General features: G+C 72.0%; 52 protein-coding genes, 1 tRNA gene, 3 pseudogenes and 1 riboswitch (1 of these 57 cut by a window edge). Of the genes and pseudogenes, 36 read left to right on the top strand and 20 right to left on the bottom strand.

Annotated elements, in window-relative coordinates; genetic code table 11:
• From ACFYTT_RS30310 to ACFYTT_RS30300, 3 genes and pseudogenes are all read left to right on the top strand, one after another.
• Positions 1 to 1039, top strand: partial view of a hypothetical protein gene (locus ACFYTT_RS30310; RefSeq protein ID WP_387264339.1) — the 3' portion only. Its footprint begins 623 nt before the window's first position; only the last 1039 of its 1662 coding nucleotides appear in the window; its start codon lies beyond the left edge, outside the window; it ends in the stop codon at positions 1037 to 1039.
• Positions 1006 to 1806: pseudogene (locus ACFYTT_RS30305) on the top strand (tetratricopeptide repeat protein); the annotation flags it as partial. The gene ACFYTT_RS30310 and the pseudogene ACFYTT_RS30305, both read left to right, overlap by 34 nt.
• Positions 1807 to 1997: 191 nt before the next feature.
• Positions 1998 to 3017 (top strand): HAD-IIA family hydrolase, encoded by a 1020-nt coding sequence (locus ACFYTT_RS30300; RefSeq protein WP_176093329.1) that lies wholly within the window; start codon positions 1998 to 2000, stop codon positions 3015 to 3017.
• Positions 3018 to 3074: 57 nt separating this feature from the next.
• On the opposite strand, the gene ACFYTT_RS30295 is transcribed toward ACFYTT_RS30300, so the two are convergent.
• Positions 3075 to 3413, bottom strand: coding sequence for an SCP2 sterol-binding domain-containing protein (locus tag ACFYTT_RS30295; RefSeq protein ID WP_387264337.1), 339 nt, complete (start codon positions 3411 to 3413; stop codon positions 3075 to 3077).
• 113 nt (positions 3414 to 3526) lie between these two features.
• On the opposite strand from ACFYTT_RS30295, the gene ACFYTT_RS30290 reads away from it, so the two are divergent.
• The 13 genes from ACFYTT_RS30290 (at position 3527) to ACFYTT_RS30230 (ending at position 19041) form a co-directional block, all read left to right on the top strand.
• The gene (locus ACFYTT_RS30290) at positions 3527 to 4159 is read left to right on the top strand and encodes a phasin family protein (protein ID WP_387264335.1); all 633 of its coding nucleotides are present in this window, start codon (positions 3527 to 3529) and stop codon (positions 4157 to 4159) included.
• A gap of 94 nt (positions 4160 to 4253) precedes the next feature.
• The gene (locus ACFYTT_RS30285; protein ID WP_254876780.1) at positions 4254 to 4478 is read left to right on the top strand and encodes a hypothetical protein; all 225 of its coding nucleotides are present in this window, start codon (positions 4254 to 4256) and stop codon (positions 4476 to 4478) included.
• Positions 4479 to 4493: 15 nt separating this feature from the next.
• Entirely contained in the window at positions 4494 to 5354 is an 861-nt protein-coding gene (locus ACFYTT_RS30280) for a TlyA family RNA methyltransferase (RefSeq protein WP_387264333.1), read from the top strand.
• A 79-nt stretch (positions 5355 to 5433) separates the two neighbouring features.
• Positions 5434 to 6318, top strand: a complete 885-nt coding sequence (locus ACFYTT_RS30275; RefSeq protein WP_131054652.1) for an NAD kinase — start codon at positions 5434 to 5436, stop codon at positions 6316 to 6318.
• Positions 6319 to 6375: 57 nt separating this feature from the next.
• Positions 6376 to 8133 carry a DNA repair protein RecN gene (gene recN, locus ACFYTT_RS30270; RefSeq protein WP_176093332.1) on the top strand — a complete coding sequence of 586 codons (1758 nt, stop codon included), beginning with the start codon at positions 6376 to 6378 and terminating at the stop codon, positions 8131 to 8133.
• A gap of 119 nt (positions 8134 to 8252) precedes the next feature.
• Positions 8253 to 9431 (top strand): putative cytokinetic ring protein SteA, encoded by a 1179-nt coding sequence (gene steA / locus ACFYTT_RS30265; protein ID WP_131054654.1) that lies wholly within the window; start codon positions 8253 to 8255, stop codon positions 9429 to 9431.
• A gap of 27 nt (positions 9432 to 9458) precedes the next feature.
• Entirely contained in the window at positions 9459 to 10397 is a 939-nt protein-coding gene (locus ACFYTT_RS30260; protein WP_131054655.1) for a copper transporter, read from the top strand.
• 89 nt (positions 10398 to 10486) lie between these two features.
• Positions 10487 to 11353: a hypothetical protein gene (locus tag ACFYTT_RS30255; RefSeq protein WP_387264345.1), complete on the top strand. Its 867-nt coding sequence runs from the start codon at positions 10487 to 10489 to the stop codon at positions 11351 to 11353.
• Position 11354: 1 nt separating this feature from the next.
• The gene (murJ, locus tag ACFYTT_RS30250; protein WP_387264330.1) at positions 11355 to 13007 is read left to right on the top strand and encodes a murein biosynthesis integral membrane protein MurJ; all 1653 of its coding nucleotides are present in this window, start codon (positions 11355 to 11357) and stop codon (positions 13005 to 13007) included.
• Between the two features lie 108 nt (positions 13008 to 13115).
• On the top strand, positions 13116 to 14276 hold the full coding sequence (locus ACFYTT_RS30245; RefSeq protein ID WP_387264328.1) for a glycosyltransferase family 4 protein: 1161 nt from the start codon (positions 13116 to 13118) through the stop codon (positions 14274 to 14276).
• Complete coding sequence (locus ACFYTT_RS30240) at positions 14276 to 16555, top strand: hypothetical protein (protein ID WP_387264326.1); 2280 nt, start codon at positions 14276 to 14278, stop codon at positions 16553 to 16555. Before ACFYTT_RS30245 ends, ACFYTT_RS30240 begins: the two co-directional genes overlap by 1 nt.
• Before the next feature lie 138 nt (positions 16556 to 16693).
• Entirely contained in the window at positions 16694 to 18427 is a 1734-nt protein-coding gene (locus ACFYTT_RS30235) for a CTP synthase (RefSeq protein WP_387264324.1), read from the top strand.
• A complete protein-coding gene (locus ACFYTT_RS30230; RefSeq protein ID WP_131055549.1) occupies positions 18424 to 19041 on the top strand; it encodes an NUDIX hydrolase in 618 nt (205 codons plus the stop codon). Before ACFYTT_RS30235 ends, ACFYTT_RS30230 begins: the two co-directional genes overlap by 4 nt.
• Positions 19042 to 19101: 60 nt before the next feature.
• Here the strand turns inward: ACFYTT_RS30230 and ACFYTT_RS30225 are convergent, their stop codons facing one another.
• Positions 19102 to 19431 (bottom strand): TM2 domain-containing protein, encoded by a 330-nt coding sequence (locus tag ACFYTT_RS30225; RefSeq protein ID WP_343232782.1) that lies wholly within the window; start codon positions 19429 to 19431, stop codon positions 19102 to 19104.
• Between the two features lie 217 nt (positions 19432 to 19648).
• Here ACFYTT_RS30225 and ald point away from each other — a divergent pair, with 217 nt between their 5' ends.
• The 9 genes from ald (at position 19649) to ACFYTT_RS30180 (ending at position 28178) form a co-directional block, all read left to right on the top strand.
• On the top strand, positions 19649 to 20764 hold the full coding sequence (gene ald / locus ACFYTT_RS30220) for an alanine dehydrogenase (RefSeq protein ID WP_131055545.1): 1116 nt from the start codon (positions 19649 to 19651) through the stop codon (positions 20762 to 20764).
• A 10-nt stretch (positions 20765 to 20774) separates the two neighbouring features.
• Entirely contained in the window at positions 20775 to 21764 is a 990-nt protein-coding gene (locus tag ACFYTT_RS30215) for a tyrosine recombinase (protein ID WP_176095743.1), read from the top strand.
• 230 nt (positions 21765 to 21994) lie between these two features.
• Positions 21995 to 22918 carry a ParA family protein gene (locus tag ACFYTT_RS30210; protein WP_117230487.1) on the top strand — a complete coding sequence of 308 codons (924 nt, stop codon included), beginning with the start codon at positions 21995 to 21997 and terminating at the stop codon, positions 22916 to 22918.
• A 95-nt stretch (positions 22919 to 23013) separates the two neighbouring features.
• Entirely contained in the window at positions 23014 to 23964 is a 951-nt protein-coding gene (locus ACFYTT_RS30205) for a segregation and condensation protein A (RefSeq protein WP_387264343.1), read from the top strand.
• Positions 23961 to 24872 (top strand): SMC-Scp complex subunit ScpB, encoded by a 912-nt coding sequence (gene scpB / locus ACFYTT_RS30200; protein ID WP_387264320.1) that lies wholly within the window; start codon positions 23961 to 23963, stop codon positions 24870 to 24872. The genes ACFYTT_RS30205 and scpB overlap by 4 nt, the downstream gene beginning before the upstream one ends.
• Positions 24859 to 25629 (top strand): pseudouridine synthase, encoded by a 771-nt coding sequence (locus ACFYTT_RS30195; protein WP_131056471.1) that lies wholly within the window; start codon positions 24859 to 24861, stop codon positions 25627 to 25629. The genes scpB and ACFYTT_RS30195 overlap by 14 nt, the downstream gene beginning before the upstream one ends.
• A gap of 159 nt (positions 25630 to 25788) precedes the next feature.
• A complete protein-coding gene (gene cmk / locus ACFYTT_RS30190; protein WP_387264318.1) occupies positions 25789 to 26469 on the top strand; it encodes a (d)CMP kinase in 681 nt (226 codons plus the stop codon).
• 97 nt (positions 26470 to 26566) lie between these two features.
• Complete coding sequence (gene der, locus ACFYTT_RS30185) at positions 26567 to 27970, top strand: ribosome biogenesis GTPase Der (protein ID WP_387264316.1); 1404 nt, start codon at positions 26567 to 26569, stop codon at positions 27968 to 27970.
• Between the two features lie 134 nt (positions 27971 to 28104).
• A tRNA-Pro gene (locus tag ACFYTT_RS30180) sits at positions 28105 to 28178 on the top strand.
• A gap of 240 nt (positions 28179 to 28418) precedes the next feature.
• Here ACFYTT_RS30180 and ACFYTT_RS30175 read toward each other — a convergent pair.
• On the bottom strand, positions 28419 to 28922 hold the full coding sequence (locus ACFYTT_RS30175; protein WP_201272353.1) for a hypothetical protein: 504 nt from the start codon (positions 28920 to 28922) through the stop codon (positions 28419 to 28421).
• Positions 28923 to 29216: 294 nt separating this feature from the next.
• Between ACFYTT_RS30175 and ACFYTT_RS30170 the strand changes: the two genes are divergently transcribed.
• Entirely contained in the window at positions 29217 to 29564 is a 348-nt protein-coding gene (locus ACFYTT_RS30170) for a DUF4212 domain-containing protein (RefSeq protein WP_131052853.1), read from the top strand.
• Positions 29561 to 31246 (top strand): sodium:solute symporter family protein, encoded by a 1686-nt coding sequence (locus ACFYTT_RS30165; RefSeq protein ID WP_387264314.1) that lies wholly within the window; start codon positions 29561 to 29563, stop codon positions 31244 to 31246. Before ACFYTT_RS30170 ends, ACFYTT_RS30165 begins: the two co-directional genes overlap by 4 nt.
• 123 nt (positions 31247 to 31369) lie before the next feature.
• On the opposite strand, the gene ACFYTT_RS30160 is transcribed toward ACFYTT_RS30165, so the two are convergent.
• The 3 genes from ACFYTT_RS30160 to ACFYTT_RS30150 are packed head-to-tail and all read right to left on the bottom strand — an operon-like array spanning position 31370 to position 33424.
• Complete coding sequence (locus ACFYTT_RS30160; RefSeq protein WP_387264312.1) at positions 31370 to 32134, bottom strand: ABC transporter permease; 765 nt, start codon at positions 32132 to 32134, stop codon at positions 31370 to 31372.
• Positions 32131 to 32856, bottom strand: coding sequence for an ABC transporter ATP-binding protein (locus ACFYTT_RS30155; RefSeq protein WP_387264310.1), 726 nt, complete (start codon positions 32854 to 32856; stop codon positions 32131 to 32133). The genes ACFYTT_RS30160 and ACFYTT_RS30155 overlap by 4 nt, the downstream gene beginning before the upstream one ends.
• A complete protein-coding gene (locus ACFYTT_RS30150) occupies positions 32849 to 33424 on the bottom strand; it encodes a TetR family transcriptional regulator (RefSeq protein ID WP_387264308.1) in 576 nt (191 codons plus the stop codon). The genes ACFYTT_RS30155 and ACFYTT_RS30150 overlap by 8 nt, the downstream gene beginning before the upstream one ends.
• A 208-nt stretch (positions 33425 to 33632) precedes the next feature.
• Between ACFYTT_RS30150 and nhaA the strand changes: the two genes are divergently transcribed.
• Entirely contained in the window at positions 33633 to 34877 is a 1245-nt protein-coding gene (gene nhaA / locus ACFYTT_RS30145; protein WP_387264306.1) for a Na+/H+ antiporter NhaA, read from the top strand.
• Positions 34878 to 34920: 43 nt separating this feature from the next.
• Here the strand turns inward: nhaA and ACFYTT_RS30140 are convergent, their stop codons facing one another.
• The 13 genes and pseudogenes from ACFYTT_RS30140 to ACFYTT_RS30080 all read right to left on the bottom strand — a co-directional run.
• Positions 34921 to 35046, bottom strand: coding sequence for a hypothetical protein (locus ACFYTT_RS30140; protein WP_387264304.1), 126 nt, complete (start codon positions 35044 to 35046; stop codon positions 34921 to 34923).
• Positions 35043 to 35381, bottom strand: a complete 339-nt coding sequence (locus ACFYTT_RS30135) for a monovalent cation/H(+) antiporter subunit G (protein ID WP_131052859.1) — start codon at positions 35379 to 35381, stop codon at positions 35043 to 35045. The genes ACFYTT_RS30140 and ACFYTT_RS30135 overlap by 4 nt, the downstream gene beginning before the upstream one ends.
• Positions 35378 to 35635, bottom strand: a complete 258-nt coding sequence (locus ACFYTT_RS30130; protein ID WP_131052860.1) for a monovalent cation/H+ antiporter complex subunit F — start codon at positions 35633 to 35635, stop codon at positions 35378 to 35380. The genes ACFYTT_RS30135 and ACFYTT_RS30130 overlap by 4 nt, the downstream gene beginning before the upstream one ends.
• Positions 35632 to 35991 (bottom strand): Na+/H+ antiporter subunit E, encoded by a 360-nt coding sequence (locus tag ACFYTT_RS30125; protein WP_387264301.1) that lies wholly within the window; start codon positions 35989 to 35991, stop codon positions 35632 to 35634. Before ACFYTT_RS30125 ends, ACFYTT_RS30130 begins: the two co-directional genes overlap by 4 nt.
• On the bottom strand, positions 35988 to 37502 hold the full coding sequence (locus ACFYTT_RS30120) for a monovalent cation/H+ antiporter subunit D family protein (RefSeq protein ID WP_131052862.1): 1515 nt from the start codon (positions 37500 to 37502) through the stop codon (positions 35988 to 35990). Before ACFYTT_RS30120 ends, ACFYTT_RS30125 begins: the two co-directional genes overlap by 4 nt.
• Positions 37499 to 37915 carry a sodium:proton antiporter gene (locus ACFYTT_RS30115; RefSeq protein ID WP_387264299.1) on the bottom strand — a complete coding sequence of 139 codons (417 nt, stop codon included), beginning with the start codon at positions 37913 to 37915 and terminating at the stop codon, positions 37499 to 37501. The genes ACFYTT_RS30120 and ACFYTT_RS30115 overlap by 4 nt, the downstream gene beginning before the upstream one ends.
• Entirely contained in the window at positions 37912 to 40716 is a 2805-nt protein-coding gene (mbhE, locus tag ACFYTT_RS30110) for a hydrogen gas-evolving membrane-bound hydrogenase subunit E (RefSeq protein WP_387264297.1), read from the bottom strand. The genes ACFYTT_RS30115 and mbhE overlap by 4 nt, the downstream gene beginning before the upstream one ends.
• Positions 40717 to 40960: 244 nt before the next feature.
• Positions 40961 to 41593: a potassium channel family protein gene (locus ACFYTT_RS30105; RefSeq protein WP_387264295.1), complete on the bottom strand. Its 633-nt coding sequence runs from the start codon at positions 41591 to 41593 to the stop codon at positions 40961 to 40963.
• Positions 41594 to 41651: 58 nt separating this feature from the next.
• Positions 41652 to 42980, bottom strand: a complete 1329-nt coding sequence (locus tag ACFYTT_RS30100) for a TrkH family potassium uptake protein (RefSeq protein WP_176093346.1) — start codon at positions 42978 to 42980, stop codon at positions 41652 to 41654.
• 337 nt (positions 42981 to 43317) lie between these two features.
• Positions 43318 to 44964, bottom strand: a pseudogene (locus tag ACFYTT_RS30095) (ABC transporter permease).
• Complete coding sequence (locus ACFYTT_RS30090; protein ID WP_387264293.1) at positions 44964 to 45878, bottom strand: ATP-binding cassette domain-containing protein; 915 nt, start codon at positions 45876 to 45878, stop codon at positions 44964 to 44966. The pseudogene ACFYTT_RS30095 and the gene ACFYTT_RS30090 overlap by 1 nt, the downstream one beginning before the upstream one ends.
• Before the next feature lie 111 nt (positions 45879 to 45989).
• Entirely contained in the window at positions 45990 to 46463 is a 474-nt protein-coding gene (locus ACFYTT_RS30085) for a hypothetical protein (protein ID WP_387264341.1), read from the bottom strand.
• Between the two features lie 33 nt (positions 46464 to 46496).
• Positions 46497 to 46664, bottom strand: a pseudogene (locus ACFYTT_RS30080) (TetR family transcriptional regulator); the annotation flags it as partial.
• Between the two features lie 130 nt (positions 46665 to 46794).
• Positions 46795 to 46968, top strand: a riboswitch (cobalamin riboswitch).
• A 30-nt stretch (positions 46969 to 46998) separates the two neighbouring features.
• Here ACFYTT_RS30080 and ACFYTT_RS30075 point away from each other — a divergent pair.
• From ACFYTT_RS30075 to ACFYTT_RS30040, 8 genes are all read left to right on the top strand, one after another.
• Positions 46999 to 47982, top strand: coding sequence for an ABC transporter substrate-binding protein (locus tag ACFYTT_RS30075; RefSeq protein WP_387264291.1), 984 nt, complete (start codon positions 46999 to 47001; stop codon positions 47980 to 47982).
• Positions 47983 to 48053: 71 nt separating this feature from the next.
• Positions 48054 to 49046: a FecCD family ABC transporter permease gene (locus ACFYTT_RS30070; protein WP_387264289.1), complete on the top strand. Its 993-nt coding sequence runs from the start codon at positions 48054 to 48056 to the stop codon at positions 49044 to 49046.
• Entirely contained in the window at positions 49046 to 49807 is a 762-nt protein-coding gene (locus ACFYTT_RS30065; RefSeq protein WP_387264287.1) for an ABC transporter ATP-binding protein, read from the top strand. Before ACFYTT_RS30070 ends, ACFYTT_RS30065 begins: the two co-directional genes overlap by 1 nt.
• Positions 49804 to 50502: a (2Fe-2S) ferredoxin domain-containing protein gene (locus ACFYTT_RS30060; RefSeq protein WP_131054640.1), complete on the top strand. Its 699-nt coding sequence runs from the start codon at positions 49804 to 49806 to the stop codon at positions 50500 to 50502. The genes ACFYTT_RS30065 and ACFYTT_RS30060 overlap by 4 nt, the downstream gene beginning before the upstream one ends.
• A 94-nt stretch (positions 50503 to 50596) precedes the next feature.
• A complete protein-coding gene (locus tag ACFYTT_RS30055) occupies positions 50597 to 51337 on the top strand; it encodes a ThuA domain-containing protein (protein ID WP_387264285.1) in 741 nt (246 codons plus the stop codon).
• Positions 51277 to 52377 (top strand): Gfo/Idh/MocA family protein, encoded by a 1101-nt coding sequence (locus tag ACFYTT_RS30050; RefSeq protein WP_387264283.1) that lies wholly within the window; start codon positions 51277 to 51279, stop codon positions 52375 to 52377. The genes ACFYTT_RS30055 and ACFYTT_RS30050 overlap by 61 nt, the downstream gene beginning before the upstream one ends.
• 187 nt (positions 52378 to 52564) lie before the next feature.
• Positions 52565 to 53587 (top strand): CPBP family intramembrane glutamic endopeptidase, encoded by a 1023-nt coding sequence (locus ACFYTT_RS30045; protein ID WP_387264281.1) that lies wholly within the window; start codon positions 52565 to 52567, stop codon positions 53585 to 53587.
• Between the two features lie 127 nt (positions 53588 to 53714).
• Complete coding sequence (locus ACFYTT_RS30040) at positions 53715 to 54851, top strand: glutamate--cysteine ligase (RefSeq protein WP_387264279.1); 1137 nt, start codon at positions 53715 to 53717, stop codon at positions 54849 to 54851.
• 108 nt (positions 54852 to 54959) lie between these two features.
• Here the strand turns inward: ACFYTT_RS30040 and ACFYTT_RS30035 are convergent, their stop codons facing one another.
• On the bottom strand, positions 54960 to 56744 hold the full coding sequence (locus ACFYTT_RS30035; RefSeq protein WP_387264277.1) for an N-acetylglutaminylglutamine amidotransferase: 1785 nt from the start codon (positions 56742 to 56744) through the stop codon (positions 54960 to 54962).
• Positions 56745 to 57475 lie beyond the last annotated feature (731 nt).

Genomic DNA, 57475 nt, shown 5'->3' with positions numbered 1-57475 from the left:
CGTGAGGGCGGTTTCCGGGGCGGCGAGCGTCGTGAGGGCGGTTTCCGGGGCGGTGACCGTCGTGAAGGTGGCTTCCGGGGCGGTGACCGTCGTGAAGGTGGCTTCCGGCCGGAGCGTCGTGACGGTGGTGACCGTCGTGAGGGCGGCTTCCGTGGCGGCGACAGTCGCGAGAGTGGCTTCCGTGGTGGCGACCGTCGTGAGGGCGGCTTCCGGGGCAGCGACAGTCGTGAGGGCGGTTTCCGTGGTGGCGACCGCCGCGACGGCGGCTTCCGTGGCGAGCGCCGCGACGGTGAGCGTCGTGAGGGCGGTTTCAGCAGGGGCTCCCAGGACCGGGGCTCCCAGGACCGGGGTGGTTTCCGCAGCGACCGTCGCGATGGTGACCGTCGTGAGGGCGGTTTCCGTGGTGAGCGTCGCGAGGGAGGTTTCCGGGACGGCGGTTCGCGGGACCGGGACGGTGCCTCGCGCGGTTCCGCACGTGACTTCGGCTCGGGTGACCGTCGTGAGGGCGGGTACCGGCCGGATCGACGGGACGAAGGCTCTCGCCGGGGTGGCGACGACCGCCGTCAGGGCGACGGCGGTGGCTACCGGCGTACCGAGGGCGGCTTCGGCGGTGCCCGCCGGGAAGGCAGCGCACGCGACGGTGACCGTCGTGAGGGCGGTTTCCGGGGCAACGATCGCCGCGAGGGTGGCTTCCGGCCGGACCGTCGGGACGGCGACCGTCGTGACGGCGGCTTCCGGGGCGGTGAGCGCTCGGAAGGTGGTTTCCGGGGCGGTGACCGTCGTGAGGGTGGCTTCCGCGACCGCGCGTCGAGCGGCTCGGGCTTCCGGGACGGTGAGCGTCGGGACGGTGGCTTCCGCGACGACCGGGACCGACGTGACGGGTCGGACCAGGCCGAGGGTGGGCGTACGCCGGCCCCGGTGCTGCCGGACGAGATCGTCGCGACCGATCTCGACAAGGACGTACGCGCGGAGCTGCTGTCGCTGTCGAAGGGGGTCGCGGACAGCGTGGCCCGGCACCTCGTGGCGACCGGGCAGCTGATCGACGAGGACCCCGCCGAGGCACTGGCCCACGCGATGGCCGCCCGTCGGCTGGCGTCCCGGATCGCCGCCGTGCGTGAGGCGGTCGGTCTGGCCGCGTACCACGCGGGCGAGTGGCAGACGGCGATCGCGGAACTGCGGACGTACCACCGGATGAGCGGTGTGCAGAGTCACCTCGCGGTCCTCGCGGACTGTGAGCGGGCGCTGGGGCGGCCCGAGCGGGCCATCGACCTGTTCCGTGGAGCCGAGCAGGAGAAGCTGGAGGCCGCCGTCGCCATCGAGCTGCTGATCGTGGCCGCCGGTGCGCGAGGCGACCTGGGTCAGCGGGACGCGGCCGTGGCCATGCTCCAGGTGCCCGAGCTGACCACCGACACGGCCCAGCCGTGGACGGCCCGGCTGCGGTACGCGTACGCGGACGCGCTGCTCGCGGTGGACCGCCGGGCCGAGGCCCGGGAGTGGTTCTCCCGTGCGGCCGAGGTCGACGCCGAGGCGGAGACCGACGCGGCGGAGCGGCTGCTCGAACTCGACGGCGTGGTCATCGAGAGCGACGACGAGGACGAGGCCACCGAGGAACTGGTCGCGGGCCCCGGCACTCCGGGTGCGGTACCGGCCCGGCCGGACAGCGAGCTGACCGAGGACGGGCGCCCCGACGACGTCGATACGGCCGAGGACGCGGTCGACGACGTTGCTGGGGTCGAGGACGACGTCGACGCGGTCAGCGACGATCGTGCCGCCAACGACGCGGTCGAGGACGAGGACGAGGTCGGGGACGACCGGGTCGTGGCCGTCGAGGCGGAGTCTCGTGGTGACGAGATCGTCCCGTCGGATGCCGTGACGGCGTCCGACGTTGCGGCGACGAGTGGTGTCGTGACGGCGTTCGACGTGCCGGCGGCGAGTGGTGTCGGCGAGTCGTCCCCGGCGGACGGCGAGCGGTCCGGGGATTCGGAGACCGAGCGGCGATGAGCGGTGACGGGGAGCGGCTGGTCGACGGGTACGCCCTGGTCGTCTTCGACCTGGACGGGGTGATCTATCTGATCGACCGGCCGATCCCCGGCGCGGTCGAGGCGGTCGCCCGGCTGCACGGCGAGGGTCGGGCGGTGGCGTACGCGACGAACAACGCCTCGCGCCGGCCGGCCGACGTGGCCGACCTGCTCACCGGGATGGGCGTACCGGCGCGGCCGGACGAGGTGCTGACCAGCGCGGCCGCCGCCGCTCAGCTGTTGGGGGAGCGGCTGCCGGCCGGCGCCCCGGTGCTGGTGGTGGGTGCCGAGGCGCTGCGGGCGGAGATCCGCGAGGCGGGTCTGACGCCGGTCTCCGGTGCCGACGAGTCGCCGGTCGCGGTGATCCAGGGGTACGGCCCGCAGGTCGGCTGGGCCGACCTGGCCGAGGCAGCGGTGGCGGTACGCGGCGGGGCCGCGTGGATCGCCACCAACACGGACCGGACGCTGCCCAGCGGGCGGGGCCCGCTGCCGGGCAACGGTTCGTTGGTCGCCGCGCTGGCGACCGCGCTGAACCGGCAGCCCGACGAGGTGGTGGGCAAACCGTCGCCGGAACTGTTCGCCACCGCCGCGCGACGGGCGGGCGAGGGCCGGTCCCTGGTGGTCGGTGACCGACTGGACACCGACATCGAGGGTGCCAACCGGGCGGGACTGGACAGCCTGTTGGTGCTCACCGGCGTCAGTGACGTACCCGAGTTGCTCGCCGCGCCGCCGGACCGCCGGCCCACGGCGGTGGCCTGGGACCTGGCGGGGCTCTTCGAGCCGACCGCGATGGTGCGGGTACCGGCGGCCGATGCGGAGCACGGTGGTTGGCGCGTCACGACCGGGCCGGACGGCTGGGAGCTGACCGGCGCGGGTCGACCGCTGGACGCGCTCGCGGCGCTCTGCGCCGTGGCGTGGGAGCGTCGGTCGGAGGGTGTGCCGCGCCCGGGTTCGCCGGAGGCGGCGACGGCGCTGGAGGCACTCGGCCTGACCGGCTGAGCCACGCGTGCCGAGAAGTGCCACCGCTCCTGTCCGGTGCGGTGAGCGTGCCGGCACTCAGAGCAACTTGCGCAGTTTCATCAGGTCGAACGGGTTGGCCTTGATCGAGACGCGTCGGCTGGCCACCGCGCGGGTCACGTCGAGGTCACCACGGACCAGGGCGATCAGGTCGTCGCTGGTGGTGGTCATGGCGATCTTCGCCTTAGGATCGTCGCCGTCGGTCAGCCCGAGCAGCCGTCCACCGGTGAGTCGACCGTGGAAGGCGGTCTCCAGGTCGCTGATCCGGCAGGCCAGGGTGCGGTCCAGGTCGACGTGCTCGCGGACGGTCTCCGCGTTGCGGTCCAGCCGCGCGGCCAGATCCCGCAACGCCTGCCGACACTCGTCCACGGTGGCCACCGTCGCCTCCTCGCCTCACACCACGTCGTACTCCGGGCACCGTACCGCACGGGATCCCGACCGCGGCCCGGTAGCGTGACACCTGCCGGAACCGCGGGTGAAAGGACTCAGGCATGCAGGACGCGTGGCGCGCCTACCTCGAACTGGCCATGGGCCTGACGGAGGCGCCCCGGAAGAAGGCGCAGGACGCGGTACGCCGGTTGGCCGGTTCGACCGGCGCGACCGCCGCACAGCTCCAGACGTTGGCCGAGGAACTGCGCTCGACCGGCGCGGAGAACCGGGAGGCGCTGACCAAGCTGGTGCGGTTCGAGGTCGAACGCGCGCTCGGCGCCGTGGGGCTGGCCACCGCCGACGAGGTCGAGGAGTTGGAGCGGCGGGTACGCGAGCTGGAACGCTGGCTGCGCGCGGCGGCCGACACCACCGCCGTACCGTCGCCGGTCTCCGGAGGTCCGGAGGTCGGCACGCCCGCCGACCTGGCGGCCGAGGCCGCCGAGACCGCGGCGGCGGCCCCGCCGACCGGGCACGCGGCGGCGAAGAACCCGGTCGCCAAGAAGGCCGTGGCGAAGAAGGCGGTCGCGAAGAAGGCGGGTGCCGTGCCGCCGCCGGAGGATCAGCCAGCGGCGAAGAAGGCCGTGGCGAAGGTCGCGAAGAAGGCGGTGGCGAAGAAGACGCCGGGTTCGGTGGCACGTCCCGCCGACGGTGACGCCCCGGCCCGACCCGCCAGCCGCCCGGACACCACGCCGTGACCGGCCGTCGCTCGCGGCGCCCCGGGCCGACGCGGTCGGCCGTGGGGCGGCGAGACGTCGGATCGGGTGCTGCGACGCGGGCCGGAGCGCGGCGGTGAGCGTGTCGCCACGGCCCGGGCCACCACCGGGGCCGCGCCCGGGTCCACCGCCGCAGTCGTGGAGCGAGGACGGCGCCGACGACGGGGGACACCCGGCGGTGGACGCCGCCGTGCAGGCGATGGCGAACGCCGCGAACCTCGCGCCGGCCGACCAGATCGCGCAGTACGAGGCCGCGTACCAGACGTTGCGGGAAACGCTCGCCACCATCGACCAGGCCTGAGGAGACCCTCCGCCCATGGCACGTCGTAACCGGTTGGACGCCGAACTCGTCCGTCGTGGCCTGGCCCGCTCCCGGGAGCAGGCCGCCGACCTGGTGGAGGCCGGTCGGGTACGGCTTCGGGGGGTGGTGGCCCGCAAGGCCGCCGCGATGGTCGACCCCGCCGACCCGCTGGTGGTCACCGGCGCCGACCCCGCCTCCGAGTACGTCTCCCGGGGCGGACACAAACTGGCCGGTGCGCTGGCCGCCTTCGCCCCCGGTGGGCTGGCCGTGACCGGCCGGCGGTGCCTGGACGCCGGGGCGTCCACCGGCGGCTTCACCGACGTGCTGCTGCGGGCGGGCGCGGCCGAGGTGGTGGCGGTCGACGTCGGCTACGGACAGCTCGCCTGGTCGCTGCGGACCGACGAGCGGGTCCGGGTCCTGGAACGGACGAACGTCCGGACGCTGACCGCCGAGGCGATCGAAGGACAGGTCGACCTGACGGTGGCCGACCTGTCGTTCATCTCGCTGCGGCTGGTGCTGCCGGCCTTGGCCGCCTGCACGGCCGTCGACGGCGACCTGGCGTTGATGGTCAAGCCCCAGTTCGAGGTGGGCCGGGAACGGGTCGGTGCGGGTGGCGTGGTGCGGGACCCGGCGCTGCGGGCCGAGGCGGTGCTCGACGTCGCCGCGTCCGCCGCGACGCTCGGACTGGGGCTGGCGGAGCTGGCGGCCAGCCCGCTGCCCGGCCCGAGCGGCAACGTCGAGTTCTTCGTATGGTTACGCCGGGACGCGCCAGCGGCCGACCCGGAACGGGTACGGGCCGTGGTGGCGGCCGGGCCCGGTGCGCCGGCGGCCGCCGGTGACGCGCGTGACGAGGTGACGAAGGAGGTGGCCGGGTGAGTGAGGGCAACTCCGCCACGGCGGGGGTAGGTCCGGGTGGTTCGACGCGACGGCCGACCCACGGCGGGCGGGCCTTCCGGTGACCCGTACCGCCCTGCTGGTGACCCACACGGGTCGCCGACGCAGCACGGAACACGCGCGTACGGTCGCGGCCGACCTGATCGCCGCCGGCTTCGAGGTCCGGGTGGTGGCCGAGGAGGCCGAGGATCTCGATCTGCCGGGTGCGGTGCCGGTGACCGGGCCGGAGGCGGCCGAGGGTGCCGAGATCGTCTTCGCGCTCGGTGGTGACGGCACCTTCCTGCGTGCCGCCGAGCTGGCCCGCCCGGCGAAGGTGCCGCTGCTCGGCATCAACCTGGGCAAGGTCGGCTTCCTGGCCGAGGCGGAGATCGACGATCTGGATCTCGCCGTACGCGACGTGGTGGGCCGCAACTACAGCGTCAACGAGCGGCTCACCCTGGACGTCACCGCCGAGTTCGACGGCGGGCCGACGATCGAGTCGTGGGCGCTCAACGAGATCAGCGTCGAGAAGGGCGAACGGGCCCAGATGCTGGAGCTGCTGGTCGATGTGGACGGTCGCCCCCTGTCGCGGTACGGGTGCGACGGGGTGGTCTGCGCCACGCCGACCGGCTCGACGGCGTACGCCTTCTCCGGCGGCGGGCCCGTGGTCTGGCCCGAGGTGGAGGCGCTGCTGCTGGTGCCGATCAGCGCGCACGCCCTGTTCAGCCGGCCGCTGGTGACCGCGCCCACCTCGACCTTCTCGATCACCGTGGACCCGTTCACCACGCTGGCGGTGCTCTCCTGCGACGGGCGGCGGGTCTACGACCTGCCGCCGGGCGCCCGGGTCACGGTGCGTCGCGGTGTCCTGCCGGTGCGGATCGTGCGGCTGCGCGACCGGTCGTTCACCGACCGCCTGGTGGCCAAGTTCGACCTGCCGGTGCACGGCTGGCGGGGCAACCGCCGCTGACCCGGGTCGCCGCGCCGGCTGGTCAAGTGTCGGGCCACGCGTCTACTGTCGGGTGCTGTGCTGGAGGAGCTACGGATCACCGGACTGGGCGTCATCGAGGACACCACGCTGCCGCTCGCCGGTGGCATGAATGTCATCACCGGCGAGACCGGTGCCGGTAAGACGATGGTGGTCACCGGCCTTGGCCTGCTCTTCGGGGGTCGTGCCGACGCGGGGCGGGTGCGTGCCCAGCCCGGTCGGGCCGTCGTCGAGGGGCGCCTGCGTCTCAGCGGTCGGGTCGCCGAATCGGTGCACGCCCGGATCACGGACGCCGGGGGCGAGCCCGACGACGACGGCGCGATGCTGCTGAGCCGGACGGTCACCGTGGAGGGTCGCTCGCGGGCGCATCTGGGCGGGCGGAGCATGCCGGTGTCGACGCTCGGCGAGGTGGGCGAACAGGTGGTGGCCGTACACGGCCAGTCCGACCAGTTGCGCCTGCTGCGTCCCGCCGAGCAGCGGGCCGCCCTGGACCGCTTCGCCGGGCCGGAGCACGAGAAGCTGCTGGAGGCGACGCGCGAGGCGTACACGCAGTGGCGTCGGGTGGTCGACGACCTGGCGGACCGGCGGCGCAACGCGCGGGAGCGCCACCAGGAGGCGGATCTGCTGCGGCTCGGGCTCGACGAGATCACCCGGGTCGATCCGCAGGCCGGTGAGGACGACGAGCTCAAGACCGAGGCGCAGCGGCTGGAACACGCCGAGGGACTGCGTACCGCGGCGCAGGTCGCCCACCAGTGCGTGGCCGGCGGGTTGGAGGCCACCGACGACACCACGGACGCCTCGGCGCTGCTCGGCACCGCCCGGCGGACGTTGGAGGCCCAGGCCGGCACCGATCCGGCCCTGGGTGAGCTGGCGGCGCGGTTGGAGGAGGCGGCGACCCTGGTCGCCGACGTGTCGGTGGAACTGTCGACGTACCTCACCGGGCTGGACGCCGACCCGGCCCGGCTGCAGAGCATCTACGAGCGCCGGGCCGCGCTGCGGGCGTTGACCCGCAAGTACGCCGACGACGTCGACGGGGTGATCGCCTGGGCGGAACGGGCCCGGACCCGACTGTCCGACCTGGACATCTCCGACGAGGTCCTTGAGGAACTGGACCGGGAGGCGTCCCGGCTGGCCGGTGAGGTGGCCGAGTTGGCCGGCCGGTTGTCGGCGTCCCGCCAGGAGGCGGCGGTGCGCTTCGCCGAGCAGGTGACCGTCGAGTTGGCCGGGCTAGCCATGCCGCACGCCCGCGTCGAGGTGGCGGTGCTGCCCCGGCCGGCCGGGCGGACCGAGCCCACGTTGCCGGTCAACGGGGTGGAGGTCGGTGTCGGGCCGGACGGCGGCGACGAGGTCGAGTTGCGGCTGCTGGCCCATCCCGGTGCGCCGTCGTTGCCGTTGCAGCGCGGCGCGTCCGGCGGTGAGCTGTCCCGGGTGATGCTCGCCATCGAGGTCGTCTTCGCCGGTTCGGGCGGTCCGCCCACGCTGGTCTTCGACGAGGTCGACGCGGGGGTCGGCGGTCAGGCGGCGGTGGAGATCGGCCGTCGGCTGGCCCGGTTGGCCCGCAGCCACCAGGTGCTGGTGGTGACCCACCTGCCGCAGGTGGCCGCGTTCGCCGACCGCCACCTGGTGGTGGCGAAGGACACCGGTGGCGCGGTGACCACCAGCGGGGTGCGGGTGGTGGAGGACACCGAGCGGGCCCGGGAACTGGCCCGGATGCTCGCGGGTTTGCCGGACTCGGATCTGGGTATCGCCCACGCGGAGGAGTTGCTGGCCGTCGCGGCCCGAGAACGGCGGTCGTGAGAACCGTCATTGTGAGCGGAGGCACACCGGCCTTCGCCCATCTGTGCTTCCCTGGGTAGGCGGCCCTGCTCAGGCATGTCGCGACAGATTCGCCTGCCTCACATGCCAGGATGGTCACGATGCGTCTACCCACGTTGCGCCGGACCCGGAACGCGGAACCGGGACGAATCCTCGGCACCGCCCGCCTCGACCGCCGGACGAAACGCCTGGTCGGTCGGCTCCGCCCCGGTGACATCGCCGTGATCGACCATGTCGACCTGGACCGGGTCGCCGCCGACTCGCTGGTCGCCGTGGGCGTCGGCGCGGTCCTCAACGCCAAGCCGTCGGTCTCCGGCCGCTATCCCAACCTCGGTCCGGAGGTGCTCGTCGCGGCGGGCATCCCACTCCTGGACGACCTCGGTGAGGGCGTCTTCGAGCGGATCCGCGAGGGCGACACCGTGCGGATCGAGGGCAACACCGTCTATCTCGGCGACGAGCCGCTGGCGCACGGCAGCCTGCAGGACGCCGAGAGCGTGGCCAAGGCGATGAGCGACGCCCGCGAGGGCCTGTCGGTGCAGTTGGAGGCGTTCGCCGCCAACACCATGGACTACCTCAAGCAGGAACGTGACCTGCTGCTCGACGGTGTCGGCGTACCGGACATCGCGACCGAGATCCAGGGCCGGCACTGCCTGATCGTGGTGCGGGGGTACGACTACAAGGCCGACCTGGACGTGCTGCGCCCGTACATCCGGGAGTTCAAGCCGGTGCTGATCGGCGTCGACGGCGGGGCCGACGCGCTGGTCGAGGCGGGCTACACGCCGGACATGATCATCGGTGACATGGACTCGGTCACCGACGACGTGCTGCGCTGCGGCGCCGAGGTGATCGTGCACGCGTACCCGGACGGCCGGGCTCCCGGTCTGCCCCGGGTCAACGGCCTGGGGGTGCCGGCGGTGACCTTCCCCGCCGCCGCCACCAGCGAGGACCTCGCGATGCTGCTGGCCGACGAGAAGGGCGCTTCGCTGATCGTCGCGGTGGGCACCCACGCCACCCTGGTCGAGTTCCTGGACAAGGGGCGCGGCGGCATGGCGTCGACGTTCCTCACCCGGCTCAAGGTCGGTGGCAAGCTGGTCGACGCCAAGGGTGTGAGCCGGCTCTACCGGCAGAGCATCTCGGGTTCCTCGTTGTTGCTGCTGGTGCTCTCGGCGGTGGCGGCGATGGCCTCGGCGGTGGCGGTGTCCACCGTCGGCAAGGCGTATTTGGGCGTGGTCTCCGAGTGGTGGGACAATTTTGTGTTCCAGCTCGGCCAGCTCTTCTAGCTCCCGACCGATCAAGAGGCTGCAAGCGTGATCAACTTCCGGTACCACGTGGTGTCCCTGACCGCGGTCTTCCTCGCGTTGGCGATCGGCCTGGTCGTCGGTACAGCCGCCCTCAACGGCCCGGTCGCGGACTCGCTCAAGGAGACCGTCAACTCGCTGCGCAAGGACAACCAGCAGATGCGCCAGACGGTCCAGAACATGCAGCGCGAGCTGGAGCTGGAGGAGGAGTTCGCGGCCGAGATGGCCCAGGTGATCCTGCCGGGCAAGCTGACCGGCAAGCGGGTGCTGGTGCTCAGCCTGCCCACCGGCCGGGACCACACCGAGGGCGTGGTCAAGATGCTGGAGCTGGCGGGTGCCGTGATCACCGGGCGGGTCGACCTGCAGGACAAGTTCATCAACCCGGAGAACAACAACAACCTGCTGGAACTGGCGGTCACCGCGGCCCGGCCCACCAGCGCGCCGACCAGCGGACTGCCCGGCAACGGGCACGGCGTGGAGACCTCCAGCGCGCTGCTGGCCACCGTGCTGCTGGATCAGCCCGCCGGGGCCGAGCCGGTCACCGAGGCCGACCGGCGGGCGGTGGTGACCGCGTACGGCAACGCGAACTACCTGACCACCGCGGACCGGATCACCGACGCCGCCGAGGCGGTCGTGGTGATCAGCGGCCAGCCGTACGTGGACAAGGACTCCGCCAAGAAGGACGAGTCGGTGGTGAAGATCGCCGAGCAGTTCGACCGCACCGGCGGCATCGTGGTCGCCGGCAACGGCTCCACCGGCGGCAACCTGGTCTCCTTCGTCCGGGGCGACGCGGTGCTGGCGCAGACCATCTCCACCGTCGACAACGCCAACACCGTCCAGGGGCAGCTCGTCACCTCGCTGGCCGTCGTGCAACAGCTCAACGAGCGCAAGGCCGGCCAGTACGGCGTGGGTGACAACGTCGAGCTGGTGCCTAGACTGCCCCAGTGAGTCGACGGGACACCCCGGGTGTCCGGTTCGACGATGTCGTCCGCCGACCGGCGGCGCAGACGGCGTGAGCGAGCGAGGTGAGCTGGGGCGTGGGCGTACTCGGTCGACTGCTGGCGGCGGGGGTCGGTGCGGCTGCCGCCCGGTACGCGCTCCGTGAGATCCGTACCTCCCCGGCCGGTCCGACACTGGCGCGAACGAACTTCCGTGGCCGTACGGTGACGCTGGCGGCCGGGCCGGCGCTGGCGGTGAGCGCCTCCGGGGCGGCGGCCGGTGGCGCGCCCAGCGTGCCGGGAGGAGCGGCGGTCCTGGTGGCGGGGCTCGGCGCCGGTGCCGTCGGGCTCTACGACGACGTGGTCGGCGCCCGGCCGGAGCAGAAGGCGGACAAGGGCTTCGCGGGACACCTCGCCGCGCTGCGGCAGGGGCGGGTCAGCACCGGCCTGGTCAAGATCGTCGGAGTGGGCGCGGCCGGTCTGGGTGCCGCCGCGCTGCTCGCCGCCGACCCCCGGGTGGCCGGGCACCGTGGTCGGCGTCGCCAGGGCGGGCTGGGCCGGACCGTGGACGTGCTGCTCGGCGCCGGTGTGGTGGCCGGCACCGCCAACCTGCTCAACCTGCTCGACCTGCGACCCGGGCGGGCGCTGAAGTCGGGCCTGCTGCTCGGCGCGCCGCTGGTCGGTGGCGCGACCGGTGGGATCGCCGCCGGTGCGGTGGGCGCCGCCGCCGGGCTGCTTCCCGCCGACCTCGACGAGGACGTGATGCTCGGCGACAGCGGCGCGAACGCGCTCGGCGCCGTGCTCGGCGTGGCGCTGGCCGCACGCACCGGCCCGATCGGTCGGGCCGGGATCCTGGCGGTGCTCGCCGGCCTGACGGCGGCCAGCGAGAAGGTCAGCTTCACCGCCGTCATCGCGCGCACCCCGGGCCTGCGTGAACTCGACGCGCTGGGCCGTCGCGACGACTGACGTGACCAGACCGACACCCCTCGCCGGCGCCGGCCGGGTGGCCGGGGCCGCCGCGCTGATCGCCGTGCTCACCGTGGTCAGCCGGCTGGCCGGGTTCGGCCGTACCGCCGTCTTCACCTGGGTGGTGCAGGACAGCGACCTGGGCGCGATGTACGTGATCGCGAACACCGTCCCCAACATCATCTTCGAGATCGTGGCCGGCGGGGCGCTGGCCAGCCTGGTCGTACCGCTGCTCGCCGGTGCGGTCGCGGCCGGCGACCGGCGGGCCGTGGCGGCGACCACGAGCGCGCTGCTGACCTGGACGGTGACGCTGCTGGTGCCGTTGGCGGTGCTGGTGGCCCTGGGCGCCGAGCAGATCGTGTCGGTCTTCCACAGCCGCAGCCCGGAGGAGCTGGCGGCCGGGGCCCGGATGCTGCGGGTCTTCGCGCCGCAGGTGCCGCTCTACGGCATCGGGATCGTGCTGACCGGTGTGCTCCAGGCCCACCGCCGCTTCGCCTGGCCGGTGATCGCGCCGCTGCTGTCCAGCCTGACGGTGATCGTGGCGTACCTCGTCTTCGTGGCCGTGGCCGGTCCGGGGGCGAGCGTGGCGCAGGCGGGCCGGGGCGCGGAACTGATCCTGTCCGGCGGCACCACGCTCGGTGTGGTGGTGCTCTCGCTGTCGCTGCTGATCCCGTTGCGGCGGCTCCGCCTGCGACTGCGCCCCGGATACGGCTTCCCGGCCGACGCGCGGGCGCGGGTGGGTGGTCTGGTCACCGCCGGTGTGGTCACCGTCACCGCCCAGCAGGTGGCCACGCTGGTGATCCTCTATCAGATCTCCGGTGGTCGGACCGAGGCCCCGCAGGTGTTCAACCTGGCCCAGACGTTCTATCTGCTGCCCTGGGCGGTGCTGGCGGTGCCGCTGGCCACGGCCGCGTACCCGGCGTTGGCCGAGACGGCGGCCGGCGGCGACGAGGCCGGCTACCGCGACACCCTGTCCGGGACGTTGCGCGCGGTGCTGCTGTCCAGTTGCCTGGGCGCGGCGGCACTGGTCGGGGTGGCCGGCCCGATCGGCCGGTTCTTCCCGCTGGACGCCTCCGCCACCGCCACGGCCGTCGCCGGCTTCGCCCCGGGGCTGCTCGGGTACGGGCTGTTCGCGGTCCTCTCCCGCGCCCTGTACGCCCGGGGCGCGACCCGGGAGGCCACCGTCGCCATCAGTGCCGGTTGGCTGGCGGTCACGCTCGGTACGCTGCCGTTGGCGGCACTGCTCCCGACGTCCGACCGGGTGCTCGCCGTGGCGCTGGCCAACTCGGCGGGAATGCTGCTGCTCGGCGGGCTGCTGCTGGTGGCCGTGCGGCGCGCGGCCGGTCCGGCGGCGCTGGCCGGTGCCGTGCGGGCCGGTGCCGCCGGGGTGCTGGCGGGTGCGAGCGCCGCCCTCGCGGCGCTGCTGCTGCTCGGTTGGTGGGGCGGGACCCCGACGCGGTCGGCGGCGCTCGTGCAGGGCATGCTGTCCGGAGTCCTGGTCGTCGTCGTCTTCCTCGGCGTGGTCTGGTTGGTCGACCGGCGGGACGTGCGGCCACTGCTGACCGGGTTGCGTCGACGCCTACGCCGGACCCGGAGCGGAGGCGGGCGAGGGGACGGGAAGGCAAGCGCCGAAACGGAGGGTCGATCCGGGTGAGCGCGAGGAGTGAGCTTGCGAGCCCCGCAGTCGCGAACGGAAGGTCGGCTCGGTGAGCGCGAGGAGTGAGCTTGCGAGCCCCGCAGTCGCGAACGGAGGGCGTGACCGGTGAGCGCGAGGGGTGCGGATGCCCGGTGGGGCACGGTGGTGTTGTTGCTGGCCTCCAGCACCGGTGGTGTCGGGCAGCATGTCCGGGCGGTGGCCCGTGGATTGACGGCGGCCGGTGAGTCGGTGCTGGTCTGCGGGCCGGCGGCGACCCAGGACCAGTTCGACTTCGTGGCGACCGGGGCACGGTTCGCGCCGGTGGAGATCCCGGCCAGCCCGACGCCGGGTGACGTCCGTGCGATCACCACGCTGCGCCGGGTGCTGGCCGGTGAACAGGTGGGTGTGGTGCACGCGCACGGGCTGCGCGCCGGCTTGGTCGCGGTGCTCGCCCGACCGGCCGCCCCGCTGGTGGTCACCTGGCACAACGCGGTGCTCGCCGGTGGGCTGCGGGGCAGCCTGTCGCGGTGGGCCGAGAAGATGGTGGCCCGGGGCGCCCGGGTGACGCTGGGGGCCTCCGCCGACCTGGTGGCCCGGGCCGTCGGGCTCGGGGCCGGGGATGCCCGGCTCGCCCCGGTGGCCGCTCCCGAGCTGCCCGCGCCGCGCCGGGGCCGGGCCGCCGTACGGGCCGAGTTCGGGGTGGCCGCCGACCAGCCGTTGATCCTCTCGGTCGGTCGGCTGCACCCGCAGAAGCGGTACGACGTGCTGGTGGACGCCGCCGCCCGGTGGCGGGAACGGGTGCCGCCGCCGGCCGTGGTGATCGCCGGGAGCGGTCCGGCGTACCTGCCGTTGGCTGCCCGGATCAGTGCCGCGCGGGCGCCGGTGACCCTGCTCGGGCACCGCACCGACGTGGCCGATCTGCTGGCCGGGGCGGACCTGGCGGTGGTGACCAGCGACTGGGAGGCCCGACAACTGTTCGCGCAGGAGGCGCTGCGGGTCGGGGTACCGCTGGTGGCGACCGAGGTGGGTGGCCTGCCGGACCTGGTGGGGGACGCCGCGGTGCTGGTGCCGCCGGGCGACGTCGACGCGGTCGACGCGGCGGTCGGTGACCTGCTCGACGACGCGACGCGCCGCGCCGAGCTGGGCCGTCAGGGTGTCGCGCGGGCCGCGACCTGGCCCACCGAGGCGCAGACCGTGGCCCAGCTGGTCGCGCTCTACGCCGAGTTGACCTCGGGCCGGGCCGGGCCGACGCCCGGTGCCGACACGCCGTCGACGGGACGCCGGTGATGTTGCGCCGAATCGCACCGATCCTGTTGACCCTGGTCGTGGTGGCGCTCGGCGTCACCGTGCTGGCGGCCCGTCCGGAGAGCCCGCCGCCCCGGCAGAGCGCCGACTACGTGGTGCTGGTCGGGGTGGCCGGGCTGCGGTGGGAGGACGTGGACGCGCAGCGTACGCCGACGTTGTGGCGGATGGCGCAGGAGGGCTCGATCGGTTCGTTGTCGGTGCGGTCGGTGTACCGACCCACCTGCCCGGTGGACGGCTGGCTCACGCTCGGCGCGGGGGGCTTCGCCGCCTGGGCCGGCAGCCCGACCGACGGGCAGTGTCCGCCCGCCGACGTGACGGTGGAGCAGCCCGACGGCATCGGCGCGAACCTGCCGCAGCAGGAGAGCGTCGTGCTGCGCAACCAGGAGCGGCTGCCGTGGGGCACGGTGCCCGGCGCGCTGTCGGAGTCGGTGCGCTGCTCGGTGGCGGTCGGCCCGGGTGCGGCGGTGGCCGCCGCGCGGCCGTTCGGTCGGGTCGACCGGTACGCGCCGACGCTGCCGGAGGATCCGGCCGAGCTGCTCGGATCCTGCGTGCTCAGCATCGTCGACGCCGGCACCGTCGAGGGTGAGGACGAGGCGTCGCGGTCGGCGTCGGCGCAAGCGGCCGACGCCCAGCTGGCCCGGGTGCTGGCGGGTCGGCCGCCGCGGTCCCTGGTGATCGTCGCCGGGGTCTCCGACACCGAGCGGCCGTCCCGGCTGCACGTGGCCGTCGCCGACGGCCCCGGCTGGGAGGAGGGCTGGCTGACCTCGCCCAGCACCGGTCGGCAGGGCTACCTGCAACTGATCGACCTCGCGCCGACCGCGCTGGCGGCGTTGGGCCGTCCGATGCCGGACCGGCCGTTCCTCGGCCGGCCCGCCGAGTCGGTCGGTGGGCGGCCGGCCGACCTGGCCGCCGCGATCGCCGAGCCCGCCGACGCGGACCGGGAGGCCGCCGCGCAGCGGCAGGTGGCGGGCGGATTCTTCACGGTGCTGGCCGCCGTGCAGGTAGCGCTGGCCCTGGCGGTGTTGCCGCTGCTGCGCCGCGCCCGCCGGCACGCCGGACCGTACGGGCCGAAGCCGGTGTCCCGGCGGGTGGTGGCGGTGGTGGAGCTGCTGCTGGTGGCGGCGGCGCTGGCCATCCCGGCGGCCCTGCTCGCCGAGGCCGTGCCGTGGTGGCGCAACGTCCACCCGGCCGCTTCCTTCGCCGGGCTGACCATGGTGCTGCTGGCCGCCGCGACGTTGCTGGTGCGGTTGACGCCGGGATACGGCACCACGTTGGGACCGCTCGGCGCGGTGGCCGGTCTCACCACGTTGGCCGTCGGCCTGGACGTGGTCACCGGGGCCCGTCTCCAGCTCAACGGTGTGATCGGGTACTCCGCGTTGGAGGGCGGCCGGTATGCCGGGCTCGGCACCGTGGGGCTCGGCGTCTTCGTGGCCGGCGCGCTGCTGACCGGCGGCTGGCTCGCCCAGCAGGTGCACCGGACGTGGCGACCGATGGTGATGGTGCTGGTGGGCGGTGCCGCCGTGGTGGTGGTCGGCAGTGCGTACCTGGGTGCCGACTCGATCGGCGCGATCGCGGTGACCGCCGGGGTGAGCGTCGCGGCGGCGATCAGCGCGGGCGGGTGGCTGACGTTGACCCGGTTGGCGTGGGCGACCATGGCCGGACTGGCGGTGATGGTCGGGTTCGCGGTCGTGGACCTCGGCCGCCCACCGGCCGATCGCGGCAGCCTGGGCCGGTTCCTCGCGGCACTGGGCGACGGCACCGGTGGGTTGACCGTGCAGCGGTCCAGCGCCTCGAACATCGACACCCTGATGAACAGCCCGTTGACCGTGCTGGCGTTGGCCGGTGCGTTGCTGGTGTGGTTCGCCCTGCTCCAGCCGTGGGGCGGGCTGATGCGGCTGTTCGGCATCTATCCGGCGATCCGAGCGGCGATGGCGGGCACCGGTGTGGCCGTCGGCATCGGCGGGGTGCTGAGCGCGGCGGCGCTGGACGTGGCGGGAGCGGCGGCGGCCGTGGTGGTGCCGATGGCGGCGCTGTCGGCGTTGCGGGTGCTCGACCACTCGGCGGACCGCACCCGGCCCGGCACCGACCGGCCGTCGGACACCATCCGGTCCGACACCCGGGCGGGCGACGCGGCCACCCCGGGTGCCGAGGACACGGCGTGCGCCGGTGCGCCGGTCGAGGACGCCGCCGGGGCCGGTACCGAGGGTGAACGCGGGCGTGGCCGGGCGGTACGGTCGTCGGCCGAGGTCGCGACCGGGTGACCCCGGGAGCGGTACCTCGGGTGCGGCCCGGGAGTGCCTCAGGCGAGGTGTTACCGTGGAATCCCGTGGATCGCGTGATCACTTCGCTGATTGGCTCGGCGGTCTGCACGACCGCGACGGACGACACGGGAGCAGGCCTTGGCCCCTTCAGCACGGACGACCAGGCACATTTTCGTCACCGGGGGAGTCGCCTCCTCGCTGGGTAAGGGGCTCACCGCCTCCAGCCTCGGCAATCTGCTCACCGCGCGGGGACTTCGTGTGGTGATGCAGAAGCTCGACCCGTACCTCAACGTGGACCCCGGCACCATGAACCCGTTCCAGCACGGCGAGGTTTTCGTGACCGAGGACGGCGCCGAGACCGACCTGGACGTCGGTCACTACGAGCGTTTCCTGGACCGGGCGCTGTCCGGCAAGGCGAACGTCACCACCGGCCAGATCTACTCGGAGGTGATCGCCAAGGAACGGCGCGGGGAGTACCTGGGCGACACCGTCCAGGTGATCCCGCACATCACCAACGAGATCAAGTCGCGGATCCTGGCGATGGGCGATCCGGACGACGACGGCCGTACGCCGGACGTGGTGATCACCGAGGTGGGCGGCACGGTCGGCGACATCGAGTCGCTGCCGTTCCTGGAGGCGATCCGGCAGGTCCGTCACGACCTGGGCCGGGACAACTGCTTCTATCTGCACGTCTCGCTGGTGCCGTACCTGGCGCCCTCGGGGGAGCTGAAGACCAAGCCGACCCAGCACTCGGTGGCGCAGCTGCGCAACATCGGTATCCAGCCCGACGCCATCGTCTGCCGCTCGGACCGGGAGATCCCGGACAAGCTCAAGCACAAGCTGTCGCTCTACTGCGATGTCGACGCCGAGGCGGTCATCGCCGCCCCGGACGCGCCCAGCATCTACGACATCCCGAAGGTCCTGCACCGGGAGGGGCTCGACGCGTACGTGGTGCGCCGTCTCGGGCTCTCCTTCCGGGACGTGGACTGGGAGGGCTGGGACGACCTGCTGGAGCGGGTGCACCAGCCCCGGCGCACGGTCACCGTGGCGCTGGTCGGCAAGTACGTCGACCTGCCGGACGCGTACCTGTCGGTCAGCGAGGCGATCCGGGCGGCCGGCTTCGGCAACCGGGCCCGGGTGCAGTTGCGTTGGGTGCCCAGCGACGACTGCGTCACCCCGGCGGGCGCGGCGGCGGCCCTGGCCGGTGTCGACGGCATCGTCATCCCCGGCGGGTTCGGCGTGCGGGGCATCGAGGGCAAGATCGGCACCGCCCGGTACGCGCGGGAGAACGGCATCCCGCTGCTCGGGCTCTGCCTCGGCCTGCAGTGCATGACCATCGAGGTGGCCCGGCACCTGGCCGGGCTGGACGGCGCCAACTCCGTGGAGTTCGACGCCGAGGCCGTGCACCCGGTCATCGCCACCATGGCCGACCAGGAGGACATCGTGGCCGGCAAGGGCGACCTGGGCGGCACCATGCGGCTCGGCGCGTACCCGGCGGCGCTCGCCGAGGGGTCGATCGTCGCCGAGGCGTACGGCAGCACCGAGGCCAGCGAACGGCACCGGCACCGGTACGAGGTGAACAACGCCTACCGCGACCAGCTCGCCAAGGCCGGGCTGCGGATCTCGGGTACCTCGCCGGACGGGCGGCTGGTCGAGTTCGTCGAGCTGGACCGCGAGCTGCACCCGTTCTTCGTGGCCACCCAGGCCCACCCGGAGCTGAAGAGCCGCCCCACCCGACCGCACCCGCTGTTCGCCGCGTTCGTTCAGGCGGCGGTGGCGTACTCGCAGGCCGACCAGCTTCCGGTCGACCTGGACGGTGCCGAGCGGGCCGCGCGCAACGGCACCGCCACGACCGTCCCCTCGGCGTCGTGAGCGACGCCGGCAGGGCGGTCGAGCACCGCTACGAGGTGCTCTCCCGCGAGGTGCAGTACCGCGGTCGGATCTTCGACGTGGTCACCGAGCAGGTGAGCATGCCCGGCGGCGGGACGGCCCCGCGTGACCTGGTCCGGCACGTCGGTGCGGTGGCCGTGGTGGCGTTGGACGACGCCGGCCAGGTGGTGCTGATCCGGCAGTACCGCCAGCCGGTCGGCCGGCGCCTCTGGGAGCTGCCGGCCGGGCTGACCGACGTCACCGGCGAGGACCCGGCGGTGACCGCGGCGCGGGAGCTGGCCGAGGAGGTCGACCTGACCGCCGGTCGGCTCGACGTGCTGGTCGACGTGCACAGCTCACCCGGGTTCACCGACGAGCTGGTCCGGGTCTTCCTGGCCCGGGACCTCGGCGAGGTGCCGGCGGAGCAGCGGCACGACCGGCACGACGAGGAGGCCGACCTGCAGATCGTCCGGATCGACCTGGACGAGGCGGTCGGCATGGTGCTGGCCGGTGAGGTCACCAACGGCCCGTGCGTGGCCGGGCTGCTGGCCGCCGCCCGCGCCCGCGACGCCGGTTGGTCGGTGCTGCGCCGGGCGGACACCCCGCTGCCGGGCTGAGCGGGAGCACGACGACAGGGGCCGCGCGGATCACCGCGCGGCCCCTGTTCGCATGCCGGATCAGTCGCGCAGCGGGCGACCCTGTCCGTCGACGCCACCGTTGACCAGGATCAGGATGCCGTCGATCAGACCCCAGAGGCTGCCGATACCGCAGGTCACCAGCGTGACGACGAGCTGGATGACGCCGGTCTTGGTGTCACCCATGTAGAACCGGCCGACGCCGAAGCCGCCCAGCAGGATCTGCAGGACACCGGCGATGACCTTGCTCTTGTCGGAAACGCCCTGGGGGTACCCGGGCTGATAGGGGGGAATAGTCATGAGGCGACACGATAGTGATCCACACCGACGCTGTCCGCACCGGTAGGCACCACGTGGGACGATGTCGACCAATACTGTCCTGTCGGCTGAGGTGGACCCGGCCGGTGGGCTGCCCGTACACCTGACACATCGTCAGGGTTCGCGGCCACCGGATGTCATGGTGCACGCTCCCGCGACGCGCCGGTACGCCTAAACTGCCGCCCACGGGACCGGTCGACCGTCGCGGCAAAGGGGCCGCCGCGGCACCGCCCAGTCGGGGGAGCCGTCCCCGGAGAGAGGTGTCTGCATCGTGAAGGTCGGCATCCCCCGCGAGGTCAAGAACCACGAGTACCGGGTGGCGATCACGCCCGCGGGCGTCAACGAGTTCACCCGCGGCGGTCACCAGGTCTTCGTCGAGGCCGGTGCCGGGGTCGGCTCCAGCATCACCGACGAGGAGTTCACCGCCGCCGGCGCCAAGATCCTGGACACCGCCGACGAGGTGTGGGACGCCGCCGACATGGTGCTCAAGGTCAAGGAGCCGGTCGCCGAGGAGTACCACCGGATGCGCGAGGGTCAGGTCCTCTTCACCTACCTGCACCTGGCCGCCTCGCGCGACTGCACCCAGGCGCTGCTCGACCGCAGGGTCACCGGCATCGCGTACGAGACGGTCGAGCTGCCGGACCGCTCCCTGCCGCTGCTCGCCCCGATGTCCGAGGTGGCCGGCCGACTCGCCCCGCAGGTCGGCGCCTTCCATCTGATGCGTACCGGAGGCGGCCGGGGCGTGCTGCCCGGTGGCGTCTCGGGCGTGTACGCGGCGAAGACCGTGGTCATCGGTGCCGGGGTCTCCGGCATGAACGCCGCCGCGATCGCGCTGGGCCTGCAGTCCGAGGTGCTGCTGCTGGACAAGAACGTCGGCCGGTTGCGGCAGGCCGACGCCATCTACCGGGGACACCTGCAGACCGTCGCCTCCAACGCGTACGAGATCGAACGGGCCGTGCTCGACGCGGACCTGGTCATCGGCGCGGTGCTGGTGCCCGGCGCCAAGGCACCGAAGCTGATCTCCAACGAGCTGGTGTCCCGGATGAAGCCCGGCAGCGTGCTCGTCGACATCGCCATCGACCAGGGTGGCTGCTTCGAGGACTCGCGGCCGACCACGCACGACGAACCGGTCTACCGGGTGCACGAGTCGATCTTCTACTGCGTGGCGAACATGCCCGGCGCGGTGCCGAACACCAGCACCTACGCGCTCACCAACGTCACCCTGCCGTACGCCCTCGAACTGGCCAACCACGGCTGGCGGGAGGCGTCGCGGCGCGACCCGGCACTGGCCCTGGGCCTGAACACCCACGCCGGCCAGGTCGTCTACGGCCCGGTGGCCGAGGCGCACGGCCTGCCCACCCTCGCGCTCACCGAGGCGCTGGGCTGAGGGGGAAGCGCTGAGCACGGCGACCGACGAACGGGCCGGCCCCGAACCGGCGCCGGCCCTGCGTCGTGCGCTGCGCGGCTACCTCGACCACCTCACCGTCGAACGTGGACTGGCGGTGAACACCCTCACCTCGTACCGCCGCGACCTGGACCGCTACCTCGACTCGCTGGCCGCCGCCGGGGTGGACGACCTCGCCGGGGTCTCGGCCGGCGAGATCGAACGGCACCTGGCCCGACTGCGCACCGGTGACGACGGCCGCCCGCCGCTGGCCGTCTCCTCGGCCGCCCGCGCCGCCAGCGCCGTGCGTGGGCTGCACCGCTTCGCGCTGCGTGAGGGCCTGGTCGGCGCCGACCCGAGCCGTGACGTACGCCCGCCCACCCCACCGCGCCGACTGCCCCGCGCGCTGCCCGTCGACGCGGTGGTCCGGCTGCTGGAGACCGCCGGCCCGGTGGACGCGGCGGGGGAGCAGGCGCCGCTGGCGCTGCGCGACCGGGCGCTGCTGGAGTTCCTGTACGGCACCGGCGCCCGCATCTCCGAGGCCATCGGCGCGGCCGTGGACGACGTGGACCTCGACGACGGGGTGGTGCTGCTGCACGGCAAGGGCGGGCGCAGCCGACTGGTGCCGGTCGGCGGGCACGCGCTGCGGGCGCTCGGCGCCTACCTGGTCCGCGCCCGGCCCGGACTGGTCACCGCCGGCCGGGGCACCCCGAGGGTGTTCCTGAACGCCCGGGGCGGCCCGCTGACCCGGCAGGGCGCCTGGACCGTGCTGCGTCGCGCCGCTGCCCGGGCCGGCCTGCCGGTGGAGGGGTCCGAGGCGGTCTCCCCGCACACCCTGCGACACTCGTACGCGACCCACCTTCTCGACGGCGGCGCCGACGTCCGGGTGGTGCAGGAGTTGCTCGGCCACGCCTCGGTCACCACCACGCAGGTCTACACGCTGGTGACCGTGGACCGGCTGCGTGAGGTCTACGCCACCGCGCACCCGCGTGCCCTGCACTGACCCGAGGCGCGGGAAACGCCGCCGGCCTGGCCGGTGGAGGTGGGGCGGGACGGCACCGGTCGGTACCACCGCCCGACACGCCGAGCGGGTAGTGAACGCCCTGCTCGTCGGTGGCGTACAGTCGGGATCGGCGCGGCCTGGCGGCGGGATGACCGGGGTGCGCAGCGGCGCCGCGAAGGACGTCGGGCGGCTCCGACGCCAGATGGTCGTCGGGAGGGGGCAACGAGGACATGGCTGGCAACGGTGACCGTGCCGAGACCTGGACGTCGGAGCTCCGCGAACAGCAGAACGCGCTCGGCTCGGACCTGGGTCCGGCCGACCCGGCCGCCTACACGATGCGCAAGCCCATCCCCGAGCCGATGCCCACGGACCGGCACGGCCCGGCGCGGATCATCGCGATGGCCAACCAGAAGGGTGGCGTCGGCAAGACCACGACCACCATCAACCTCGGCGCCGCGCTCGCCGAGTACGGCCGCAAGGTGCTCCTGGTCGACTTCGACCCGCAGGGCGCCCTCTCGGTCGGGCTGGGCGTCAACCCGCACAACCTCGACCTGTCGGTCTACAACCTGCTCATGCAGGACGACGTGACCGCCGAGGACGTCCTGATCAAGACCGACGTGGCCGGGCTGCACCTGCTGCCGGCCAACATCGACCTCTCCGCCGCCGAGATACAGCTGGTCAACGAGGTCGCCCGCGAGATGGCTCTGGCCCGCGTGCTCAGGAGCGTCCGCAAGGAGTACGACTACATCCTCATCGACTGCCAGCCCTCGCTCGGCCTGCTGGCGATCAACGCGTTGACCGTGGCGCACGGCGTCCTCATCCCGCTGGAGTGCGAGTTCTTCAGCCTGCGCGGTGTCGCCCTGCTGCTGGACACCATCGACAAGGTGCGCGAGCGGCTCAACTTCGACCTGGAGTTGGAAGGCATCCTCGCCACCATGTACGACAGCCGCACCACGCACTGCCGGCAGGTGCTCCAGCGGGTGGTGGAGGCGTTCGGCGACAAGGTCTACCAGACGGTGATCACCAAGACGGTGAAGTTCCCCGAGTCGACCGTCGCGGGTGCCCCGATCACCACGCTCGACCCGGCCTCCTCGGGGGCCCGTAACTACCGTCAGTTGGCCCGCGAGGTGATCGCCGCGCAGGCGGAGCGGTAGGCCGGTAACCATCGGTGTCCAGGCCGTGGACTACGGTCGTCGGCGTGAGCGCGCCGCCAGCCGACCCGACCACCGCGCCGGAGCATCCGCTCGCGGTGACGGAATCCGGCGCGCCGGAGGAGACCCCGGTCGTCGTTGCGGACGACGCTGCGGACACCGGCAGGTTCACGGTCCGGCTGGACAACTTCACCGGCCCGTTCGACCTGCTGCTGCAACTGATCGGCAAGCACAAACTCGACGTCACCGAGGTCGCGCTGCACCAGGTGACCGACGAGTTCATCGCGTACATCCGGGCCATGGGCGACGACTGGGACCTGGACGAGGCGAGCGAGTTCCTGCTGATCGCCGCCACCCTGCTCGACCTCAAGGCCGCCCGGCTGCTGCCCTCGGCCGAGGTGGAGAACGAGGAGGACCTGGCGCTGTTGGAGGCGCGGGACCTGCTCTTCGCCCGACTGTTGCAGTACAAGGCGTACAAGGAGGCGGCGGCGCACATCGCGGTGCTGGAGGAGGTCGGCGGACGCCGTTATCCGCGTGCGGTCACCCTGGAGGCCCGCTACGCCGATGCCCTGCCCGACCTGGTGCTCGGCATCGGCCCGCAGCGACTGCTCAAGCTCGCCGTCCGGGCGATGACCCCGAAGCCGGTGCCCGAGGTCTCCATCGCCCACGTGCACATGGTGCGGGTCAGCGTCCGGGAACACGCCGCGATCATCAGTGAACGGCTTCGCCGCGCCGGCACCGCCACCTTCTCGCTGCTCTGCGCCGACTGCGAGGCCACCCTGGAGGTGGTCGCCCGGTTCCTGGCGCTGCTGGAGCTGTACCGGCAGGGTGTGGTGGCCTTCGTGCAGGAGCAGGCGCTGGAGGAGCTGACCGTACGCTGGACCGGTCCCGCCGACGGCAGTCCGGCCCTCACCATCGACGAGTACGCCGGCAACCCGGACGAGGCGGCCCCCGGGTCCGGTGCGCCGACGACCGCGTCCGGTGCGGCGTCGACGGCGTCCGGTGTGTCGACGGACGAGGCGGCAACGACGGAGGAGCGCGCCGGATGAGTAACGAGGAACGCCGGGACTCGCTGGCCGACCAGGCCGCCGCCTGGGTCCCGCCCTGGCAGCGCTCCGCCCCCGAGTCCGTCGCCCCGGACCCGGCCCCTGATCCCGTCGAGGCTGAGCCCGTCGAGCCCGATCGCGCGGAGCCCGAACCTGCTGCCCCGGAATCCGCCCAGCTCACCGCACCCGCCGCCGTCGAATCGGCCGAACCTGCGGATCCCGCCCCCGAACTCGGGGCTGCCGGGGATCTCGGTGCGGAGGTGCCCCTGGAGGGGTCGCCGGGTGCCAAGATCGCGGAGGAGGGGGCGGGGCGGAGGCAGCGGGGTGGGCGGACGCGGGTGGTGCCGGAGCCGCCGCCGGTCCTCGACGACGCCGAACTCCGCGGGGCGCTGGAGGCAATCCTGCTGGTGGTGGACGAACCCGTCAGCGAGCTGACGCTGGCCCAGATCCTCGAACAGCCCGCCGAGCGGGTCGGCCCGATCCTGGACGAGATCGCCGCAGGCTACACCGCCGCCGGACACGGGTTCGAGCTGCGCCGGGCGGCCGGCGGGTGGCGGCTCTACACCCGGCCGGAATACGCCACCTACGTGGAACGGTTCGTCCTCGACGGGCAGTCGGTCCGGCTGACCCAGGCCGCGCTGGAGACCCTCGCGGTGGTGGCGTACCGGCAGCCGGTGACCCGGTCGCGGATATCGGCCATCCGGGGCGTCAACTGCGACGGGGTGATCCGTACCCTGGTGACCCGTGGGCTGATCGAGGAGTGCGGCACCGAGTCGGACAGTGGGGCCTATCTGTACCGGACGAGCACGATGTTCCTGGAGAAGCTCGGCCTGAACAGCCTCGACGACCTGCCGCCCCTGGCCCCGTTCCTCCCCGACGACGTAGAAGAGCTTGCCGATGCCGCGCGATGACCGCACCCCCCGCCCCGACGCCCCCGTCTACACCGGCCCGGAACGCCTCCAGAAGGTGCTCGCCGCGGCGGGGGTCGGGTCCCGGCGTGCCTGCGAAGACCTGATCTTCCGTCGGCGGGTGACGGTCGACGGGCGGGTGGCCCAGCTCGGCGACAAGGTCGACCCGACCACATCCGTCATCCACGTCGACGGCGAGCGGCTGGTGGCCGACACCCGACTGGTGTACCTGGCGTTGAACAAGCCCCGTGGCGTGGTCTCCACGATGGCCGACGAGAAGGGGCGCACCGCGCTCGCCGACTTCGTCGGCAACCGGGTCGAGCAGCGTGTCTACCACGTCGGGCGGCTCGACGCGGACAGCGAGGGCCTGCTGCTGCTCACCAATGACGGGACCCTGGCCCACCGGCTGATGCACCCCTCCTACGGGGTGGCCAAGACGTACCTGTGTGAGGTGGCCGGGCCGATCCCGCGCAACCTCGGCAAGCGCCTGGCCGCCGGCATCGAGCTGGAGGACGGCCCGGTCACGGTGGACTCGTTCCGGGTGGTGGGCAGTCTGGGACGTACCGCCCAGGTCGAACTGACCCTGCACGAAGGCCGCAAACACATCGTCCGGCGTCTGCTCGACGAGGTCGGACACCCGGTGAGCCGGCTGGTGCGTACCTCCATCGGGCCGATCCGGCTCGGCGACCTGCGTCCCGGGCGCACGCGGCGGCTGACCAACGCGGAGGTCGCCGCCCTGTTCAAGGCCGTGAGTGACTGACCCCGCGCTGGCGGGTACCGCTGACGGTAGGCTCCTGGCGGCCCGGGGCAGGGCCGGCGGGCCGTGCGCCACGGCGCCGGGCATGATGGAAGCTGTGTGGGCAACCGCTCGCGTCCGCCGATGAGGCGGATCGCGGGGTACGGGCTGAGGAGGACAACGGTGGAGGAAAACGTACCGGCTGGGCGCTGTGTGGTGGCTGTGGACGGGCCGTCCGGTTCGGGTAAGTCCACCGTCTCCCGGCGGCTGGCGGCGAGCCTCACCGCCCGCTACCTCGACACCGGCGCGATGTACCGGGCGATCACCTGGGCGGTGCTGCGCTCCGGCGTCGACCTGACCGACGCCGAGGCGGTCGGCAAGGTCGCCGCCGAGGTCGACCTGCGGATCGGCACCGACCCCACCGGGTACGGCGTGACCGCCGACGGCGTGGGCGTCGAGGCCGAGATCCGGGGTCCCGAGGTGACCGCCGCCGTGTCCGCAGTGGCCTCCGTGCCGGCGGTCCGGGCGCTGCTGGTGGCCCGGCAGCGCGACATGATCGCCAAGGCGGGCCGGATCGTGGTCGAGGGCCGCGACATCGGGTCCGTGGTCGCCCCCGACGCCGACCTCAAGGTCTACCTCACCGCCTCGGCGGCGGCCCGCGCCGCGCGCCGCAGCGCCGAGGACGCCTCCGACGTGGCGGCGACCGCCGCCGACCTGGCCCGGCGAGACAAGATCGACTCGACCCGCAAGGCCGACCCGCTCGCCCAGGCCCCCGACGCCGTGGTGCTGGACACCACCGAGTTGGGCATCGACGAGGTCGTGGCGAAGCTGCGGGTGCTGCTCGCCGAGCGGAACGTGGCGTGACCGGGCGCGACAACCTGCCGGGTCTGCCGGCGATCGGACCATCCGGCGCGGTGGCGCGGGCGTTGCCCGCCACCGGCCAACGAAACGAGGCGTGGGCGTGACTGACAACGACGGTTGGGTGGAGCTGCGGGAACCGGACCTCGACATCGAGGAGCCGGCCGGTCCGCAGCCGGTGGTGGCCGTGGTCGGCCGCCCCAACGTCGGCAAGTCCACTCTGGTCAACCGGATCATCGGGCGTCGCCAGGCGGTCGTCGAGGACGTGCCCGGCGTGACCCGGGACCGGGTCCCGTACGACGCGCAGTGGTCCGGTCGGACCTTCACCGTGGTGGACACCGGCGGCTGGGAACCGGACGCGAAGGACCGGGCGGCGGCCATCGCCGCGCAGGCCGAGACGGCCGTGTTCACCGCCGACGTGGTGATCTTCGTGGTCGACGCGACGGTGGGCTCCACCGACGTCGACGAGGCGGCGGTCAAGATGCTGCGCCGCAGTGCCAAGCCGGTCATCCTGGTGGCCAACAAGGCCGACAACACCAACATCGAGCTGGAGGCCACCTCGCTGTGGTCGCTCGGCCTGGGCGAGCCGCACCCGATCTCGGCCCTGCACGGTCGAGGCTCCGGTGACCTGCTCGACAAGATCCTGGAGGCGCTGCCCGAGGCGCCGAAGATCGTGGAGAACCGCCCGCGTGGCCCGCGCCGGGTCGCGCTGGTCGGTCGGCCCAACGTCGGCAAGTCCAGCCTGCTGAACCGCTTCTCCGGCGAGGAACGCGCCGTGGTCGACGCGGTCGCCGGCACCACCGTCGACCCGGTCGACAGCCTGGTCACCATCGGTGGCGACACCTGGCACCTGGTGGACACCGCCGGCCTGCGCAAGCGGGTCGGCAAGGCCAGCGGCACCGAGTACTACGCCAGCCTGCGGACCGCCTCGGCGATCGAGGCGGCCGAGGTGGCGGTGGTGCTGCTCGACTCCAGCGAGCCGATCAGCGAGCAGGACCAGCGCATCCTGACCATGGTCACCGAGGCCGGGCGGGCACTCGTCATCGCCTTCAACAAGTGGGACCTGGTCGACGCCGACCGTCGGTACTACCTGGACAAGGAGATCGACCGGGAACTGCGCCGCATCCCGTGGGCGATCCGGCTGAACCTGTCGGCACAGACCGGACGGGCCGTCGACAAGCTCGCCGCCTCCCTGCACCGGGCCCTGGCGAGCTGGGAGACCCGGATCCCCACCGCGCAGCTCAACGCGTGGCTCACCGCCCTGGTGCAGGCCACCCCGCACCCGGTACGCGGGGGACGGGCCCCCCGCATCCTGTTCGCCACCCAGGCCGGGGTCGCCCCGCCGCGCTTCGTGCTCTTCACCACCGGCCCGCTGGACGCCGGCTACCAGCGCTTCGTGGAACGCAAGCTCCGCGAGGAGTTCGGCTTCGAGGGCAGCCCCATCGAGATCTCGGTACGCCCCCGCAAGAAGCTCGGCCCCGGCGGCCGAGGCAAGGCCCACGGCTGACCCACACCCCACCCTCCTAGGACGCTCTAGGGGTGGTGGGGGTGGTCACGATCGTGGGGAGGGGGCTGTGCGGCGCAGAGGAGAAGCTGCGCTAAGCTGAACCGGCTGTCGCGGGCAGGATGACGCGAAAGCATCGGGACGTGGCGCAGTTTGGTAGCGCACTTGACTGGGGGTCAAGGGGTCGTCGGTTCGAATCCGGCCGTCCCGACGCAGGTCAGAGGGCTGATCCGGAAATCGGGTCGGCCCTTCCGGCGTTCTGGGGACCACGCCGGTCAAGTGGGTCACCCGGCAGCGCTCCTTGACCGCTCGTCAAAGCGCTGAGCGTTGGCACGTCACCACTCTTGCCTCCGACCCGTCTGTCGCACCCGTCAGTGCCACGCGCGCAGGTCGTTGATCTGGCCGCCGTCTAACGTGGGCGGTGCGAGCTTCCGCTGCCCTGCGGCGGCGATCAGCGCAGCGCGAGGAGCCGCATTCCGGTACGGATCAGGACGACCGTGCCGCCGGCAGCCATGACCATGCCGATGCCGGGCATCAGTTGACCCCAGGCGCCGGTGCTGGCGCTGAGACTGATGAGGCGGGCAGCCTGCCAGCCGACGATGAGGGCCACGGTCACCCCGGGGATCAGGCTGTGCGCTATGGCCACCTTGCGGTACGGCAACAGGGCGCCGGCGATGGCGAGGAATCCCACGCTCAGCGTCCACAGACCTGGACCTGCCGCGCCGTTGATCGAACCGAACGGCGTGATGACCCAGGGCAGCACCGAGCCGACGAGCACGAGCAGGCCACCGACGAGCATGCCGAGGCTGCCGGCGTGGAGGATGCGGCGGCGGACCGGAGCGGCGGGGGATGCGGTGTCTGCCATCACCGGATGGTAGGTGCTCAGTGTTCGTTCACCGAGCGGCTGATCGGTGAACGGCCGGAGCGCGTCGGTGGACGGTCCGCCGGGCAGCACGAACAGGAGCAAACCGGGCGGCGATCGATGCTCACGCGTACCGTTCGACCGCTCGTCGCCTGTCAGGGACCGTTCACCGCCCCGAGGGTCCACCCCGCAGATCACCTATTGCCCGACGCGCGCGGGTCGCGTTCGCTTTCCCAAACCTGAGGGTGTGATCGACCGCACATCCCGTGGCTGGGATTGCTACCGGGGTGTGGATCGGGCCGCGGCACCACCCACCGCGGCCTCGCGGTCGGCGTGCCGCAGCCACTCGCTGGAGCCGGTTCCGTACCGACTAGGAGGGCACCACACATGACCGAGGTAACCCCAGACCAGACGGGTGGTGGCGGTGAGCCACCACCGTCGCCACCTCCGGCATCGCCGGACAACGGCTGGCGCAGAGAATATTGGAGCCGGAACCTCCGGCTCATGGTGATCCTGTTGGCCATCTGGTTCATCGTCTCGTTCGGGTTCGGCGTTCTGCTGGTCGAACCGTTGAACGAGATCGTCATCGCCGGCTTCCCGCTCGGCTTCTGGTTCGCCCAACAAGGATCGATCTATGTCTTCGTGGTCCTGATCTTCGTGTACGCGAAGATGATGGACCGTCTCGACCGCCAGTTCGGTGTCGACGAGCAGGAGACCGAGGGGGCGGCGTCGTGAGCCAGATCCAACTCTGGACCCTCATCTTCATCGGCGCCTCGTTCGCCGTGTACCTCTACATCGCCTGGCGCAGCCGGGTGAAGGAGACCGCCGGCTTCTATGTGGCCGGTCAGGGGATCCCCACCATCGCCAACGGTGCCGCTGTCGCGGCCGACTGGATGTCCGCGGCCTCGTTCATCTCGATGGCCGGCCTGATCGCCTTCCTCGGCTCGGACGGTTCCATCTATCTGATGGGCTGGACCGGCGGTTATGTGCTGCTGGCCCTGCTGATTGCGCCCTACCTGCGCAAGTGGGGCAAGTTCACCGTTCCCGAGTTCGTCGGTGACCGCTACTCGGAGCTGGTCCGCACCGTCGCCGCCGTAGCCGCCATCATCATCTCGTTCACCTATGTGGTCGGGCAGATGCGCGGTGGCGGCATCGTGTTCAGCCGATTCCTCGGCCTCGACGTCACCGGTGGTGTCATCGTCGCCGCTGTGATCATCGGCCTGTACGCGGTGCTCGGCGGCATGAAGGGCATCACCTGGACCCAGGTGGCCCAGTACTCGGTGCTGATCGTCGCCTATCTGATCCCTGCGGTGGCGGTGGCCCAGCAGATGACCGGCATCCCGATCCCGCAGGTGTCCTTCGGGCAGATCCTCGACGAGCTCAACGCGATCAGCCTGGAGCTGGGGATGGCCCAGTTCACCGACGCGTTCGCGGCGCGGCCGCAGATCGACGTGTTCCTGGTGACCATGTCGCTGATGATCGGCACCGCCGGCCTGCCGCACGTGATCGTTCGCTTCTACACCACGAAGAGCGTGCGCGGAGCCCGCTACTCGGCGTTCTGGGCGCTGCTGTTCATCGCCCTGCTCTACACCACGGCTCCGGCCGTCGGCGCGTTCACCAAGTTGAACCTGTTGCAGGGCGTCAACGGCGTGTCGGCCGACGCGTTGCCCGCCTGGGTGGACAACTGGGCGGCGACCGGCCTGGTCACCATCGGGGATGGCGTGACGACGATCGGATCGGTCAGCAACAATCCCGCCTCCGGCGCGGACCTGATCGTCAACAACGACATCCTGGTGTTGGCCAGCCCGGAGATCGCCGGCCTGCCGGCCCCGATCGTGGGTCTGGTCGCCGCTGGTGGCCTGGCCGCCGCGATGTCCACCGCTGCCGGACTGCTGCTGGTCATCTCCTCGTCGTTCTCGCACGACCTGTACTTCCGCCGGGTCAAGCGGGACTCGACCGACAAGCAGCGGCTGCTGGCCGGTCGGATCGCAATGGGTCTGGCGGTGCTGATCTCGATCTACGCCGGTATCAACCCGCCTGCCTTCGTGGCCCAGGTGGTGGCGTTCGCGTTCGGCCTGGCGGCGGCGAGCTTCTTCCCGGTCATCGTGCTCGGCATCTTCTGGAAGAGATGCAACTCGGCGGGTGCGGCAGCCGGCATGATCACCGGCATGGTGTTCACCGCCACCTACATGATCTATACGTTGCCGGTGTTCGGCACCGCGGCCAACCCGCACATCCTCGACATCAGCCCGGAGGGCATCGGCACCATCGGTGCCGTCGTCAACTTCATCGTGACGATCGTGGTGTCGAAGATGACGGCGCCGCCACGGGACGAGATCGCGGAGATGGTGGAGAACATCCGCTACCCGTCCGAGCGTCGCCCCGTGGCTGCCGGCAACGTCACCGGAACGCCCTGACCTGAATCATCCACATCGGCACCGCACCGGTCGCCGGCCCCCACACAGGTGGGGGCCGGCGACCGGTGAGCACCCACGAACGATCGGCGCACCCGACCTCAGCCGCCCGGTCCACGGCCCGGGTCAGCGATCGAGTTGGAGCCGGGCCCAGGCGGTGATGGTCAGTGCGGCGAAGATTGCCGGTACGACCGTGACCAGGGCGAGTTGTGCGGGGCTCACGGCGTCGGGTCGTAGCGCCCACAGGGCGGGTGCGGCGATGGGGAACCATGCTCCGGCACCGGCGATGGCGGTGACCTGGGCGGTGACGATCAGCCCGATGGTGGTGGCGATGCCGGGCAGCAGTCCTCGTCCGAGTGTCGCCGCCCACGCGGCCGGGGTGGCGACGAGGGCCGACGAGACGGTGAGTACGAGTTGTCGCCCGAGAGCCGCGCTGACGTCGGTGTTCCAGGCGCCCAGGCCGAGAAGCGTCCCGGTCAGCGCGATCGCGGCGGTCAACGCGATGGCCACCAGTGCCGCCCAGAACAGGTGCGACAGCAGCTTGGCCGCGACGAGGACCGGTCGGGAGACGGGCTGGGCGAACAGGCCGGTGACGGTGGCGTCGCTGAATTCGCGGCCGACGAGCCAGCTCAGGGCGACGCCGAAGGCGAGCAGACCGCCGGCGGCGGTGATCTGCGCGGCGACGCCGGTCAGCAGGGCCCATCCGGTGGCGTCGGCCAGCGGACCGAGCTGCGCGATGACCTGGTCGTTTCCGCTGCGGGCCGCGTAGGTGAGCGCGCTGGTCAGGATGGTGATGCCGGCGACGAGCAGGACGGTGGTGGTGCGGATGACCCTTGAGGCCGCCAGTTTGTGGAGTTCGACGTCGAGTGCGGCGGTCAGGGCGCCAGTCATCGCGGGTGGTCCTGTTCGTGCTGGTAGACGAGGGCGAAGAAGGTGCGTTCCAGGTCGGTGGTGTCGGGTTCGAGGGTGCCGATGAGTCGTCCGCGGTTGACGACGGAGATGCGGTTCGCGATGCGGGCCACCTCGTCGAGGTGGTGGCTGGAGACCAGGATCCCGGCACCGGCTTCGGCCCGTCGGGACAGGACGGTGCGCAGCCGGATCACGCCGGCCGGGTCGAGGGCGTTGGTGGGTTCGTCGAGGACGATCAGGTCAGGGTGGTGCTGTGTCGCGGCGGCGAGACCGAGGCGCTGTCGGTTGCCCTGCGACAGTCGTCGGGTGGTGATGGTGGCGTACCGGGTCAGGTCGAGTTCGGTCATGGCGTGTTCGGCCAGGCTGGCGGCTTCTGCGGCGGGTCGGCGGCGGAGGCGTGCGGCGAGCCGCAGGTTGGTCCGGACGTCGAGTTCGGGGTAGGCGAAGGGGTGTTCGACGAGATGGCCGACCCGGGCCCAGTCGTCGGCGGTGAGCTGGGTCAGGTGACGGCCGTTGATCTGGCAGGTGCCGGTGGTGGGGTGCAGCATGCCGAGAATCAGACGCATGAGGGTCGTCTTGCCGGCGCCGTTGAGACCGACGAGGGCGTGGATCTCGCCGGGGTGCACGGTGAGGTCGATGCCGAACACGCCCGCGCCGTCGCCGAAGTCGTGGGCCAGGGCGGTGGTCGTGAGTCGTTCAGTCATGGCGGGTGCCCTCGACGGTGTCCAGGGCGACGCTGATGGCGTCGGTGAGGCTGGTGGGCGGCGTAGCCATCGCCCATTCCAGGAGGGCGCAGGTCAGTGCCGCGAGAGCGACGGCGGCGGCGACCCGGGCGGGTAACGTCGGGACGCCGTCGGTGATGAGTCGGTCGGCGATGGCCGTCTCGGTGGCCGCAGTGGTGCGGGTCATGCCGGCGCGCAGGGTCGGGGAGTGGGCCACGATCCGGACGCGGCGTCGTGTGGTCTCGTCCGCCAGGTCGTCCAGGCGCGTCAGCGCTGCGCGCAGACCGCGCGTGACCCGGTGCAGCGGTGGCAGTGTGTCCGGTTGCCCGGCCACTGCCTCGGCGATCAGGGGGTCGTACGGGTCGTCGAGGACGACCATCTCCTTGCTGGTGAAGTAGCGGAAGAACGTCATCTCCGAGACCTGGGCGCGGGCGGCGATCTGGGCGACGGTGGTGCCCTCGAATCCCTGTAGTTCGAACAGGTCCAGGGCGTGGCTGACCAGGCGGTGACGGGTGTCGGCCCGTTTGCCGTGCAGGGGTGGTTGCCTCACCCGTCGAATGTTAGTCACTAACATTCCGCGAGTCCAGGCATCCGAACCGCAACGGCGGGTGGAGTGATCATGGTGGCGCGGGGAAGCCGGGGCGGGCGTGTCTGTCGGCGATCGGCCCCGACAGGCATCACGCGTGACGGAGGCCCGGTTCATGGCGGAAGTGCATCGAGACTCTCCTTCGCCCCGGTATGGCAGGTTCCGGCGATGGGTGTCGTTGGAGACCACGAGTGGGGCGCTGCTCCTCGTGGCGGCCGTCGCGGCGCTGGTGGTGGCGAACTCGCCGTGGCGCGGGGCCTACGCCAGCCTCTCCGCAGCGAGGATCGGGCCGTCCGACCTGCATCTGGATCTGTCCGTGTCGGCGTGGGCGGCCGACGGGCTGCTCGCGATCTTCTTCTTCGTGGTGGGTGTGGAGCTCAAGCAGGAGATCGTCGCCGGGAGTCTGCGCCGGCTCGGCGAGGCGGCGGTGCCGGTGCTCGCTGCGGTCGGCGGGATGCTGGCTCCGGCCGTGGTCTTCGTGGTGGTGGTCGTGGCGCGGGGCGACCCGGCGGCGTTACGCGGCTGGGCGATTCCGACCGCCACGGACATCGCGTTCGCGTTGGCCGTCCTGGCGATCTTCGGTCGGGGTCTACCCGTCGCGCTCCGCACGTTCCTGCTGACCCTGGCGGTGGTCGACGACCTGTTGGCGATCATCGTGATCGCCGTGTTCTACAGCGGCGATCTCGACGGGCTCGCTCTCGTGCTCTCGTTCGCCGCGGTGGCACTGTTCGCGGTGGTTGCCCGGTCGAGACGACCGAGCTGGTGGCTGTTGCTGCCGGCGGCGGCGCTGGCGTGGGGTTTCATGCACGCGTCGGGGGTGCACGCGACCATTGCCGGGGTGCTGCTCGGGCTCTGCGTGACGGTCCGGCCGGTCTTCGGCGAGCCCGAGGGTCGGGCCCACCGGTTCGAGCAGGCCGTGCGTCCCGTCTCGTCCGGCTTCGCGTTGCCGGTGTTCGCGTTCTTCGCCGCAGGCGTCCCGCTCGTCGACGGCGAGGGCATCGGGGTCCTGTTCGCCCAGCCGGTGCTCCTGGCGATCGTGCTCGCCCTGGTGGTCGGCAAACTCCTCGGCGTGCTCGGGGTCACGGCGTTGGTCACGCGGTTCACCGGTCTGCGGTTGCCGGATGCGATCGGGGTACGTGACCTGTTGCCGATCGGGTTCCTCACCGGCATCGGGTTCACCGTCTCGTTGCTCATCTCGGAGCTGTCGTTCCCCGATGCCGTGCACACCGACGGTGCGACGGTCGGCGTGCTGGCCGGTACGCTGCTCGCCGCCTTCCTCGCCGCGCTCACCCTGCGGTGGGACGCCCGTAGGGCGCGGGAGCGGGACATGAACAGGGACGGTGTCGTCGACAGCGACACCCGTCCGATCCGCGATCCCGCCGAGGAGGAACCCGGCCCAGGCTTCGGGAGCCGATGAGCACAGCGCCGGCCCCGCACGCACGGACCCGCCGCGGGTCGTGCTACTGGCCGACCAGAAGTCGCATCAGCAACGCCATGAGGGCCACGAACAGCACGGCACCGGCGAGGACGAGGATGCCGCCGTTGGCGTCACACCATTGGCTCCATCGGGAGGGCAACACTGTCACCCGTTCCTTTCCGGCTGATCCGTGATCTCGCCAGGGTCGGTGTTGCTGCTGAATCGGTGACCGGACAGCACGGCGGACCGGGCGATCACCATGCCGCCGACGGCCGAGGTGGCCAGTTGCAGCACGATGGCGATGATCGCCTTGACCGTGTTCGACAGGTGGGGGTCGAGGAAAGCCGCTCCGGCGACGATGAACGTGACGCCGAGCCCGGCGGCGGTGGCCACTGCCGAGGTGCGGGTGTAGGGGTCGGGCAGGCGGTGCAGTCCGATGGCCGCGGCGACGAAGATGGCCGCGCCGAGGAGTGCGAGGACCTGTCCCACGATCTCCAGGATCATCGGCGTCCGTTCGCGATCGCGCGGGCCAACGAGACGGCGGCGAGGAACGCCACCAGGGTGGCGACCAGGACCAGGTCGAAGGTGCCGTGGCGGTGGGCGCGTACGCCGATCAGTGCGATGAGACCGATGACGGCGAAGGTGAGCAGGTCGGCGGCGATGGCCCGATCGGCGGGGGTGGGTCCGCGGGCGATGCGGTAGGCCGACACGAGGAAGGCGAATCCGCAGCCGGCGATGGCGATGTCCAGAAGGATCATGGTCGGTCTCCGAGGCTCAAGGCGAGCAGCATGCGTCGTTCCATGTCGCGAAGGTCGGCCAGGGCGCTCTCGGTGTCCTGGTGGTACATGGAGTGCACGAGCAGCGCCTGACCGTCCTGGTCGTGGGCGACCACGCCGAGGGTGAGAGTTCCGGGCGTGAGGGTGATGAGCACCCCGATGAGCGCCACGTGCAGGTCGGTGCGGGAGTCCAGCGGCATGAGCACCACGCGGGGGGTGGTGGTCAGGCCCGGCGTCAGGATGTCGACCAGGACCGTCCAGGAGGACTGGACGATCTGGCCGGCGAACCAGAGCGTGAACAGCACGAGCCGGATCGGAAGGGTGAGTACGCGTGTCATCGCCGCACCGCCTCGAGGTAGGAGGAGGTGTCGAGCAGGCCGTCGGCGGCGGTGGAGGCCAGGCCGAGCAGGAACTCCCCGCCGAGGCCGAGGCAGACGGTGACGGCCGCCAGGATCGCGGCCGGTACGACCAGGCTGGTCTTCACCGTGGTGCGCTCGGCGGTGAGCAGTTGTCCGGTGCCGGCGGCCGGGTCGTCGGGACTGTCCGGTGGGGGAGACGCGGCGAACACCGCGTTCCAGATCTTCAACATGGACAGCAGCGTGATCAGGCTGACCGCGAGCGTGATCGCGACCACCGCCAGGTGGCCCGCGTCGGCGGCGGCCATGATGAGGGTCAGTTTGGCCACGAACCCCGACAGCGGTGGCAGGCCGGCCAACGACAGCGCGGCGAGACCGAAGCTGACCGCCAGCACGGGTTCGCGGCGGACGATTCCCCGGAGCCGGTCGAGTCGGCCGGTGCCGTAGTGGGTCTCTATCGCGCCGGTGGACAGGAACAGCGAGGCTTTGACGATCATGTGGTGCAGCAGGTAGAAGATCCCGGCGGTCAGTCCGGCGGGCGTGAACAGGGCCACCCCGAGCAGGATGTAGCCGATCTGGCTGACCATGTGGAAGGCGAGGATCGAGCGCATGGTGTCCGCGCCGACCGCGGCCAGTACGCCGACGAGCATCGTCGCGCTGAACACGACCAGTCCGATCCACAGGTAGCGCTGGTCCCCGTCGAACACCACGGCGTAGATGCGGTAGATCGCGTAGATCGCCACCTTGGTGTGCAGGCCGGAGAAGAGGGCGGTCACCGCCGGGGAGGTCGAGGGGTAGGCGCGGCCCAACCAGCCGTAGGTCGGCACCACCGCCGCCTTCATCGCCAGCGCGAACAGGCAGATCGCGGTCGCGGCCGCCACCAGCGGTGAGTCGGCGGCGGCGCCGGCGAGTTCGGCGAGGTTGACGGTGCCGGCCGTGCCGTAGAGCAGCGCGATCCCGGCGAGGAGGACGGTGGAGACGAAGAGGTTGAACGTGACGTACAACCGGGAGCCGCCCACCGCCGCCGGGTGGCCCTGCTGCCGCCGGGCGAGGATGAACAGCCCGTACGACGGCAGCAGCATGACCTCGATGAAGACGAAGAGGTTGAACACGTCGGCGGTGAGCAGCGCGCCGTTGACGCCGGCGGTCAGGGCCAGCACGAGTGGTGCGAACAGGCGCAGCCGTCCGGTGCCGCTGGCGAGCGCGAACAGGACACACACCAGGGTGAGGAGCCCGGTGACGGTCACCATGAGCGCCGCGAGGGTGTCGGCGACGAACGGGATCGCGATGCCGGACGTCCAGCCGCCCACGCCGTGGGCGAGAACGGTGCCGTCACGGGTCGTGGTGACCAGGGCGACACCGGCCGCCAGGTTGGCGGCGAGCACGGTGACCAGCAGCCGGATCGGCCACCGGGTGTCGGCACGCGCGAAGGCGGTGATTCCGGTCCCGGCGAGCGGGACCGCGACGAGAAGCGTCAGCAGCGTACCGGTCACGACGTCACCTCCTGCCGGTCGCGGGGCTCGCCGGTGCGGTCGGACCCGGTGCTCGTGGTCGCCGCTCCGGTCGGCCTCTCGGGATCGTCGGGTTGTAGCGCCTCGGTCGACTGGTCACCCGACGGTCGGGGCCGACCGGTGACGGCCAGGACGAGCAGGTAGATCGTGATCGCGAAGGCGATCACGATGGCGGTCAGCACGAACGCCTGCGGCAGCGGATCTGCCGTGGTCGCCGGATCCGGGTCCGGCCCGAGCGGCTCACCGCGCCGGTTGATGCCCCCGGCGCTGAACAGCAGCAGGTTGACGGCGTGGCTGAGCAGGACGAAGCCCAGCACGACGCGGAGGAAGTCGCGTTGCAGCAAGAGGTAGACCGCTGCGGTGACGAGCGCTCCGACGGTCAGCGCGAGAATCACGGCGTGGCCCCCTCGGTCTGGCGGGCGTCGGCCCGCGTGTCGGTGTGGGGCTGGTGCGGTGGCGTCGGCGGTCGTCGGCCGGGTGTGTCGGTCGAGGCGGCGCCGAGCAGGCGTAGCGCCGCCAGGATCACCCCGAACACCGCCAGGTACACGCCGACGTCGAAGACGAGGGCGGTGGTCAGCTTCACGCCGAGAACCTCGGCGTGCAACGGCCGCAGGAACGAGTCGTCGACCAGGCCCAGTGCGCCGGTGCCGACCGCCACCAGGATGCCGGCGCCGGCGATGGCCAGGAAGGGCCGTTGGAGCATGCGGGTACGGGCCGACGACGCCGACAGGTACGCCAGCGCCAGCGCGCAGGTCCCCAGCAGGGCGGCGATGAACCCGCCGCCTGGTGCGGTGTGGCCCCGCAGGAGCGCGTAGAGCGAGCCGAGCAGCATCAGCGGGACCAGGAAACGGTCGAGCACGGTCAGGAACACGGCGTTGCGCTGCGGATCGGACAACGGGTTGTCGACCTGCGGCTCCGACGTGCCCCCGACGGCCGGGTGGGCGGTGAGCAGGGCGCTCACCGCCATCGCCGCGACGGCGACGACGACGAGTTCACCGAAGGTGTCCAGGGCGCGGAAGTCCACCAGGATGGTGTTGACGATGTTGGTGCCGCCGGTGAGGGTCTGCGCCTCGCGGATGAAGTGTTCCCCGGCCGGGGAGAGCGAGCGGTGTCCGGTGAACGCCAGCGTCGCCAGGGTGGCGGTGGTCCCGGCGGCGAGGGCGGCTGCGGCGGCCAGCACCGAGCGCCTGGTGCCGACGGCAGCGAAGCGGGGCCGCATACGACGGAGCACCAACACCATGATCACGACGGTGAGGATCTCGACCAGCAGTTGCGTCAACGCCACGTCGGAGGCGCCGAGCACGAAGAACCACATGGCGACGGAGAACCCCACGACGCCGGTGGCGATGACCGCGGTCAGGCGCACCCGGGCGCGGACCACCGTGACGATCCCGACCATCATGACCACCAGCAGTCCCACGTCGATCGCGTGCGGGCGCAGGGTGGGCGGTGCTCCCGGCCACCCGGCGACCACCCCGAGGCCGGCCAGTCCGAGCAGTACGACCGGCGCCGCCATGTGGGCGGCGGGGGCGTCGTTGCGGGTCAGCGCACCGACCCGGCGACCGAACGCGATGGTGTTGTCGTGCAGGGCCTGGACCGCCCGTACCCCTGAGCCGGGGAACAGCGCCCGGTCCAGGAGCCGGTCGGTGTGGCCGCGCCACACCGTCAGGAGCACCCCGGCCGCGATCGCGAGCACCGACAGCATCAGCGGCCCGCCGAAGCCGTGCCACAGGTAGACGCCGCCGATCTCGGAGAGTGTGGTGCCGACGGTCGCCGCCGCCGCGCCGCGCACGAGATCGGCGAGCAGCCAGCCGGCGACGCCGAAGACGGTGCCGGCGAGTGCGGTGAGGCTGATCGCGGCGGACATCGACGCGGTCGGACGCCAGGGCCGGACCTCCGGGGCGGGGCCGGGGAGAAGGGTGAGGAACACCCGGGCGCTGTAGGCGACGGTCAGCACCGCACCGGCGGCGGCGACCAGCGCCACCAGCCAGCCGATCGCCGGTGCGGCGGGTGCGTCGAGCATGGCCTCGAAGATCATTTCCTTGCTGATGAACCCGAGGGTCGGCACGATTCCGGCCATGCTGGCCACGGCGAGTGTGATCATCGCGGCGGCCCACGGCATGGACCGGGCCAGGCCACGGAGGCGGCGCAGGTCGCGGGTGCCGGTCCGCCGTTCCATCAGCCCGACGTGCATGAACGCCGCCGACTTGAACAACGCGTGCGCGGCGATGTGCACGCTGGCGGCCAGCATCGCCTCGGTGGTGCCGATGCCGATCACCGCGACCAGCAACCCGAGTTGGCTGACCGTCGAGTACGCCAGCAGTTCCTTCATGTCGTGCCGTTGCAGCGCGAACAGCGCGCCCATCACGGCGGTGAGCAGGCCGACGGTGACCAGCAGGACCGGCCAGACCGGCGCGTGCGATGCCGCACCGGCGAAGAGCATCAGCAGGTAGATGCCCGCCTTGACCATCGCGGCGGCGTGCAGGTAGGCGCTGACCGGTGCGGGTGCGACCATCGCGTCGGCCAGCCACGCGTGGAACGGGAACTGGGCGGCCTTGGTCATCGCCGCCACCGCGACCAGCACCGCCACCGTGGTGCCGAAAGCCGCGTCGGCGGCCCACGCCGGATGCGCGAGGGCGGCGGTCAGGTCGGTGGTGCCCGTGCGGGCCGCGACGAGCGCCACGGCACCCAGCAGCGACAGCCCGCCAGCCACCGTCACCAGCAACGTGCGGGTCGCCGGTGGTCCGGCGGTGGGGCCGGACCGGGCGATCAGCAGGTACGAGCAGACGGTGGTCAGCTCCCAGGCCACCCAGAGCACGACGAGGTCGTCGGCCAGCACCAGCAGCAGCATCGCCGCGGCGAATCCGGTCATCAGGGTGTAGAAGCCGGTCGGCCGCCGATCGGTGAGGTACGACGTCGAATAGACCATGATCACGGCGCCGATCCCGAGGACCAGCACCGCGAAGAGCATCGAGAGCCCGTCGAGCCGCAGTCGCAGCGCCACGTCGACCGTCGGCATCCACGACACGGTCTCGGACACGGTCCGTGTACCCGCGCCGGCCTGGATCAGTACGCCGACGGCCAGCAGCAACCCGCCGCCCAGGGCCCAGCCGGCCTGTCGGCCGAACAGGCGGGTGAGGACGGGGACCAGCGGCACGGATACCGCGACGACGAGCAGAGCCAGGGTCAGGGACATGGCACGGCCCTGGTCCGGGCGATGGATACGCGTGATCTCAGCGTGGGGGTGACAAGGTGCACGGGGTCTCTTTCGGGGTCGGCTCGACTATCGCCGACCAGGCTTCCCGGCACACCTGCCACGCAGCCTAGTACACGTCTTCCCTGCTGAGCGAACCCAGCAGGGCGAGGTCAATGCCTCATCGACCTGTCCGAACCCCGCCGTCGACGGTGCCGGGAGCGGTCGGCGGGCGAGAGCCGTATCGTCAGCGCAACCTGCCGAACGCCTCGGCCCTGGCCGTTTCGCCCGCCACGATGATGGTGTCGTCGCTGCCGAGAACCGTGTCCGCCGTCGCGTAGCCCCAGGTGCCGGTGCGGGGCTTGACCGCGACCACGGTGATGCCGTGGGTGGCCCGGACGTCGGTGGTCCCCAGTGGTCGACCGACGACATGGGCGGGCGGACGCGTCTTGACCATGGCGAACCCGTCCTCGATCTCGATGAAGTCAAGGATGTCGCTGCGGACCAGATGCGCCTCGCGGCGTCCCATGTCGTGCTCCGGGTACACCACGTGGTGGGTGCCGAGCTGCTTGAGGATCTCTCCGTGGGCGTCGCTGGTGGCTTTGGCCCACACCGTCGCCGCGCCGAAGCGCAACAACAGCGAGGTCGTGAGGATGCTCGACTGCAGGTCGCTGCCGATCCCGACCACCGCGCGGTCGAACTGGTGCACCGACAACTGCCGTAACGTCGTCTCCTTCGTCGAGTCGGCGCGCACCACGTGAGTGAGTCGGCCGTTGAGCGACTGGACCGTCTCTTCGTCGGCGTCGATGCCCAGGACATCGGTGCCGGTGGCCATCAGCTCCAGCGCCAACGCGCTACCGAAGCGTCCCAGGCCGATCACGACGACCGCGTCTGCGCCGAGAGAACGGCCGGGCCGTCGGAAGGAGAAGGGGTTCGACTTAGCCAATGATCGGCCGCTCCTTGGGTAGTTCGTACAGGCGGGTGCGGTGGCGGAACACCAACGCCGTGGCCAGGGTGATCGGCCCCAGGCGGCCGACGAACATCAGCACCACCAGCAAGACCTGTGCTGCTGCCGGCAGATCGGCGGTGATGCCGGTGGACAGGCCGACCGTGGCGAAGGCCGAGACGACCTCGAACAGGGTCCGGTCCAGACCGAAGTCGGTGGCGGCCATCAACGCGATGGTCGAGGACACCACGACGGCCACCGCCAGCAGCGCGATGCTGATCGCCTGGCGGTGGGTGGAACGCGGTAGCCGCTTGCCGAGGATGTTGACGGCTCGTTCACCCCGGATCTCGGTGATGATCACGAACAGCAGCACCGCGAAGGTCGTGACCTTGATCCCTCCGGCGGTCCCGGCCGGCCCGCCGCCGATGAACATCAGGACGCTGGTGCCCAGCCAGGTGACCGGTTCCATCGCTGAGGTGTCCACGCTGTTGAACCCCGCCGAGCGCGCCATCGTCGAGTGGGTGAACCCGGCGAGGAGCTTGGCGGGCACGCCCAGCGGCCCGAACGTGCCCCGGTTCGACCACTCGCTCACGGTCACGAAGATGCTACCCAGCAGGAGCAGTGTGCCGGACATCAGCAGGACGATCCGGGTGTTCATCGTCCAGTGCAGGGGGCTACCCCACTCTCTGCGCAGTTGCAGCAGCACCGGATAACCCATCCCGCCGAGGATGACCGCCGCGCACAGCGGCAGACACACCCACGGGTCCGCGACGTAGCGCACCAGACTGTCGCTGTGCAGCGCGAACCCGCCGTTGTTGAACGCGGAGACCGTGTGGAACACCGCCAGCCACGCGGCACGGCCCGGTGCGGACTCGTAGCCGGCGAGCAACCGTACGAACACCACCAGCGCGACCACCGCCTCGATGGCCAGCGTGGTCTTCACGATGCCGGTGACCAGCGCGCCGACGCTGCCGATGTCGACGGTCTTGACCTCCTGCGCCATCGACAGCCGCGACCGCAGACCGATCCGACGCATCACGCTCAAGCCCAGCAACGAGGCGAACGTCATGACACCGATCCCGCCGATCTGGATCAGTACGAGGATCACCACGTGTCCCAGCGGCGTCCAGTAGGTCGGCGTGTCGACCACCACCAGGCCGGTGATGCAGACCGCCGACACGGCGGTGAACAGCGCCTCGACGAAAGTGGCCCGCCCCGGCCCGGGGTGCGCGGCGGGCAGCATCAACGCCCCGGTACCCAGCACCACCGACACCGCGTACGCGAAGACGATGACCTGCGGCGGGCGGATCCAACGCCTCATCCGGCCACACCAGGCGACGTGTGGTGTCGATGATGAGGATCGGAACGACCTCGCCGGGCACCACTGCGGCGACCCGAGACCGGACAATCGCCCCCAGACGGTACGCGGCGTGTCAGCAGCGTACGGCGAGGTCGTCTCCTCGCACTGCTCTCGGCCCGAACCGACACCGGCGGTCGCCTCTCACTAGCCTCGCGACGCCCGTGTCCGAACGTCGGCCGACCAGACTTCCCGGCACACCGGCGGCCATGTTACGCACGACCCGCCGGCCGGGGCCGGCGGGTCGTGCGTATGAGGCGGCTCCCACCTGCGTCACCGACCAGCCACGACGAGCCGGGGCTCAGGCGCCGCCGGTCAGGTCCCGTCGACCGAAGGCGGTCACGGCCGCCCGGAGCAGGGCACCGGAGAGCAGGATCAGCACCGCGACCGCGACCACGCTGACGTTCTCGCGCGGGTACTCGCCGACGTGCGCGAACGGCGACAGCCGGAGCAGCCCGTCGGGGATGTCCAGGACCGGGGCGAAGTAGGCGGCGATCAGCCCGTATCCGAGCGGCACCCAGATCACCGGCAGTGCCCGGGGTGCGGTCGCGTACAGCACGGCGGCGATGGACAGTACGAGCCAGACCGCCGGGGTGTGCGCGACATGACCGAGCAGCAGGGTGGCGATCAACCCGGTGTCGCCGGTGCTCACCGCAGCACCGACGCCCATGCCGAGCCCGGCGACCAGCAGCAACCAGAGCACGCCGACGGCGGTGACTGCCACGTCGCCGCCGAGCCAGCCGGCCCGGCTCACCGCGGTGGCCAGCACCGGCTCGGCCCGTCCGTCGGTCTCCTCGGCGCGCAGCGTGTGCATCGCCAGCACCGCGTAGACCCCGACGGCCAGCGCCATGGTCACGCCCATCATGCCGAGGTAGCCGTCGAGCATGTTCGCCGAGCCGCCCATGATCTCCACCAGGTCCGGTGGGGCGTCGGCGAAGCCGTCGACCAGCGGTTGGGTGAACGACCCGTAGGCGACACCGGCCACGAGCAGGGCGACGCTCCAACCGATCAGGCCGGCCCGCTGTAGGCGGAACGCGAGCGCCGACGGTCCGTCCAGCCACGCGGCGGCCCGGGGCGATCCCGGCCGGGGCGGTACCAAGCCGGCACCGAAGTCCCGGCGCGTCGACAGGACGTAACCCAGCGCGGCGGTCGCCGACGCGGCCAGCAGTGATATCACCAGAGGCCACCAGCGGTCGTAGACTTACGGCGCGGTCTGCTGGGACCAGCCGATCGGCGACAGCCAGGACAACCAGGTCGCTCCGCTGCCCTGCACCGTTGCCATGTCGCCCAGCCCACGCAGGACGAACGCGGCGCCGAGCGTGGCACCGGCAGCGCCGGAGGCCGCCCTCGGGTACTCCGACAGTTGGACCGTGAGCGCGGCGATGCCGCCGAAGACCAGCGCCGCCGCCCCGATGGACGCGCCGAACAGCAGCGAGCCGGTCGGGTGGTAGCCGCGGGCGGCCATCATCGCGCCGGTCAGCACGGCTACCAGCACCGCCATCGCGGCGGTGAGGATCAGTGCGGCGGTGAGCGGAGCGTGCCGGCCGACGACGTTGGCCCGGATCAGTTCGGCACGGCCCGAGCGTTCCTCGGCGCGGGTGTGCCGCACGACGGTCAGCATCCCCATGAGGCCGGCACCGATGATCACATAGAGCCCGTACTGCCCGGCGAGAAATCGCTCGACGGTCAGGTCGTCGAAGCCGAAGCCGGGTCCGCCGAACAGTGCTCCGGCGGGGCTGGAGGTGAAGGCGGTCAGACCCGCCAGGTCCTGCGGGGTCTGGGCGACGGCCTCCAGCGCGGTGGTGAAGTACGCCATCAGCAGTGGCAGGCCCAGCGTCCACGCCGGGAACCGCAGCCGGTCCCGGCGCAGCATGAACCTGAGCAGGGTGCCGGTCCCGGTCGCGGAGGAACCGGTGCGTACCGGGCCGCGCGGCGTCGTCGTGGTCATCACGCCACCTCCGTGGCCGAGGCGTGCGCGGGCTGGTCGCCGTAGTGACGCAGCAGCAACTGCTCCAAGGTCGGCGGGCGGACGGTCAGTCCTTGCACCTCCAGGTCGCCGAGCCGGCGCACCACGGCGGCGAGGTGCTCGCCGTCGACCTCGAAGCGGAGGTGGCCGTCCTCGGCCCGCAGTCCGTGCACACCGGCCATACCGGCCACCGCGTCGGCGGGCTGGTCGGTGACCACGTCGACCGACGTACGGGTCAGGTGGCGTAGCTCGGTCAGCGAGCCGGTCTCGACGATGCGGCCCTGCCGGATGATCGAGATCTGGTCGGCGAGCACCTCGACCTGCGCGAGGATGTGACTGGACAACAGCACCGACCGGCCGGCCTCCTTGGCCTCGCGGATGCACTCCTGGAACACCGCCTCCATGAGTGGGTCAAGCCCCGCGGTGGGCTCGTCGAGCAGCAGCAGTTCCACGTCGCTGGCGAGCGCGGAGATCAGCGCCACCTTCTGCCGGTTGCCCTTGGAGTAGGTGCGGCCCTTCTTGCTCGGGTCCAGCTCGAAGCGTTGGCACAGTTCGTCGCGGCGGACCGGGTCGGCACCGCCGCGCAGCCGGGCGAACAGGTCGATCGCCTCGCCGCCGGTGAGGTTCGGCCACAGTTCCACGTCGCCGGGGACGTAGGCGAGCCGACGGTGCAGGGACACCGCGTCCGCCCACGGGTCACCGCCGAGCAGCCGGGCCTGGCCTTCGTCGGCGCGCAGCAGGCCCAGCAGGATCCGGATGGTGGTGGACTTGCCGGCGCCGTTGGGGCCGAGGAAGCCGTGCACGGTGCCGGCGGCGACGTGCAGGTCCAGCCCGTCCAACGCGCGGATGCGGCCGAAGGACTTGGTGACGTGTCGGATGTCGATGGCAGCAGTCATCGCGGGAGACCTCGTTCGAGGAAGGCCCGGCACACCGGGCCGGAACGGATGCCGCCGACCGGTGGGACCGGCGGTGGAAGGAGGGGCCACGCCCAGAGGGCAATGTGGTGACTACGGTGCAGCGGTGTCCGCGCCGGGGGCGGCAGGCGGATCCGGGACGTACATCAGGTACTCGTCGAGCATCGACCGGTCGACGAGCAGCCCTTCGGTGAACAATTCCAGGGCCGGCAACGTGAGATCGTCGATGTAGCGGCGGAACAGGGCCGCGAACTGGTCCGGGGCGGCACCGGCTCCGTGCAGGGTGAACCAGAGCACCATGCTGCCGGTGGCCTGGTAGGCCAGATACCGCGCACGGGCGGCGGGCTCCCGGCTGGGCTTGATCACACCGGCGGACTCGGACGTGGAGAGGTATTCCTCCGCGTCGGCGATCATGTGCTCGATGAGTGTGGCCGCCAGCTCACCACCGGCCTGCATGCTGCGCAGCAGGTATCGCACGATCGGCGCGTACTGCTCGACCTCCGCCAGTTGCGCCAACAGGGTCGTGCCGGTGCCGTCGGTCAGTGTCTTCGCCTTCTGCTCGCGCATCACGGCGAGCACCTGTTCGTCGCAGGCGCGACGCAGGCCGTCCTTCGAGCCGAAGTGATGAACGATCAGACCGGCGGCGACACCGGCGTCGGCGGCGATGGCGCGCAGCCCGGCACCGAATCCCTCCCGAGCGAAGCGGGAGATGGCGGCGTCACGGATACGGCTCGCGGTGGCGAACTCGCCACCGCGCCCTGCCGACATCACGTCGTCCGACGCCACGACACCAGATTAAACACCCGTTCAACGATCCCGCAATGGCCGTCCCGGGGCAGGCGGAGCCGACGTGGACTCCCGCCATGATCTAGGCCACTGACGGTGCTGCCTGCGTTGGTTAGGGTGACCTCGCCGTGGTGCTCGGGAAGCCGGTGTGAAACCGGTGCGGCCCTCGCCACTGTGATCGGGATGCTGGAGGCCACCGCAAGGTCACTGGGCGTATGCCTGGGAAGGCCGGCCACCGGCGCACCACCCGTCAGCCAGGAGACCGGCCACGGCACCTGTACGACCCGTCCACGAGGTGCTGGAAGGTGGTCCCGCTATGCGGTTCCCTGCGTCCTGGCGCGTTGCTGCGCCGCTCTCCGTCATGCTCGCCCTGGTCGGCGGATGCTCCGCGACCGGCCACAGTGAGCCGACTGCCACGGCCCCCGCCGCCGGGCCGGTCTCGGTGACCAACTGCGGCACACCGGTCACGGTCCCGAGCCCTCCGGCGCGGGTGGTGACGATGAACCAGCCTGCCACCGAGATCATGCTGGCGCTCGGCCTGGAGGACCGCATGGCCGGCACCGCCTACCTCGACGACGAGGTGCTACCGGAGTACGCCGCCGCGTACGCGAAGGTGCCGGTGTTGGCCAAGGAGTACCCGTCGAAGGAGAAGTTGCTCGAACTGGAGCCCGACTTCGTCTACGCCTCCTTCGCGAGCGCGTTCGGCGACGAGGGGGCCGGTGACCGCGCCGACTGGCAGAAACTCGGCGTGGGCACGTACGTCTCCACCGCCGGATGTCCGAAGGAGACGCGACCGGCGAAGCTGGCGATCGACGACGTGTTCACCGAGATCCGGGAGATCGCCACGATCTTCGGCGTCGTGGAGCGGGCCGAGACGCTGATCGCCGACCAGAAGCAGCGCATCGCGAACGTGTCGGCGGGCGCGAAGGGCACGCGGGTGCTCTGGTGGGACGGCGGCAACGACGCGCCCAGTGCCGGCGCCTGCTGTGGCGGCCCGGCGATGATCATGTCTGCGGCCGGGGTCACCAACATCTTCGACGACCTGACCGGCAGTTGGGCCGACACCAACTGGGAGGCCGTCGTCGAGCGCAACCCCGACGTCATCGTGCTCGTCGACGCGAGCTGGGACACCGCCGCCGACAAGCAGGCGTTCCTCGAGAAGCACGCGGCGCTCAGGGACCTGCCGGCCGTCAAGGGCAAGCGGTACGTCACCCTGGCCTTCTCCTCCACCGCGGCCGGGGTGCGGAACGTGCTCGCCGTGGAGGCGCTGGCCCGGGGCGTCGGCGGGGTGAGCAGCTGACCACCGTCACCACCCGGCCGGCGCAGACTACTCCGGCGAAGCCGGTCCGAGCGGTGCGCATGGTGGCCGTGGTGGTCGTACTCGCGGGTGGCCTGGTGTTGTCGGTGGCCGCGGCCGTGACGGTGGGGCCCGCAGACCTGTCGCTGGGCACCGTGTGGCTGGTGATCACCGATCATCTCGGCCTGACGAGCGCCGACGTGCCGCTGCTGCGGGACCACATCGTGTGGGAACTGCGGCTGCCGAGGGTGCTGGGCGCCGCCGTGGTCGGGGCCGGCCTCGCGGCCTGCGGGGCGGTCATGCAGACCGTCACCCGCAATCCGCTCGCCGACCCGTACCTCCTGGGTGTCTCCTCGGGGGCGTCGCTGGGTGCCGTGGCCGTCCTGGTCCTGGGACTCGGCGCGGGTGCCGTGGCGCTCACCGGGGGCGCGTTCGTGGGGGCGCTCGCCGCGTTCGCCGTCGTGGTCGCCGCCGCCGGCCGGCGCGCGGTCCTGCGACCGACCCGGGTGGTGCTGGCCGGCGTCGCCGTCGCGCAGCTCTGCGCCGCGCTGACGACGTTCGTGATCATCTGGGTGGCCCATCCGCATGCCACCCAGAGCATCACCTTCTGGCTGTCCGGCTCGCTCGCCCGCGTCGACTGGACCGCACTGGCGTGGGCGACGCCGCTGCTCGCGGTGGGGTTCGCCGTGATCCTCCGGTTCGCCCGTGCGCTCAACGCGTTCGCGTTCGGCGAGGAGGCCGCCGCCGCCCTCGGCGTGGACGTCCGGCGTGTCCGGTGGCTGCTGCTGGTCACCACGGCGCTGCTGACCGCCGTGCTGGTCTCGATAAGCGGCGCGATCGGGTTCGTCGGCCTGATCCTGCCGCACGCCGTGCGGCGGTTCACCGGCCCCGACCACCGGCGGCTGCTGCCGGTCGTCGTCCTCGCCGGAGCGATCTTCCTCATCTGGGTGGACACTGCGGCCAGGACCCTGTTCGACCCCCGCGAACTGCCGGTGGGCGTGCTGACCGCCCTGCTCGGGGTGCCCGCGTTCGTGCTACTGCTGCGCCGAGGGGACCGGAACACCTGATGCTGGAGATCCGCGACGTCTCGTGGTCGGTGCCGGCCGCGCGACTCCTCGACGGCGTGACGTGCGCGGCGCCGCGCGGCACCCTGGTCGGACTGCTCGGCCCCAACGGGTCCGGCAAGACCACCCTATTGCGGGTCGTCGCCGGGTTGATCGCCCCCCGATCCGGGACCGTGACCGTCGCGGGCGACGACGTGGCCGGGCTGCCGCGTGCCAGCGCGGCACGGCGGATGGCCCTGCTCGCCCAGTACGCCGAGACCGACCTCGACCTGACCGCGCTCGACGTGGTGCTGCTCGGCCGCACCCCGCACCGCCGCTCCCGCTGGTCGGACACCGACACCGACCGGGCCGCCGCCGCCGACGCGCTCGACCGCGTCGACATGACCGGGTACGCCCACCGCCGCTGGCAGACGCTCTCCGGCGGGGAACGCCAACGGGTCCAACTCGCCCGGGCCCTGGCCCAGGAACCGCAACTGCTCCTGCTCGACGAGCCCACCAACCACCTCGACATCGGCCACCAGCTCCAACTGCTGGGCCTGGTCCGTCGCAGCGCCGTCACCACTCTCGCCGCCCTGCACGACCTCAACCTGGCCGCGATGTTCTGCGACCTCGTGGTGGTGCTGCACCACGGTCGGGTCGTCGCCACCGGAACGCCTGCCGACGTGCTGACGCCCGCGCTGCTCGCCGACGTGTACGCCGTGGACGCCGACGTGACGGTCCATGATGGACGACCGGTCATCACCTACCGGGCCCCGGCAGTATGAACGTCCTGCTCGTCTCGCGCGGGGCGGCCCACCACGGCGGCCACGACGCGATCCACCGCCTCGCCGCAGCGGTCGCCGAGGCCGTGGGCGTACCGGTGCGGGCCTGTTTCCTCGACGGCGCCGAGCCCTCCCTGCACGCCGCCCTCGACGCCGTACCGGAGCATGACGAGGTCCTGCTCGTGGCCGTGCACCTGCCGCCCGACCGGTACCTCGACACCTGGCTCCGCCGCGCGGTGGCCCACTGGCGTACCACCCGGGACCGGCAGGTACGCGTGCTGCTCGCCCCGCCGTTGGCGACACAGCCCGCGCTGGTCACAGCAGTCAGCGACGCCGTCACCGGCGACCACACCACGCTCGACGGCAACCCCGGACCGTTCCGCAGCCCCGCCTGGTCGCAGATCACCCGACACCGCCGACACGTGCTGGTGTGCCGTGGGCCGCGCTGCACCGCGTACGGCGCCAACCAGGTCGCCGCCACCCTCGGCGACCGCCTGAAGGCGAACGGCCTCGGCGACGACGACGTCCTGGTCACCTCGACCGGTTGTCTGTTCCCCTGCAACCTCGGGCCGCTCGTCGTCGTGCATCCCGACGACACCTGGTACGAACACGTGGACGCGGACCTCGCCGTCCTCATCGCCGACGTGCACCTGCGCGACGGCACACCGGTCGACGGCAGACGCCCACGCGACTCGTGACCGCGAAGCCCGGTACGGTTATCGACGGTCGTCATGGCGTGGGCGTCGGCCCGGACGGAAGCGTCCTGGGGCGACGGGTCGGGAAGGAGCGGGTGTGGTGCGGCGCAGAGCCCTCGTGGTCCGAGGCGGATGGGCGGGTCACCGGCCGGTCGAGGCGACGGACCTGTTCATCCCGTTCCTCGAACGCAACGGATACGAGGTACGGGTGGAGGAGTCGACGGAGGTCTACGCCGACGCCGCCGAACTGGCCGCCACCGACCTGATCGTGCAGTGCATGACGATGTCGCAGATCACCGGGGAGCAGGTGGCGGGCCTGGCGGCGGCGGTCGTCGCCGGGACGGGTTTCACCGGCTGGCACGGCGGCATCGTCGACTCGTTCCGGGCCTCCTCGGACTACCTGCACCTGGTGGGCGGCCAGTTCGCCGTCCACCCCGGCGTCGAGCCGTGTGCCCGTGGCGGCGGAGAGCAGGACAGCTTCCTGCCCCACTCGGTCACGATCACCGACCTCGGCCGGAACCATCCGATCACCGCCGGGATCGAGGACTTCGACCTGGTCACCGAGCAGTACTGGGTGCTGCACGACGACTTGATCGACGTCCTGGCCACCACCACCCACCCGACTCAAGCGTGGCACCCGTGGCACCGGCCGGTCACCTCGCCGGCGATCTGGACCCGCACCTGGGGAGCCGGGCGGATCGTCGTGACGACTCCGGGACACAGCCTCGACGTGCTGGAACACACGGCCGTCCGTACCGTCATCGAGAGGGGAATGCTGTGGGCGACCCGCACGGCGTCGGCATCGTCGGTCTCGGGGTCATCTCCCGCGCGTACCTGAGCACGCTCGCCCACCACCCCCGGGTCCGCGTCGTCGCGGTGGCCGACCTGGACGCGGCCCGGGCTTCCGCTGCCGCCGCGACCATTCCCGGCGCCGAGGCGGTGAGTGTCGAGCGGCTGCTCCGCCACCCCGAGGTGGCGACGGTGCTGAACCTGACGATCCCGGCGGCGCACGCTGAGATCTCGGGCGCGGCGATCGACGCCGGACGGAACGTCTACGTCGAGAAGCCGCTCACCGTCACGTTCCCGGAGGCCCGGTCGCTCATCGACCGGGCCTCGTCGGCGGGCGTCCGGGTCGGATGCGCGCCGGACACCGTCCTGGGCACCGGTACGCAGACCGCCCGGGCGGCGATCGACGGTGGACTGATCGGCCGCCCACTCTCCGCGTCGGCCGTCATGGTCACTCCGGGCCACGAGCGGTGGCACCCCGACCCCGACTTCTACTACGCCCCGGGTGGAGGCCCGCTGCTGGACATGGGGCCGTACTACGTCTCGTCGCTGGTCCACCTGCTCGGGCCGGTGCGTGCGGTGATCGGGGCGGCGAGCCGGCTGCGGGATACCCGGACCGTCGGCTCGGGCCCCCGACTCGGGCAGCGGATCCCGGTCGAGGTGCCGACCCACGTCAGCGGCGTGCTGGAACACGCGGACGGCGCCCTGTCCACCCTCACCACCAGTTTCGACGGTGTCACCACGACGGCCGCGCCCATCGAGGTGCAGGGGGAGAGCGGCACCCTCGCCGTACCCGATCCGAACACCTTCGACGGCGAGGTCCGTCATGTCGCGCTCGACGGCCCCGGGTGGCGGGTCCTCGAACCGGGGGCCGGCTACGTCGCCGCCACCCGAGGGGTCGGCCTGATCGATCTCGTCGGGGCCGACGAGGCGCGTCCGCCCCGGGCCAGCGGCGAGGTGGCGCTGCACGTCCTCGACATCATGACCGCCCTGCTCCGGTCGGCCGCCGAGGGCCGACGGGTCGAGTTGACGACGACGGTGGCACGCCCCGCACCCGTCCCGTTGACCCCGGCGCAGGAGTGGTCCCGGTAGCCGGTCCTCGGCGCGTGCGACCGGCCTTGTGGGAGCACGTGCTGAGGGCGTGAGCGGCGACCGTACCCGCAGCCCGTGCCGGTGGCTGCGGGGACGGGGCAGCGGCGCGAATTCCTACGATAGTCGTAGCCGGGGTTCATGCAGACGACAGACGATCCGGCGGGCGCGTCCGGACAGGCTGTAGCGCATGACGATCACGCTTCCCGAGTCGGAGAGCCCCACTCCGGCGCCCGCTCCGGTCCCGTATCACCGGCTCGCTCGTACCGACCGGCACCGCTGGTGGCGGCCCCTGCTCGGCACCCTGCTGATCATGGTGGGGTTGCCGGTGGTGCTGATCGGCGGGTTCGGGGCCGCCAGCGCCGTGGTGTGGTTGCTGGACGGGCCGGAGGATTTCCTGGGCGGCAGCCCGGAGGCCGAGCTGGCCGTCACCATGGTCACGCTGGGACTGCTGATTCCGTTGACGTTGCTGGCCGCCCGCTGGGTCCAGCGTCGCCCGGCCGGGACGGTGTCGTCGGTGGTGGGCCGGTTGCGGTGGCGGTGGCTGGCGACGTGCCTCCTGGTCGCCGTACCGGCGTTGGTGCTGCATCTCGGGGTGCTGAGTCTGCTGCCCGGTGGCGGCCAGGAGAGCGACTGGGCGGGGTGGGAGCGGGTCGCGGCCGGTCTGGCCGTCGTGGTGCTGCTGGTGCCGTTGCAGGCGGCCGGTGAGGAGTACCTGTTCCGGGGCTGGCTGATCCAGGCGTTCGGGTCCTGGATCCGGTCGCCGTGGCCGGGGATCGCGGTGTCGTCGGTGCTGTTCGGCCTGGCCCACGGCTGGGGAACCGGCTGGGGCATGGCCGACCTGGTCTTCTTCGGCGCGGTGACGGCGGTCGTGACGATCCGCACCGGTGGGCTGGAGGCCGCCATCGCACTGCACGTGGTCAACAACGTGGCGGGGCTCGGGTTTGCGGTCGTGACCGGCACGCTGGAGGCGCAGCAGGCCGACGTGTCGGCGAGGGCTGCGATGATCAGCATGTGCGTGACCGGCCTGTACGGCGGTGTGGTGCTGTGGCTGGCCCGTCGCCGCCGCGTCGAGAACGGCACCGGCCACGCATCGGTCGGCAACGACGACGCGTTCGACCTGGTCAGCATCCCGCTCTGGATCTTCGGTGCCTACCTCGCGGTGGTCACGGTCGCGCCGGACGTCGCGCCGGTGTCGTGCTGCGCGGCCTGATCTGCGGCCGGACGGGGGCGTGTGATGGGCGTGGTGGTGGCGGGGACGTCGTTTGCCGGTGCCGTGCTCGGGAAAGCGGGGTCTCCGGCGGCGAGCATCGTCGCCACTGGCGGATGGGACGTCGAGGATGGGTGATCACGGGGTGTCGGCGCCGGAGTTCGAGGTGACCCCACCCCTGACCCTGGGGGTCGAGGAGGAGTTCCTGCTGCTGGACCCGGCGACCGGGGAGAGCCTGCCGGTGGCCGGGCAGGTGCGGGCGGCCCTGCCCGCCGACGCCCGTCGACAGAGCCGGCAGGAGTTCCGGCACAGCATGGTCGAGATGGTCACCCCGGTCTGCACCGAACTGAGCGAACTGCGGGAACACCTGCTGACGCTGCGCCGCGCCGCCGCCGACGCCGCCCACGCCGCCGGAGCGAGCCTGGTCGCCCTCGGGGCCACCCCGGTGCGGGAGGAACACCGGTCCGTACCGGAGGAACCGCGCTACCACGCGATGTCCCGCCGATTCGGCCCGGTCGCGCACGATCCCGCCGTCTGCGGCTGTCACGTGCACGTGGGCCTGCCCGACCGGGAACTGGCCGTCCAGGTCGGCAACCACCTACGGGGGTGGCTTCCGGTCATCCACGCCATCACGGTGAACTCGCCCCTGCACGACGGGTCCGACACCGGGCACGCGAGCTGGCGTTCCATGCAACTGGAACGCTGGCCGAGCATCGGACCGACCCCCTACTTCGCCTCCGCCGCCGAGTACGACGCCACCGTCGCCGACCTCGTGGAAGCCGGGATCATGCTCGATCCCACGATGGTCTACTGGTATGCCCGTCCCTCGGCGAACTACCCCACGATCGAGATCCGGGTCGGTGACGTCTGCCCGAGCGTCGACGACACCGTGCTGCACGCGGCGCTGGTCCGTGCCCTGGTCACCACCATGGTCGACGACATCCGGCGTGGCACCCCCGCACCCCGGCTGCGCAGTTGCCTGGTCGCCGCCGCCCACTGGCGGGCCGCCCACCACGGCCTCGACGGTGACCTCATCGACCTGCGGACCACCCGGCCCCGACCGGCCTGGGACCTGGTCGCCGACCTGCTGACCGTGGTCAGCCCGGCATTGAGCGTGCACGGCGACCTCGACTACGTGCGGCAGCAGCTCGACCGGCTCCGCCGCACCGGCACGGGCGCCGCCCGGCAGCGGCTCCTGCTCGGCGACACCGGCGGCGACATTCCCACGCTGCTGCACCACCTCGCCGTCCAAACCACCACCGGCTGACCCGTTCCGGCGCTCACGGCTGCCGTGCTCGGACGCGTGCACGGTGACCAACCGGCCCGCCCGTTCGCCGGAGCGGGTGGGGTGCCCCGCCACCCAGGGGGCGGTCGGTCAGCGGATGTCGTGGGTCTGGAGCCAGAGTTCGAGCAGACCGAGCTGCCAGAGCTTGTTGCTGCCGGCCGCCGCCTGCGCCGCGTCGGGGTCGTCGAGCAGGTGCGCGACGTACTCCGGCCGGAACAGGCCCCGCTGCCGGGCGGCCGGGGCCCGGAGAGCGTCGACGACCATGTCCCGTACCGCGCCGTCCACGTTGCGCAACGCGGGAACCGGGAAATAGCCCTTGGGCCGGTCGATGACGTCGGCGGGCAGCACCTCCCGCGCGACCTCCTTGAGTACGCCCTTGCCGCCCTGGGCCACCTTGTGCTCCGGCGGGCAGGCCGACGCCAACGTCACCAGATCCTGGTCCAGGAACGGGGTGCGGACCTCCAGCCCCCAGGCCATGCTCATGCTGTCGACCCGCTTGACCGGGTCGTCGGGAAGCATCCGGTGGGTGTCCAGCCGCAGGACCGCGTCCAACGCGGTCTGCGCGCCGGGCGCGGCCAACTCGGCGAGGAGCAGCTCGCGGCTGGCATCGTGGTCGCAGGCGTACGCGGGGGAGACCACCCGGCACAGTTCGGCATGATCACGGTCGAAGAACGCCGACGCGAAGGTCTCCACCGCCCCGTCGCGCGGCACCTCGGCGAGCGGCTGGTGGTAGCCGTACCCGGCGAACACCTCGTCGGCGCCCTGCCCCGACTGGGCCACCTTGACGTGCCGGGCCACCTGCTCGGACAGCAGGTGGAAGGCGACCACGTCGTGGCTGCCCATCGGCTCGGTCATCGCGGCCACCGTGGCGCGTACCGCCGGGACCAGGTCGTCGTCGGCGAGCCGGATCCGCTGATGGTCGGTGTCGAAGGTGCGGGCGACCAGGTCGGAGAAACCGAACTCGTCGCCGGCCTCGCCGCCACGGCTGTCGAATCCGATGCTGAAGGTGCGCAACTGCTCCTGCCCGGCCTCGGCGAGCAGCGCCACGATGAGGCTGGAGTCCAGTCCACCGGAGAGCAACACCCCGACCGGCACGTCGGCCACCAGCCGTCGGCGTACGGCGGTGCGCAGTGCGCCGCCGAGCGCCGCCTGCCAGTCCCGGGCGTCCATGCCGGAGTGGGCGGGGTCGCGGGCGTACTCGGGTCTCCAGTAGACGCGTTCGCGGCTGCGCCCGTCCGCCTCGACGACCCGCAGCGTCGCCGGTGGCAGCTTGCGCACACCGCGCAGCACCGTGCGGGGCGCCGGGACGATGGAGTGCCAGGAGAGATAGTGGTGCAGGGCCACCGGGTCGATGGTGGTGTCGACGTCGCCGCCGCGCAGCAGCGCGGGCAGGGTCGAGGCGAACCGCAGCCGTCCCGGGGTCTCGGTGAGATAGAGCGGCTTGATGCCGAGGCGGTCGCGGGCCAGGACCAGCCGTCGACGCGTCCGGTCGACCAGCCCGATGGCGAACATGCCGACCAGGTGGTCGACGAACGCCTCACCCCAGTGCGCGTACGCGACGAGGATGACCTCGGTGTCGCTGGTCGAGGTGAAGTGGTGCCCCGCGGCGCGCAGCTCCTCGCGCAACTCCGGATAGTTGTAGACACAGCCGTTGAAGACCAGGGCGAGCCCCAGATCCTCACGGACCATCGGCTGGGCACCGGCCTCGGAGAGGTCGATGATGGTGAGCCGCCGATGCCCGAGAGCCACCCAGTCGTCGCTCCACAGCCCTTCGCCGTCCGGCCCACGGGACCGCATCGCCGTACTCATCCGGTCCACCGCGTCGGTGTCCGGCCTCGCGCCGTCGAACCGTGCCTCCCCGCCGATTCCGCACACGTCAGTGGGTCCTGATTCCTGCGGGTGATGCCGGCACCGGTGACGACTCCTGTCTTCGGTGGCAGGTAGTGGTGGTGCGCCGCGACGTGCCGCCGAGTCGGGTGGGCGGTCCGCATACCCGCTGGTCAACGCCCGAAACCGCCACCACGCGGCGCCGCTCGCTGCCGTGCTGCCGTGCCCGCTTGTCGTGTGGGCGTGCCCGCCGTCGTGCTGCCGTGCCCGCCGTCGTGCTGCCCGTGCCTGCTGTCGTGCGGTCGTGCCCGCCACCGTGCGGTCGTGCCTGCTGGGTGCGGCCGGGTCCGCGTCGTGTGGCCGAGCCCGCTGTCGTGTGGGCGTGCCCGCCATCGTGCTGCCGTGCCCGCCATCGTGCTGCCGTGCCCGCCATCGTGCTGCCGTGGCTCGCTGTCGTGTGGTCGTGCCTGCTGTCGTGTGGCCGTGCCCGCCACCGTGCGGTCGTGCCTGCTGTGTGGGGCCGGGTCCGCGTCGTGTGGCCGTGCCCGTCGCCGGGAGTCGTGCCAACGCGGCCCGCTGCCGAACCTCGGCGAAGCGTTGCGACGTGCTGGGGGAGGTGGGGAGATTTGTTGTCGCTCCAGCGACAACAAATCTCCCCACCTACCCGCGCCGACACCGTCAGCCCCGGCTGGAGACGCCGCCATGATCCCTCGCGCCTGCCGTCAGCGCCTGCGCCAGCGCGGCCCGGCGTGGGCTCACGCCGCACAGCCGGCACGCTT

Origin of the sequence: Micromonospora sp. NPDC003816, assembly GCF_042874705.1 — a bacterium.
Classification (GTDB): domain Bacteria; phylum Actinomycetota; class Actinomycetes; order Mycobacteriales; family Micromonosporaceae; genus Micromonospora.
Note: the sequence above shows the minus strand (reverse complement) of the source record. Positions and strands in the feature narration are given on the sequence as shown.

Bases quoted from the DNA above. Each gene is read 5' to 3' on its own strand.
- ACFYTT_RS30075 (WP_387264291.1), top strand. From the start codon at position 46,999: ATGCGGTTCCCTGCGTCCTGGCGCGTTGCTGCGCCGCTCTCCGTCATG.
- ACFYTT_RS30040 (WP_387264279.1), top strand. From the start codon at position 53,715: ATGGGTGATCACGGGGTGTCGGCGCCGGAGTTCGAGGTGACCCCACCC.
- ACFYTT_RS30125 (WP_387264301.1), bottom strand. From the start codon at position 35,991: ATGACACGCGTACTCACCCTTCCGATCCGGCTCGTGCTGTTCACGCTC.
- ACFYTT_RS30300 (WP_176093329.1), top strand. From the start codon at position 1,998: ATGAGCGGTGACGGGGAGCGGCTGGTCGACGGGTACGCCCTGGTCGTC.
- ACFYTT_RS30130 (WP_131052860.1), bottom strand. From the start codon at position 35,635: ATGATCCTTCTGGACATCGCCATCGCCGGCTGCGGATTCGCCTTCCTC.
- ACFYTT_RS30135 (WP_131052859.1), bottom strand. From the start codon at position 35,381: ATGATCCTGGAGATCGTGGGACAGGTCCTCGCACTCCTCGGCGCGGCC.
- ACFYTT_RS30290 (WP_387264335.1), top strand. From the start codon at position 3,527: ATGCAGGACGCGTGGCGCGCCTACCTCGAACTGGCCATGGGCCTGACG.
- ACFYTT_RS30210 (WP_117230487.1), top strand. From the start codon at position 21,995: ATGGCTGGCAACGGTGACCGTGCCGAGACCTGGACGTCGGAGCTCCGC.
- ACFYTT_RS30065 (WP_387264287.1), top strand. From the start codon at position 49,046: ATGCTGGAGATCCGCGACGTCTCGTGGTCGGTGCCGGCCGCGCGACTC.
- ACFYTT_RS30085 (WP_387264341.1), bottom strand. From the start codon at position 46,463: ATGCGCGAGCAGAAGGCGAAGACACTGACCGACGGCACCGGCACGACC.
- ACFYTT_RS30195 (WP_131056471.1), top strand. From the start codon at position 24,859: ATGCCGCGCGATGACCGCACCCCCCGCCCCGACGCCCCCGTCTACACC.
- ACFYTT_RS30160 (WP_387264312.1), bottom strand. From the start codon at position 32,134: ATGACTGGCGCCCTGACCGCCGCACTCGACGTCGAACTCCACAAACTG.
- ACFYTT_RS30090 (WP_387264293.1), bottom strand. From the start codon at position 45,878: ATGACTGCTGCCATCGACATCCGACACGTCACCAAGTCCTTCGGCCGC.
- ACFYTT_RS30280 (WP_387264333.1), top strand. From the start codon at position 4,494: ATGGCACGTCGTAACCGGTTGGACGCCGAACTCGTCCGTCGTGGCCTG.
- ACFYTT_RS30170 (WP_131052853.1), top strand. From the start codon at position 29,217: ATGACCGAGGTAACCCCAGACCAGACGGGTGGTGGCGGTGAGCCACCA.
- ACFYTT_RS30240 (WP_387264326.1), top strand. From the start codon at position 14,276: ATGTTGCGCCGAATCGCACCGATCCTGTTGACCCTGGTCGTGGTGGCG.
- steA (WP_131054654.1), top strand. From the start codon at position 8,253: ATGCGTCTACCCACGTTGCGCCGGACCCGGAACGCGGAACCGGGACGA.
- mbhE (WP_387264297.1), bottom strand. From the start codon at position 40,716: ATGTCCCTGACCCTGGCTCTGCTCGTCGTCGCGGTATCCGTGCCGCTG.
- ACFYTT_RS30060 (WP_131054640.1), top strand. From the start codon at position 49,804: ATGAACGTCCTGCTCGTCTCGCGCGGGGCGGCCCACCACGGCGGCCAC.
- ACFYTT_RS30100 (WP_176093346.1), bottom strand. From the start codon at position 42,980: ATGAGGCGTTGGATCCGCCCGCCGCAGGTCATCGTCTTCGCGTACGCG.
- ACFYTT_RS30155 (WP_387264310.1), bottom strand. From the start codon at position 32,856: ATGACTGAACGACTCACGACCACCGCCCTGGCCCACGACTTCGGCGAC.
- scpB (WP_387264320.1), top strand. From the start codon at position 23,961: ATGAGTAACGAGGAACGCCGGGACTCGCTGGCCGACCAGGCCGCCGCC.
- ACFYTT_RS30045 (WP_387264281.1), top strand. From the start codon at position 52,565: ATGACGATCACGCTTCCCGAGTCGGAGAGCCCCACTCCGGCGCCCGCT.